This window comes from Shewanella olleyana, assembly GCF_023283825.1.
In the GTDB taxonomy this organism is placed as follows: domain Bacteria; phylum Pseudomonadota; class Gammaproteobacteria; order Enterobacterales; family Shewanellaceae; genus Shewanella; species Shewanella olleyana.
In genome coordinates this window covers 57,672-115,342 of the sequence record NZ_JAKILD010000014.1, presented here as the reverse complement: position 1 = coordinate 115,342, position 57,671 = coordinate 57,672, and the positions used below count along the sequence as shown (strand labels likewise).

Below are 57,671 nucleotides of genomic sequence, written 5' to 3'. Positions count from 1 at the left end.
CAATGACATCTTTTCGAAGTTCAACAGCAGTCAACTTAATACCAGCATCATAGCGTCGTAATGCATGCACTAAGCCCCCACCACCTAAACCTAATATAATCGCACTTTTGGGTTTAGAAAATAACAACACCGCCAGCATGGCTTGAATATACGTATGTTGAGGAACATGAGGCTGAGCTTTGAGGATTTTACTTTGTTCGTCATTATCACCAAAGGATAGGATCCGAAACTCGTTATCTTCTAATACGAAAATAGGGCCAATATCATCACTGATATGGTGTAACTGCTGATAATCTGACATTAAACGGACTCGGTTTGATTCGCTTTCCCCTTATCGCTTCGATGACTCACACTTAGATTGCCACTTCAAATAAACAAGTTTGTAACGAATTAGATTGCAAGCACGACAGTTTACAGGATAAATTCAAACTCACATCATCTTGAGTTCAAAGTTAGCCTAAATAAGCTAAACAAGACCGAACAAGCGAGCCACCATGACCACTCAAATTTTTATTTGTGCTATTTGTTTAGCTGTATTTATATTTATACAGCGTCAGCTAAAGCACTTCATCAGTCAACAAGCCAAGAAAAAACAAGTTAACGAAGTGCGTAGTCGCTTAGTGACTCGGTTATTAACTTATTTGCTGTTTTTTATCACCGCCTCGATTATGGCGGTATCTTTAGGTTTGGGGTATCAAGAAGTATCGTTATTTGTATCTTCGGCGTTCGCAGTCTTAGGTGTGGCGTTATTTGCTCAATGGTCGATTTTAAGCAACATTACCGCTGGAGTACTTATCTTTTTCGCTTGCCCATATCGGATTGGCGATAAAATTAAAATTGTCGATAAAGATGAAGATATGACCGGCGTGATCGTAGAAATCAGTTTGTTCCATGTGATTATCAAGCGCGATCAGGGAGATATCATGACATACCCTAACAATCTGATGTTACAAAAAGCAGTGATAAAAATGCCTCCTGCAGCCACATCGACTAACCCAAAGCACGGCAAACCTATATCAACATCCACTCAAGCATCTGTAGCTGATGTGATTAAAGCAGAGGCTCCTGAAGTAACTGACACCAACTCCCCTTCGAGTTGATTTACTTTTTGAGTTTATAGCTGAAGCAAATGACTGAAAAGATAACTAGGCTAATGACTAAAGGAAATCATTAGCTCTGTTATGTAGGGATGTAACTTAGACATCTAGCTCAATATACGTTGAAAAAATGCCACCGCCTGCAAATACATTTGCAGTGCCAGAGCTGCATCATATCGCTCGCCTTCATCACGCATAAAAGCGTGTTGAGCATTAACTTCTTGCCAACTAAAATTAGCTTGTACTGACTCAAGTTTTTGGTAAATCAATTTACGCCCTTCACTTGAAACATGTGGGTCTTGTTTACCAAAAATCATCACTAATTCCCCCGCAATATCCCCTGTGCGGGTCAATGAGTCATTGCCTTTTTCGCAAGGTAAAGTATTGGAATGAATATCCGTTGGGTATAAACAAAATGCACCACTGATATCTGGATTCAGTGCCGCACGATACGCTAAATGGCCACCTATACATACACCCATTACGCCAATCTGACTGGTGCAATACTCTTGGCTGCGAGCAAACTCAACCATAGCTTCAGTATCACTGTCATGATGCTCTAGCGGCTTGGCAAACTTATCTGCATTACCTTTATCTTTGCCTACATCGTCATACTCAAACACTGTCCCAATTGGGTTTAATTCATGAAACACTTCTGGCACTAACACGACAAATCCATGACCAGCTAAAATGGCAGCACTTCTTGCAATGGGCGCAGTTTGTTGAAAAATTTCTGAGTAAAAAATAATACTCGCAAACTGACCAGGTACATCAGGGCGATATACGTACGTGCGCATCACGCCAGTCGCTGTGGTGATATCGTGCACTTCCTTGGTAATGATCATAATCCCTCTTTATTGTTAGTAGGCAAAGCTTAAACCAAAACGACTGCTGATAAGTAAACTGCCTATGAGGTGTCCTCAAGCGGCAGTTTTGGTCATTAATTTAATTCATTATCAGAATGATGGCTGGTAATTAAGTCGGTAATATTTTTAAGAGTGGTGTGAGCGATAGCATTTAATGCTTCATCGGTTAAGAAAGCTTGGTGACCGGTAAAAATAACATTATGACTCGCCGACAAAATTCTGAACACATCATCCCTGATAATCTCATTGGATTTATCTTGGAAAAACAGCTCTTTTTCATTCTCATACACATCTAAACCTAATGAACCCAATTGACCAACCTTTAATGCTTCCATCGCATCAATGGCATTGAGCAACCCACCGCGACTAGTATTAATCACCATGACTCCAGGTTTCATTTTGGCAAAACTTTGTGAGCAAAGAAGATGATGATTATCTGACGTTAATGGACAGTGCAAGCTGATAATATCGCATTGTGGATAAAGCGTATCTAAGTCGACATATTCAACCCCTAGCGCTTTTACAACTGGGCTTGGATACGGGTCGTATGCAACTACTTTACAACCAAAACCAAGTAAGATTTTGATGGTGGCGATACCAATTTTACCCGTACCAATGACGCCAACAGTTTTACCATGCATGTTAAAGCCCACTAAACCAGATAATGCGAAATTTGCATCACGAGTGCGTTGGTAGGCTTTATGAATTTTTCGATTCAAGGTCAGCATTATCGCAATGGTATGTTCTGCGACAGATTCTGGAGAATAAGCGGGAACGTTTACCACTGTAATACCTAAACGTTTAGCAGCGTCTAAATCAACATTATTAAAACCCGCACAGCGCATTGCGATAATTTTAGTACCGCCTTTTGCGAGCTCGACTAACACTTCTTCACAGAGGGAGTCATTGACAAAAGCGCACACAACTTCAAAACCATCAGCCAACTTGGCATTTTGCATGCAAAGTCGATAGTCAAAATATTCAATTGTGGCGCCAAAGTCTTTATTCATCGCATCAAAATGTTGAATGTCATAATTTTTTGCGCTGAAGAATCCGATTTTCATTTTACTGTCCTTAATCAACAAAGCATATTGCTTGCCTTGATACTGCCAACAACAAATCGCCATGGTCACGTTTTGAAATACGTTAATCTCTGGGCCTGTTGATCTTTCAAGGTTGTTTTTGCAGCGAATTGTTGGCAATTTATACAAGGCAGAGACTTTGTGGTGTAGTTATTCTACATAAAAAGTCGATAACGCAGTAAAAATCGCCAACAAAGGCTGCCCAAAGGGTTCGACTAAAAGCATTTTACTCTTTGTTGGATGAATCTTGCTTAGATGACTAGGCATCAATCCATCCGCCTCAATTAAAATGCTTTTATTTCGAACAAAACTTAACTAGAAAAGATCAACAGGCCCTAGCCAAGTTGCGATTTCTAATGCCACTAGCATATCAATAATTTATATTTTGCTATAGATCGCTATTCATTCAAGATGAATTTGCTAAGCTGACACATTATTAACATTTCAATTATGTGTAATTCATGTCTAAAAAGCAGCATCAAGAAGTATCTGAATTTCAATTCTGGTTACAAAGGTTAGGTAAAACTAGCCTGCGCGCATTGCATATTGTCGGCATTGTAGGTGCTGGCGGTGGCTTATTACTGGGAATAGAGCAAAGTCTGTGGATTAATTATTGGATTCTAGCGATGACCAGCGGCGTAGCTTTATTTGCATGGGAAGTGATAAGAGACTGGCGTTGGCTAATTCAACTTAAAGGTGTATTAACCATACTCAAGGTGCTATTGCTGGGTTTATTTATCCCTATGGCCGATTGGAAACCGGAAATTACAATTTTTATCGTGTTGTTATCGGTAGTCGTGTCGCATGGTCCAGCCGGATTACGCCATTATTCTGTAGTTCATAGAAAAGTAATACATGGCAAAAAGGAAATTAAAGGTTAATCTAGTATTATCTTTTGTTATTTTTAAGGTAATAGGATGTTTCCTTATCCAGAGCAATACCGATTAGCCGCTCCACCATTAACCACCAGTTTTATGGTGTTTTGGGCACTGTTTAGCCATAGTATTTTTGCTGATGCCAGTCCGTTTGCGCTATATCCTTTATTGTCATTATTTCCATTAGTGCTTATTGGTCATGTATATCTGATTTGGAGTGCACAAGGTATGTCACGCCTTGATCAAAGCTTTTATGCATTAGTACATGTGCCACTCGCCTTTGTTGTTTGGACCTTTACCATTATGCACGTAAATGGCACTGCATTTTCTTAAACTTAAGAGAATGCATTTCAGTCCTAGTGACTTAATGTCTAAGTTATTTTAAACCTAAGTATCTTTAAACCTGAGTATCTTTAAATTTTTGATACTTTAAATCTCAGTGATTTAAAGTATCTAATTTTAATAGCTCAGTGTAAGCACTACAGGAGATAGTTTGCTTGCACTTAAGTAGCCTGAAAGGTATCTTTGCCGCGCATTCTAGTAAGAGGCTTTCCATGGCAGACTTTATCTACACCCCACCTACTGATCCTTGGCTTGATATCATTCATGAAGATAAAGATATTATTGTTCTAAATAAACCATCTGGCTTATTGTCGATCCCTGGTCGTGAAGCCCAATACCATGACAGCATATATAGCCGTGTACTAGAGAAACACCCTAATGCCCAAATCGTACATAGGTTGGATATGGCTACGTCTGGCGTAATTGTGGTCGCTTTACGTCGTAATGCAGAGCGAGAATTAAAGCGACAATTTAGAGATCGTGAAACAGCTAAGACTTACTACGCAAGAGTGGCAGGCCACGTCAGCCCGTCAATTAAACAAGTTAATTACCCACTGATTTGCGATTGGCCGAATCGCCCAAAACAAAAAGTGGATCATAAGCTTGGTAAGCCTTCTTTAACTCATGTTGAAGTGGTCAGTTACGCCAAGCAATCGACGCTGGTAAAGCTAACCCCTATTACAGGACGTTCACATCAACTGCGGATCCATATGATGGCCATAGGCCATGTCATTTTAGGTGATGGCTTCTATGCCGATCCGTTAGCTAAACGTTTATCAGAACGGTTATTACTTCACGCAGCCGAGCTCACAATACATCATCCCTATAGCCAGCAAAAATTGACTTTTAATGCTGAAGTGCCATTTATTGAGCCTATTGGTGCACAATAAAATAAATTTAAGCACTCAGTTAATCCCATTTCGATCTATTCAACCGAGAATTATTTAAGTTAGATAAAAATTGTTCATGAGAACTTTTTGATAGCCATTATTCATTATTCATCGTAAATTAATGCCTAATTATAATTTAATTAGGCATTTTACTATGGAAACTCCATTTCAAAGAGATCAGCTCGACAACCAAATTCTTGAAGCATTAATGGAAGAAGCAAGAACGCCCTTTGCTGAACTGGCAAAACGCTTTGCGGTAAGTGCCGGTACTATTCATGTTCGTGTCGAAAAAATGAAGCAAGCTGGCATCATCACAGGGGCACGCATTACAGTCGATCCTAAAGCTTTAGGCTATGACGTTTGCTGTTTCATTGGCATTAATTTAAAAAGTGCAGGTGATTATCCTGCTGCCATATCAAAGTTAAATGCCTTAGAGGAAGTCGTTGAGGCATATTATACAACAGGAAATTACAGCGTTTTTGTAAAGGTAATGTGCCAATCTATCGATGGATTACAGCATGTTCTGATAAATCGCATTCAATCAATTGATGAAATTCAATCGACAGAAACCTTAATAAGTCTACAAAACCCCATTGTTAGGGGAGTTAAGCCTTAGAGTAATTAGTTATTTATTATAGCAAGCACACAGAAGGAATACCTCAAAAGGAATAGTTAATTTTAACAACTATTTTATAATTTTGTAACACCTTTGGTTACAACTGTTAATTTTTTGTGTTAAAAAGTTGTGGAGTGCATCAAAGAATGCACCAAACGCATTAATGCAAAAAATATAATAAACAGCATTATCACCGACCTAGTCTATGCCCTACAAATGCTTGGACGTGGTAAATGCTTTAACCAAGGAAGAAGTTGTGAAGACTAAATTATCTCTAGCTATATCTGCTGCGCTACTGTCTAGCGCTACCATCTCATTCAGTGCGTCAAGCTCTGAGCTTACTAAAGCCCCCGACTATAAATCATTCAATAAAACTCAACTGGCTAAAAAATATAATAATCTTGAAGAAGTTGCTACAAAAAGTGGCATGAGAAACCAGTTTGATGCCCAACTAGGAAAAACGACATTTCAGTGGGCAATCAAAAATCAGACAACACCAAGTCTAGCTGCGATTAAACCTGAACAACGAGTAGCCTATACCGCAGATTTTTATCTTGCAAAATTAACCGGTTTATCATCAGTAAAACAAGGGGTAACCCAAGCAGTTTTGACCAATACCCATGACATGGGACGCGGTCCGATAATAGCAAAATATAGACAAACTATTGCAGGCGTAGAAGTATTCAATCGTGAATATAACATCATGATGGACAGAGAGTTGAATCTTGTCGCATCTTCTGGTTATTTCACTTCGACAAATACTACTAAATCTATTTCAAGTGCACTCAAAGATATTGAAGGTGCCTTTGGTGATACTTCACATTCTGTATCCGCAGCTTTTAAAGCTATGGGTGGCGACAGTAATTCAATAACCCTTGAGCCTAAGTCATCTCATAGCCAATACGAAAAATATTCGGTGACTAATACTAGTAACCTGAAAGTTTTGGTGGGTGAGCCTAGAGCTAAAAAAGTATTTTTCGAACACAAAAATAAACTAGTCGCAGCTCATTATGTTGAAATTGAGTCGGGTTCATTGGACACTCGTGACTCTGAATACTACAGCTATGTTATATCCGCTGAAACGGGCGAAGTGCTATTTAAACAGAATCTAACTAGTCATGCAGCTGAGTTTGATTATCGAATATACGCAGATGCTGATGGAAAGCCTTGGGACAGCCCGCACGGCAATGTGATGCCAGCTCCTGAAGGTAGTGATGAAGACGCTTATCTAACCGCACCATACTTAGACGCTCCTTTGGTTAGTTTAAGTCATGGGGCTATTAGTACCATGGATCCTTGGTTAGCTGATGATGCCACTGTAACTTCTGGAAATAATGTAAATGCCTATGTTGATGCCGTTGCTCCTCAAGGTTTCACTAATGGCGATTATCAAGCTGAAACTACCGCCGCTAACACGTTTGATTATGTATATAACATCAATGAACCAGAATACTCAATCAATAATCGTAAGGCCGCTATCGTCAACTTGTTCTATATGAACAACTACTTGCATAATGACTATTACGATCATGGTTTTGATGAAGCTGCAGGTAATGCTCAGGCTGTTAACTACGATCGTGGTGGTGTTGAAGGTGACCCACTAAATGTAGAAGTTCAAGACAACTCTGGCTTTAATAATGCCAACATGTCTACCCCAGCTGACGGTGCCTCCCCTCGAATGCAGATGTACTTATGGGAAACCACTCAAGCTGAAAATGGCGTTGATTATGGTTTAACCATCACTTCTCATGCAGCAATAGGTTTATTAGATATTGTTCAATTTGCTAGTTTTGGTGACGATGTTTATGAGATCTCTGGCGATTTAGTTCGAATTGAAGATGGTGTAGATCCAATCAGAGATGGCTGTGAAGCCACCGTTAATAGTGCAGAAATTGCTGGTAAAGTTGCCATTATTGACCGCGGTGCATGTAACTTCACAGCAAAAGTTAAAAATGCTCAGGATGCAGGTGCTATTGCGGTATTAATCGCGAATAACACTGACGATGGTACACCGGCACCAATGGGCGGCGCGGATGACACCGTAACGATCCCAAGCATGGGCATCAATTATAGTGACGGCGCAGCGATTTATGCCCTATTAGATGCAAGTGAAACTGTATCTATCGACATGTTCAAAAATGACTTAACACGTAACTTTAAAGATAGCTCTTGGGATAACGCAATTGTAGCTCATGAATGGGGTCACTACATCAGTAACCGTTTAGTAGGTAATGGTTCAGGTTTAAGTAGTAACCAAGCACGTTCTATGGGTGAAGGCTTTGGTGACTTCCACGCACTATTATTTGGCTCAGATTCTGCCGACAACTTAGTCGTCGGCAATGAAGATTATGCAGGTGGCTATGGTGATACCACTTATGTAGCAAGCTTTGTAACTGGTATCCGTGAATTCCCATACTCAACTAATATGGACATTAACCCATCTACATTTGCTTATGTAGAAAGAAACCCTCAGGTTCATGGCTCAGGTTCTGTATATGCGGCGATGTTATGGGATTCATTTATCGGTTTAGCTAACGATGAACGCCATACCTTCGATGAAGCTAAGAGCCTAATGAAGGACTACTTAGTTGCTGGTTATAAGATGATGCCAATGGCTCCTACCTTTACCGAAGGTCGTGATGCACTCCTTGCAGCCGCTTATGCAAATGATGCTGAAGACTATAAGATTATTCTAGCTGCATTTGCACGTCGTGGTATGGGCTTAGGAGCTAAATCACCGAGCCGTTTCTCGACAGATCATGCGGGTGTTGTTGAATCATATGAAACTGAATTATCAGCTTACACAGTAACAGCTCATACCATGGATACGAACTATGAAGGCTTAATGTCTGGGTTCTGTTCAAAAGATAATATTATTGATAAAGGCGAAACAGGCACAGTTAGTTTCATAATTCAAAACAATGGTAATGAAGTATTGAGTGGTCTTACTGGACACGTTGTTGTTGAAAGCGATCACGATGTGACCTTCGCTAACGATGGTTTGGTTCGCTTTGACGACCTTGCACTATTTGGCTCTGCAACGAGTACCCCTATTGAGTTCACCTTAAACGATGCCGGCATTGGTGATGAGTTAGTACTTAAATTTGTTGCTGATGAAATGAATGGCGTAGAAGACACGACTGAATACATGCTTTCAACAACGGTAAACGTCGACTTTGAAGAGCGTGAATTAACAGGTACTAGCCAGTATGATGACCTAAATACTCTTTCTAGAATGAAAGATTTTACTGAAAATGTCATTGCTGGTGATGTCATGGCTATTGGCACATTCGGATTAGATCAGTGGGATGAGTTTGATGGACTACTATCTGCAACAGGCAATAGCTTCACATCAGATGTTGCGTACGAAACTCGTCCAACAACGGTTGGCTTTGCTGGCGATTACACTGTTAGCTTCTGGCACTTATACAACCTAGAGGAAGGTTTTGATGGTGCGGTTGTTGAAGTGAGTATCAATGGCGGTAATTGGATCGATGTGGTAGAAGCTGGTGCAACATTTGAAGGCGATGGCTATACGGATACAGGATTAGAGTACACCGAAGCAGCCATTGCGGACCGCGCTATGTATTCAGGTGTTAACTACGGCTGGGAAACTATTAACTTTGGTGAAGCCTTAAATGGTAACCAAGTGCAATTTAGATTCCGCATTGCCACTGACTCCGCATTTGTACCCGATCCAGAGTTTGGTTTCTCTGCTGGTTGGTACATTGATGACATTACCTTCACCAATACACAAACAAGCATTTTCTCTGATGTCGTAGCTGGAGACACTTACGTGTGTGAAAACCGTTTACCAAGTGTAACTGTTATGGCAAGTGCCGCAGAAGTTAATGAAGGTGAAGAAGTTACCTTTACTGCAACGGCTATTGATGCCAATGCTGACAATACCTTAACTTATATGTGGGAGCAAACCTCTGGTACAACAGCAACATTAACCACAACTGATGCAGCTGAATTAAGCTTTACTGCACCGTTAGTTGCTTCTGGCTCTGAAACTCTCGAATTTACCTTAACGGTAAACGATGGTGTCGCAGATGTTGTCACGTCAACTTCGGTAATGGTAAATGATATTCCTGCAGATACAGCCGCTGAAACGCCAAAGAAATCATCTAGTGGTGGCTCAATGGGTTGGTTAAGCTTGTTATTATTACCAATAGCAGCACTTCGTCGTCGTAAATAATCGTTAATTTACTAAAAGCCACAACAACATATTGTTGTTGTGGCTTTAAATTTATAAGTTTCAGAAAATAAACAACTTAAAGGCGGTGTCAATAACTGTTGATACGACGATTAAAACTCGGGCACATCACTTTTTCCGCTATAGTCAATTTCAAGCTCAACAGTACTAAAGCGAGCATCTTGAATTAACTTTTTATACCACTCATGTAAATCAGCATCTGCAGATTGACTGTTTAGTCGGTAAGTTAGTTTAGCTATTTCATTAATTGAAAAATCGCTTTCTAGCCACTTCGGTTTTTTCGAAGCAATCACTACAAAAGATCCTTTAACCACCCCATACTGTTTCATTTCCATGTTAAATAAAGATTGACCCGCTTTAATGCTGGCATTATCTGTGATGAACTTTTGCTGATTAAGTGCGACTGAGTATGATGCAGGTTTTACTGGTAAAGAATCTTTATTGTTCGAGTAAGTTACATCATGCTTTTGACGTTCAATTTTGGCAGTAGAGATTGAGTTTTCAGAGGAATTAAGTAATGAAGCATTGGTAGAGCGAACTTTTTCAGAAGCAGAGTTTGAGTTTTTTTCTTTATAAGTTGAAGTCTCTTCAGCTGTACAGCCACCAAGAAAGATCATTGATGTAAGCATAATTGTTTTTTTCATTATTTCCCTTAATGATATCCATATAATAATGCTATTTTACCTGTACAAGCCCAAAGTAACAAATTACCAACATTCACTACAGTACACTTAATCCTGCCTCCCCATCCAACCATTTTCAGTACAAGAGACACCAGTTGATTCTATGCTAAAACTAACTATACCTCTTCCTTTAGCGGCATTCCGTCGTCGTAAGATGAAGTCTTAATCGTTAGTTAACACTTAACGAAAAGAGCCCAGCAAATGCTGGGCTTTTTTATGTCATTCAAGTTAATGATTAATAACTAGCGTAGAGATGAAATAACCTAATATTGTCGCCGTTGTCACCCCAATAAATCCAGGAATGATAAAGCTATGGTTAAGTACATATTTACCGATATTGGTTGTGCCCGATCTATCAAAACTGATCGCCGCTAAATCACTCGGATAAAACGGAAAGAAAAAGTACGCATAACATGCTGGTATAACACCAATAAGTACTGGCGCAGGGATCCCTAAAGCAAAGCCTAACGGAAACATAATCGTCAATACTGCAGCTTGGCTCTTTAAGAAAATAGATGCCATAAACATCGCAATTGCAAACGACCAAGGGTAAGCGCTGACTAAATCACTTAGTGAGCTTACAAGGTAGCTCTTGTGGTGACTAATGATAGTGTCACTTAACCATGCAATACCAAAGATGATCACCACCGCAGTCATACCCGCAGTAAACACATTACTATTGACGATTTTTTGTGGTGACACCTTAGTAGCCAATAAGATGACAGCACCGACTGATAGCATCATAAACTGAATGGCCACTGACATACTGACGCCTTCAGGTAGCAACTCTTTACTAAACATCGCAATGACAATGACAGAAACGATACCTGCTAAGAATAACGCTAACCCTCGTTTAGCTATGCTATCTGTATGAGCTTGGTCAGTTGATTCTACTTCTGGATCAACTAGATTATTGCGAAAATCTTCATCTTGTAAACGTGCTTGGAATGCCTCATCTTTATCTAAATCTTTACCGCGATTTAAGCTCCACGCACAACCCGCTAGTACACCAATTAAGGTCGCAGGGATCGTCACTGACAACACATTGATTAAACTAATATCAAGGCTATTATCCATCGCTGTCGCCATAACAACTGCTGCAGCCGCTGCAATTGGGCTTGCTGTAATTCCCATTTGCGATGCGACTGTCGCCATGGCTAAGGGACGCTCAGGACGAATACCTTTTTTGTAGGCTACATCATAGATTACAGGTAGTAGTGGATACACTGAGTGTCCAGTTCCCACTAATACGGTTAAAGAGTAAGTACATAAGGGGCCAAGAAAAGTAATTTGGCTAGGGTGTTTTCTCAGTAATTTTTCAGCATATTTAACCAATAACTTAAGGCCACCAGTGGCCTCGAGTGTTGCTGATGCAGCGACAACAGCTAGAATAATCAACATCACACTGACTGGAGGTGAGCCTGGTGCAATACCAAAAACAAACGCTAATACCGATACCCCTAGGCCACCGAGTAAACCGAATGCCACGCCACCGTGGCGAATACCAACAAATATAACCGCCAACAATAACAGCATATGAACATAAAACATTAGCTAATCTCCTTAGCAAACATTGATTAATTGCAGCAAATCCGGCTGCATTTGGTTTATTTACTATAAAGACCATTTGGTAGTGTATGCGCTGTAGGAATCGCATGCTCGAATGTAGGTCATATATAGAAAATAACAACTAAAGGCTAATTGAGTGGTTATCATTTTATTCAGCCTTTAGATTGTTTATACATCAAAACTGCAACATCAAATATCAGCTAAAAACCATACAGTGACCTTGCGCAAATAATTCAGTAACAACTTGTTGAATTTGTGATCTACCATAGGAACGGCTAATCGCTCACATAGGTAAACTTCGTGAAATAAATGAGGAATAGCTAGAAATTAGCTTAAAACCAACCCTAAGGAGAACATGTTAAATTAGTAATATAACAAGATGAAACCATATGATTTCGATAATAAGTAAAATACCTAAAAATACAAAGCAAGCTTTAATATTCAAAACTCCCACATTATAAGTTAAGTGTAATAAGGCTCTTGAAAATACATATAAATCCGAAATTTATTTCTATCTTAAATAAGTTAACTTAGAAGATATAATTTAAAATAACGACCACTAAACTCATTCAGTTCTGATACAGCTTAACCAGACTATGATTGCTTCAACAAAACGAAACGACCTTTATATTCTGGAGTGGATTATGAAAATTAAGCAACTTATTTTAGCCGGTGTTATTACTTCTGCAATGTCTGTACCTGCAATGGCAGCAGATTGGTTCGTCGGTGGCGCTGCGGGTTACCAGCAGAATACTTACAAGCTAGATTCCTCTGTTGATGGCACTAAAGAGAAAGAAAAAGATATGGCATATCAACTTCGTGTTGGTAAGTATATTAACGATAATAGCCGTGTATATGGTACTTATGGTTATAACTCTGAAGACCTAGGTAAACAGCAGACTTTTCTATTATCTTATGACTATCTAGTCCCTCTTGGACAGAGCAATGTTAACTGGTTTGTCGGCGCAACAGCGGGTATGACTCATACTAGTATCAAGGAAGCAGATTTAAGCTCTGGAGACAATTTTGTTTGGGGGGGGCAAACAGGCTTTGTGTATAATATCAATGACAACTGGTCTACTGAAATTGGCTACCAATACTTAAAGCAAGATTACGAAAAAGAAGTAGGTAACGGAGCGAACAATAGCACATTCTCGTTAAATGGTACTCAACAAGTTTATTTAGCGATTGATTACAAATTCTAGTTAAATAAAATTAATAAAGGACAGCTTAGGTTGTCCTTTATTATTTCCCATTCTAAAAATTCTAAACTGGGCATATAAAAAGATTTTAACTTGAGCTTCTGCTCCTGAACAGTACAACATATTAAAAATGGCTTTATTAAAATCACCCAATAAGAAAAAAGTAAAACACTCATCATTTAACACTAAGCTACATTAGCTAATTTTATATAAAGCAGTAGATTTTTATTTTTATCACAAAAAAGAAGCTTTAATAAAAGTGCAATCCCACACCTTTACTATCTTGTGCTTCACATAACCTTAGTAGCGCTAAAACCAGTCTTTAGATGCTTATTAAACAAGCTGAGTATAATAATTTTATGCTGTACTTAATTCTGCAAGGTAAGAGATTTTAATGGGACAATATTTTTCAGGCATCATTCAATACACCTGTATCACGGCGGTTTTGCTTTACGGCCTAGGTTGGATAAAAGGAGAAAGTATAGCCGACAAACTTTATCTCGATGATAGCGACTACACGCTACTTCAAGATTCATTAACACGCAAAGTGCCATTTTATGAACTTGGAATTATAGCTGGGTATGAAAAGCAGCACTTAATAAACAGCGCACAACAAATTCAATAATCTAGCAACGTGATAGGTTTGAGTTTATGCGCTGTTAACTGTAGAAATAATAAAAATGGAAATAAACAGGCACAAAAAAACCGACTTAAAGTCGGTTTAAATCCTCTTAAAGAGGAGATGGTACCGGTGGGCGGACTTGAACCGCCACGCTCGAAAGCAACGGATTTTGAAAAGAAAGCGCCTAAAAAAATACACTTAAATTTCAACAAGTAAAAACAAACAAATAATAACTTTGCAAAAATCTTTGCAAATAAAGCATTTACTCATTACGATGGATTAATGAGCAAACAAATCGAACGTCACAACATAACTGATAAACTTTATGTCTATCTTCAAAGCAACAGTAAATACTGGTACTGCCGATTCGCACTCTACGGTAAATGGTACGCTAAAGCTACTAAGAAGACTGAACTAAATGATGCTATTGCTATGGCACACCGCATATTCATGGATTATGAAATACGGGCTGAAACCAATACCTTAATCGATAGCAAACGCTTTAAAGATGTAGCAGAGAAAGCCATAGACCAGATGCAAAGTGAACTATTACATGGAGGTGGTAAGGTTATTTACAAGGATTACATTGGCGCCCTACGTAAATATCATATCCCCTTCTTCGACCGCATGTTCATCACTTCTATTGATCAAGAAAAAATCCGTGAATTTGATAAATGGCGGATTGAACAATTTAAACGAATCCCAGCAAAATCCACAATCCAAACCCATAACGCAGCAGTTCAGATGGTGTTCAAGGAAGCTATCGTCAGAAAGTGGATGGTTCCGATGCAAGTACCTGTACTAAACAGCGAAGGTATTAGCAGCCAACGAAGAGCCGCATTCTCAAAGGGAGAGTATGAACAAGTTTTCGATGCCATCATTAAGTTAGAGCAAAATAGCCGTAAGGAAAAAACACGCCAGATAAGAGAGCTGCTTTTAGATTATATGGAGTTTGCCGTTCATACGGGTATTAGGCCTGGCACCGAGATGGAAGGGCTAACTTGGGCAGATATTAATATGGAAGCAGATGAGCATAATGTCGTTTTCTATGTCACCGTCACAAAGGGCAAAACCACTAAGTATACTGGCACAAGAGAAATTGTTTGCCGTGATGAGGTTTTCTCATGTATTGATGGACTCCGCGAACGATTCCCCAACCGAAAACCTTCAGATAAATTGTTTAGGCTTGCCGATGGAACAACAACTAACGAGCTTGGAAAGGCATTTGATAAAGCACTCCAAGAAATAGGCTTAAAAAAGTCGCCTCATGGAGTTAGAACACTTTATTCATTACGCCACTCCTATATCACATGGCAATTGATGTCTGGAGAAGTGAGCATGGAAATATTGGCAAAACAGTGTGGTACAAGCCTTCAGATGATTGAGCAACATTACAGCCATGTAATACCTAAAATGTTCACACGTGAACTGTCTGGTGTTGAAATTCAAAAGGCCGCTCCCAAAAAGAAACCGCTCTCCACTGGAGTGTTAGCTAAAAATCAGGCAAGACTAACAAAGCAATTTAAAGAATGGAGTCTTGAATACAAAAGACGTGGTTGTATCTAAAAGGCTTACATTCTGAGCAGGCTGAATTGCATTATCAGCCTACTCATTACTTCTCATTAGCATTCAATTATTAGTCATCAAATAATGAGAAAATCCCGTAAACTATCCCCCCAACAGCCAGTGGTGCTACAGCAACAACACCAACGCCAGCAGCCATACCTCCTCCAATTAAACTCCCTGCGGTGGCTAAGCCCCCTGAAATAGTTGCAGCACTCGAGCCAAGAGTAACTGCTCCAATAGTGCCAACTGTTCCAACACTAGCAGCCGCTCCGGCTTTTTCTGCTTTATTTTCTTCTGACATAATTGAGTCCCACTCTTCAATAAATTAGTTATAGAAACAGACTCTGCAATGAGCCTAATACTTTTACCGCTTTTTAAGCCACCGAAAACACAATCTCCCTTTTGATATTGCACACAGTAGCTCTATAGATGCTTCTGCTTGCTAATTAGCTAACAACTTCCGTACTTACCGTCTAAAAATCCTCTTAAACTTTAGATTGCTATATGTGCGCATAGATGAAACAACTACCGAAACAGAACAAATTCACTATTTCCATTACCCATAGACTTGAGCTTATATGAGCAAGTCCTTTGAACCTTTCTCATCCTCAGTTACCCCTTAACACTGCACATTTACTGTCTATCACTAAGATCGATAACCCACTCACCAACAACAACATGTCCAGTCAACTTGTACGGGTCATATTGATCGAGTTGAAGAATAGTGTCATAGCCTTTTCTTCTCATATGCGCTATGGCGTTATTATTGACTTTGTCACCAGAATCACAAATATAGGACTTGACTGTATCTTCTGCTATATCGACAAGTCGCTGCTCAGTAGGTAGCAAGTAACTATATACGGAATCACTGTTTATCGATTGCCCTTCATTATCTGCATCTGGTCGAACTATTGTTCTGATTGCTTCCAAAGCATTTGAAACATCAGTTATGGTTATTGGTCTAAAACTGTACATTCATATCACTCCATAGTTAAAAAACATCCCAAGAACTTAACTTCCGTCCCCTCTACAGCGACTTTGCTAGAAGAACTGACTTTCTTGATACTTCGAAAGACTAAACACAAACCTTCAACAAGTCAAATTTGAATACCCAAATCAACAAAATAAAAATAATACATGCTGATATGCTACTTTTGCACGTTTTGAATATCAAGAATGCACGGTGAATATTCAAAAAATCAAAATCAACCACATTTAAATCTACAAAAGGATTGTATTTTTAGCTATTTACAGCAATAGTGTTATTTATGAATGCAAGTTATATATTAGGAATCTGACAGTTGAAAAGTATAGATGAAAACAAAGTAGTTGAGTGCATACTCAATCATCAACGTATCCTGCAAAACAACCCATTTACTGCTGCGATTGAAGGCGTGATTGCTGAGTGGATGCAACTATTACTCGTTGTCGAAAGAATAAAACTGGATAAAGACACATTTCCTAAACTCGAAAAGATCGCAGAGCTCTTGAAAGCTACACTCGAAAACGTAGAAATAGATAAACAAACTACACCCGATCCAATGCGTAATCATGGTGTAGATTTAAGTCGTTATAAACCACGTCAAAGCAATAAGCATATGGTCGCTAAGTGGAGCCATTTTTATCTACTATTCGAAACACTCGATGAAGGGAAAAAATATGAAAGCTTCTACGGTAAAGCATATGCACAAGCCCAACAAATAAAGGAATTATTTAATAAGGGTTCAAACAATCGCAATCAGCGAAACAATCAAAGTAAAAATCGTAATATTGAACTCGATATACTCCCAGAGCTGTTTAGTAGTAATGAGTTTGATTGGTCAAATTTAAATAAATTACGCATACACTATCCCCATCATCTGATTTTGCGTGCCTATATGTATGGTGATGAGCTTCTAAATACTATTGAATCTTTGATTACCTTGAGTTCCAATAATATCCCTGCTATACGAACAAAGGCCGTTAAAAATTTATTGCACAGGATAAAAAATGGTCAGAGCCAGTTTCCTTCAACGATTAACATACAAAAAGAAATTGATTACCGATATGATATTGTTAACCAATTTAACAATGCAATTATAGAAGAGCTGATTACTGAAATAACTAATCATGTGCGGGCTATTCCAGAAAGCATTCATTTAGATATGTATTTTGACGAAACACCCCTTTCAACTGACACAAAAATAGATATCAATACTAATGACCAAAATATATTAAATATTGAATTTAGAAAATCTGATTTAATCAGAGAATTAAATTCTGAAAACGAAGAACAGTTTATTTATCGTGTTTTTAATAAAGTATTCAGTAAGATAGCAGAGCACCCAGATTTAAGTGAAGCAACAAAATCACGAATACTTCCCAAAAATAATACTCTAATACACGAGTTTTATCCTCCGTTACCAAAAGCAGTTATTAATGCTCTATGGGATTACCAAGCTTGGAGCAATTCTTTAAATACCGTGCTATTTAAAAAAGACTCAAAAATAAAATTGTCCCGCAATGTTGCTATTCGAGGGATACGATTTTCAATTTGGTTTAATAAAAACAATAAAAAAAATAAAACCACAATTACTATAGGCACTAAAAGCTACTCCAAAGATAACATGGAAAAACATGGTAAAGCATTAACAGTTAAACAATCGTATGAAGCTATTAAGCGTTTTGCATCTCATCAAATGACTGAAATGATATTTGATCAGATAAATGAAAGAACCTACAGCAATAGAAAACTTAGTGAAGCGTTACTAGCACCATTAAATGTAAAGTTGGATGATGATATTGATGCCTTTAGAAATTTACTTAATGATCAACTAAATTTAGTCGTTGATAATTTGAGCGATTTAATATCAACTCACCAAGAACTGTCGAGGCAATTTCAACTGTGCCTCGACAGTAATAAGAATTATACGGATGGCGTAGATGTAGATATAGATTTAAATGCAGGATTGAACGACGAAATCTCACATGAGCATAAGCATTCATCAAATTTTAAAGCTAACAGAAGAGCATCACAATCATTGCAACAGTCAACATTTAAGCAGTTAAACTCAATTAAGCAGTTAAACTCAATAAGAAAGTCAACAGCGGAGCAGTTGTTACGCTTTAACATTGATGTATTTACAAACAACTAACAGCGGTTTATAACAACGAAATCTGAGCCTGACTTAGTGTTTAGTGAAATTGCCAATTTGGCTAACTAACTTGAATCATAAGCTGTACATTTTAAGTGTACTCAAAGTTTACAGTTTAAATATTTATCCTTATATTTTGGTTAGTTAAAGCATTGTAGCCAAACCAATTTGTGTAAGCTTTGAGTAGGGTTATAAGAGACACCTATAGATTTTAGCCTTCAAATAATTGGTTTTGCTGTGATGCCAATTTGCCCCAATTCTTCTTGGAAATATATAAATCTATAGTGACCTAATCCAACTTCACGCCTCCTAAATGAGAATTTCTCTACCGGAATTAGTCTGTCAATTTTACATATTGAGGCTTCTAAAATATCCAGTTAAGTTGTACTGTAGAACTTAACTACACGGTAATAATTATGAGTCAACATATTGGATATATTAGAGTTTCTTCAGTAGATCAAAATATTGATCGTCAACTAAAAGATGTCGAATTAGATAAAGTCTTTACAGACAAATGCAGTGGCAAAGATACAAACCGCCCCGAGTTACTTCAGCTCATCGAATATGCCCGTGATGGGGATTATATCCATGTTCATGATATTAGCCGTATGGCACGTAACACTGAAGATCTATTGAGACTAGTTAAAAGCTTCACCTCTAAGGGCATCACACTTAAATTCCATAAAGAGCACTTGGAGTTCACTGGGGTAAGCAACCCTATGCAAGATCTTATGCTGACCATGCTTGGTGGCATTTACCAATTCGAACGAGCTATGATCTTAGAGCGTCAACGTGAAGGCATCGCTATAGCTAAATCCAAAGGCCGCTACAAGGGTAAGCAACCGAATAAGAAGCTGCATGCTGATATTCATCAACTATTCTCTGAAGGCACTAACAAAGCGCAAATAGCACGCTCATTAGGCTGCACTAGGCAGACCGTCATAGCAGTATTGAAGCGTTAGGCTGTCTCAAATTGAGCCCCTTACATTAACTCACCCTCTAATCTTTCAAAAGGCGATAGATAAACTTCTTAATACGCTTACGTGCTATAAGTGTCATTTGCTCAGGATCTGTTACTAATAAATGTTTTTTAAGCACCTTACGAAGTATTCTGGCTTCTTTTTTACAATCCAAATTAGATATGGCCTTATTTATACCAAGAGTATTGATTGCATGAATAGTGTACGGGTGAATTTCATCTTCTAGTAAAAAATCAGGAGCATACAGTTCAAAACGCTTAAAAGGCATTTCATAATCTAATAAGTCATTAAGACTTAACTTTTTACTGCCAGGATAAAATTCAAACTCTATGCGTGTACCGTCACCCTTTCTGTAAGACTTAACTCGGTTCCGTCTTCTAGACCCTTCACAAATATAATTAGTGTTGCTCTTACCTTCTGCTCTAATTACCATTCTTTTTCTAGTAGACTTGAAGCGGTAAATAACTAGGTCATGATTAAACTTAGGTAAATCAAAACAAATATCAAACCGTGAAACAAACGCCCTTCCAAGTGTTTCACTCAACTTGTTACCAAATAACAAACTAAGTGTACTCTTGAGCTTTGCCCTTTTCTTCTTTGTATCAAATTGACTTGGGTTAAGCCTAATTTGAAAGCTGAAATCATGCCCTTTTGTTAAATCATTATGCAATAAAGCTATACCGCACTTCCCCTCTTTAAGGTTGGACTCTGAAGAGTATATTCGATGTCTAAAGCTATACTGTTTGGAACTAGACTCCACTTTAACTAGACCAGAATTTACTAATGCTTCAACTACTTTCTGATACTCAACACCTAGTTCTTCACTTAATTCAAAGTTTAACGTTAGGTTATCAAAAGACCACTTAATATTGTCTATATTAGACTTATCTAAGTATTGTTTAAGTAAAGCCGAGTTAGGAGTGACAAGTTTGAACGTTTCTGATTTTACTATGGCATTTTTAATATAATGAAGTAACTTTACATTGGTACCTAATATGCCCAAGAAAGCTTTGTTTTGTACGCTTGTAGTACCTTCAGTACTGCTATGAACATACTGAATAATATCCGATAATTTATACCTAACGGCACCTTCAAGTTTTAAATATCTAGGCCCTATACCTTTATGCCTATATTTTTTTAACGTTCCTTTTGAAAGGCGAAGAAGCTTAGAAGCTTCCTCAGCCGTCATGATTTCATCTGCAATAAAATTAACTAACTCTTGATGATCGACTGGTAACATATACACCCTTAATTTATTGATAGCTCTGTATCTAAATTAAGATTTACAGTTATCTATTTCATAGAAATATGAATCTATATAATTCACTCTGTGTAATATGCTAATTCAATGACAACTTCATTGATTCACTACTGGGGGCTGTGGGGGCTTGTCGATCGCAAGAGTTGCGTAAGCTAGGATGAACAATATAGGTTTTAATGACTTCTTCACCATTATCTTTTTCATTAACCACGTGAACCCATCCATGCAGTTCTAGCACTTCCAGTGCCCCTTTAGTTCTTAAAGGGTTATTTTTAACGCCTGCCCAACCTTTATCTTTATATAAAGTACGAGCTGTAAACTTACCTGATAACAAGCGAAGTTTAGGCACTATTGAAAGAGCATTAACATAGTCAATATGTTCGTTATATCCCAACATGAGAATCTGTTCACCGATAAACAATGTTAGTTTAGCTGCCTTAATGAATACACATTTCGATATTTCCTCAACGGGTTCTATTACTTTATCGTCACAATCATAACTATCAACATAAGCTATGCTAAGTGCCAACTTAAATACGAGTTGTTTTAAATTCAGCAATCGGTCAATGACCCATGTATTACTCGGTGCTTTGGATAGTAAGCTATCAATATCAAAGTAAAACTCATCCAATAATGAGAGAGCTTGGTTTGATAGCTGAATCGATGCTGTCACATTTTCTAGATTGGACATATGCGACTGTAGCGTGTTTAGGTAGCTAAACAATTCTTCTGATACTCGATCTGTAACCTGATATTTCTTTGCTACATTTGACTGCTTAACTGGTGAACCAAGATAAATATCAAAACAAGAAGCTGCGTTGTCATATGAAGAAACTTCATGCTCGTAGGACATCACGCTATTATCCCAATCAGTTACAGTACAGCCAGCCAAAATAGCTACATTACCGACTTGCTGTTGGCTTAATATACCTGCTAGGTTCTTTTCTAAATTGCTATCCGTTTTTGCATCATCAAATACTCGCTTTAAATTTAAAGGGATGAATAATGCACTATGAATATGCTGTGAATCATCAATCACATTCTGAACGTTATTAGTATGAAAAAAAGGGCTTTCAAAATTACAGCTTATTTCTGATTCACCGTACTGCTTGGCAATAGATTTATAATGTGTGGGCAGGTCATAACCCTCTTGATTTTTAACTGCGTCGAACTGATTAGCAGCTTTTACAGCTAGAGCTACATTTGCGTCTTCCATCCTCGCATTAAATTTAGTATCAACACGTTTAGAAACTTTGGCTGACTTTACATGTGATTCCGCATTCTTTTGAAAAATTGACATGCACTGGCCAACAGCCTTAATAGCTTCAGTACTACCATCAAATTCTCTTCCCAGAAAGCAAGTTGAGAACACTGCCGAAGTATTGTGCTCAACGTCTACCGATAACTCATCAGGAAAAGATACAGATACTTTTTCTCCGAGCATGCTACTGGTTGCAGCTAACACCGAAATATAAATTGCCTCAGGGTTGCATAATTCAGAATGTGAAGCATCTATAATTAAATGGTTAACTAAAAGAGGACGGCTTTTTCTTTCAGGCGGTATAGGTTGTTTTCCACCTAAAGTAATATTTTGCGGCATTGGCAACAAATCAAGCTGAAGGTCTGCTACTAAGTTAGCAAAATATTCAGTGTCCCCCATTGTCGACCAACTAGATGTGTACTTTCTACCATCTGAATATAAAGAGACTCCTTCTCTAAGCACCTCTTTATCTTTAAAATATATATCGTCTGCCAAACGAATATACGAAGTCAGTTTAGCTGAGCATTTTCCATCTAATTTTTCAGCTATGCTCTGCTGTAAGTTTATCGCATCGACTTCGTTTAAAACCTTTACAGCCCAGAGATAAGTAACATTACCTTTGTAATGTTGGCTTCTGATTGTCGGCGCAATTTTATAAAAAACATTTGATTTAGGTTCACTGGATTCATCTTCAAAAATTACTTTCACCCATCTAATACCCTCTTCATCAACTGGTAATGTATTTACACCCACATACACCGATTTTAATCCTTTTGTAGCGACTAAAGACTTAATCAGCATATCTTCATCATCATCCCAACCGCTTATTTTTCTTTTCCCTCCCCCACCACGGTGAACCGACAAGTCACTGACTTTACAGTCACTAGCATCAGCGACATGTTGAAATTGCTCTCTTCGATTGTTCAAAACAGATTTAGGAAATTCAGTTTTTTGTTTTTTTCTCGAACTCATTAGTCACCTCTATTATGCGCAGTTGTCTTTGCACTAATATTATTATGGCCTTGAAAAAACATCATTTTGTATATAGATTTATATAATACTTATTTAAAATATATAATTATCTATATGGATAACCAAATGACTATAAGAAAAGATAACTCTCTCCCTTATTCAGAAGCAAAATCAAGATATACAAAGAAGTTCATAATGAAGTTACTTCAAGCGAGAACATTTAACCCTAATAGTGAGCAGTCAGAGGAACCATCAATAAAGATCAAGCCATACTTAACACCACAAGAACTAGAACTAGGTGTTTTTTTAATTACCAGGGTGTTATCTATAAAGTTTCACCTATCTCAATATATTACTTTTTCAACTTTGGACAATATTGCCGAAAAATTTGCGAAAGCTACTGATTACAAACAAGCTAACACTCAAAAAAGTCAATTGAAGCCAAGCGCGCCATTTGTACAGGCTGCATTAAAAAAATTACATAATCTTGGCTTAATCAGATATGAATACACGCACAAAAAATTGTCCCAAGAAGCCAGAATAGACCTTGAGAAGAAACGTAAAAACACCCCAAAGGTAATTAAAATCAAATTTTTAAGCTTTAATGGTAAAGATTCAATTAAAGCCCTATATGAAAATAAAGATAACCGATAAAAAAGCCTAATATATCTACTCTATATGCTAAGACGTAGGTTATGGTTCAAATAGTTTAACCTGAATAAGGTTGTCAGTTTTTGCATATAAATCCTATATTTGGCCTGTTACCTTGGTATCAAAGCAAACACCAAGGAACACTATGCAAACCGTTGAATCTCATGCTCGATACATTGCATCAACTGTTGCTTTAGAGATATTAGATATTAATGTTTTTGATGACGACTTCATGCAAGACTTACCACGAGATATCATTAGTCGTATTACAGGGAAAAGATTCAAAAAACTTTACCGAGACTGCCCTCAAAAGAAATTAGCGGCCTTTCAACAATCCTTGTCATCAGTGAAAGTCGATACCGCTTTAACGCTAACCTTTGAGCATAACTTACAGCTTTTAGTGAATAAGCTTGAATTGCCTGTTCAATGCAAAGCCGTACTGAAACTATGTGCAGTCACGACCATAAACGAAGGTCTATATGCACTCTTTGACGAGCACCTTCGCCATTGGGTCAGTGATGTCGATATCATTATTGCTGAGGCATTAAACCTTAAGGTAGATGAGCTTTCTTATGCCGTTCAACTGATATCAAACACCTCACTTTTCGAACAATCTGACCGTTCTATCTTCGGTTTGTTATTGATGCCTTATGTACTGGCAAAGAACTTAATGAGCCACAAGGCAAAGTCATACCACGACTTATTGAATGGCCTTTATTATCAGTTACAACCAACCTCATTAACCCTTAACGATTACCCCCACATAGAATCCCAGTTTGTCAGCCAGTTTTTAAACCAAGCGGTAAAGCATAAGACGACGGGGGTAAATATCCTGCTATATGGCAGTGCGGGGACTGGGAAAACCTCATTTTCACAGGCATTAAGCCGTTACACCAAGTCCAACCTTATTGCAGTTAAGGCCGTGGGGGAAAACCTGTTTCATGGCGTTGATGAAATCAGCTCGGAAAGGAACATTGCTCACCTTCGATTACAACATTACCGCCTGATGCAAAAGCTATTTACACAAAATGAATCAAGCTGCCTTTTGTTGGATGAGGTAGAAGATATCTTTAGTGAATACACCAATGGCTTAAAGGTCAGCAAGGATAGGCTTCACGCCACATTAGAAACCAATGCCCTACCTTGTATATGGATAACCAATCATATTGATTGCTTACCTGAATCGGTTATTAGGCGGTTCAGTTATGTCCTTCATATTGGCGTTCCACCCAAACACATTAAAGCCCAGATATTGGCAAAGCCACTTAAAGGCTTAAGGCTTTCACAAGGTTATAAGAATGGACTGGCGAACCTGCCTGATTTAACACCTGCTCACGTTGTTAATGCCAGCAATGTAGCTAGAGCCTTAAACCTTACAGGTAAGGATGCGGAGCAATGCTTAGACCACCATATTGAGGAATGCTTATCTGCTTGCGGACGGCAAATATCAATAACCTGCTATCAACCTGAAATGGACTTTAACCCTAATTTTATCAACCTTGCAGGCACCCACTCCACTGTCGAACAGGTCATTAATACGGTAAGTCAGTTCAACGGTTCAAGGTCATTACTTCTCGGCAGTGCTGGTACAGGTAAATCAGCCTTCGTGCATTACATTGCAGAGCAAACCGAACATGCCTTAATGATTATCAAACCAAGTGATGTTTTATCCAAGTATGTCGGTGAGGCAGAACAAAATATCGCAAGGCTGTTCAGACAGGCTAAAAACGAAGATTCGATTATTTTTCTAGATGAAGTTGATAGTGTACTCACGAGTCGAGAGACATTATCACAACAGCACGAGAGACAGCTTGTAAATCAAATCCTCATTGAATTAGACCAATGTGAGCAAACTGTATTCGCAGCAACTAACTTCTCAGGAAATCTCGATACGGCGCTTCTGAGACGATTCGATTTCAAGCTGACATTTCAATATCTATCAGCAAAGCAATCAATCGCACTTTACGGGGATTTATTCGGTAAACCACCAGCGGAAATAAACCATGGATTAAAGCAACTGAGTTATTTAAGCCTAGGTGATTTTGCGATTGCCGCCAGAAGAAACCGTATGAGTAAGAAACCATTAACGGACAAAAGAAACCTCGAAATACTAATCCAAGAAAACAACAGGAAGAAACCAAACCAACCAATCGGATTCATTAAGTAAACCAACCTTTTCAACCCAAAGCATATAGCTTTTACCCACAACCACCCTAAAGGAAACAACCTCATGGCTAAATCATTATTGAGCTCGCTCAAGGTCACGTCACGCCCAGAGAAAACCTCTGATAACCCAATCTTAAAACGCAGGGAGAAACTGTTATCTAAACTCGACCAGCAACTGGCAATGGCAAATGCACTTGTTAACGGAGAAACCTACACAGCTTACCGTGAAAAGTGGCAGAAAAACCCTGAAACAGGCACGCAGGAAAAGGTACGTATACCTAAGAATGTGAGCAAGTGGTTCTACAAACGGAATAACCAATACTTTTTTGAGGTGCGTTACGCCAATAAAGCTCTTGAACTCAGTAAAGGTAATCATGCCATCGAAGTCGGTGAGCTAGAAAACCTAACCCAAACCATTGCCACCGTTATTGATGCCGTGGTCGCGGGTGAAGTTGATGAACTCTTAGCCTCAATGGCCGATAAATCCCCCTTGAAAAAGAAATAACCGTTACAGTGCCTGCTCGGTCAGGCACTTATCTTACTTACCTATCTGGATTACATTTTAAAACTTGGTATTCTAGCCATACCATTTATTACCAAGTTGAGGATTAAGCATGGAATTATACCAACAAGAATTTGGCCAACACTTTAACCTTGGCTTCGACCTATCCAAATACCCTTGGTTAGTAGACAAAAGCTGGCACAACGATGTCTCACCCAGTTTTTACTTTAAAACTCAGACTGGTTATATGGTGCTTTGGGTTGATTATGAAGATTCGAACCAAAGAGAAGACAGCAGCCTAGAACGCTATGTTGTAATGACTGCTGTTAATAGTGGTACTGATGGTTCACCAGAGATCCATCATGATGAAGAAAGCAGCGTCATTTTTTCATCAAATATGACCGAAGACTGCTTAACCTTTTTAAGTACTATTATTAAGGCTAAGGCAACGTCCACTTAAGCTTCAAAGAATCACTACAGTTCTTATAACTACCAAATATTTGCTTAAAATAGAAGTGAGAAAAGTATTAGCATACACGCTCAAACTATCACTAGAAAATAAATTTAAAACAAAAGCTTAAGCTAACCTCCATATTGTTCTACAAAAAATTAATATCAAATTAAAGAAGCTCTATTCATAGAGAATAACTTTTTGATTGACAATTATTAAAAAAAATAGGATATTAACCGGTCATTTTTTACATTAGATATATTTAGGAGCTTATTTTGGCAAATATCAAATCAGCAAAAAAACGCGCTATAACTTCAGAGAAACGTCGCCAACATAATGCAAGTCGTCGCTCAATGATGCGTACTTTCTTCAAAAAAGTTTTAGTTGCTATTGATGCTGGTGATAAAGAAGCCGCAGTTAAAGCATTCTCAGATGCTCAGCCTATTTTAGATAGAATGGCTACCAAAGGGCTTATTCATAAGAATAAAGCAGCACGTCAAAAGTCTAGACTGTCAGCCAAAATCAAAGCTCTATAAGACTCCAGTACTTGCAATACAAACTGAAGCTTTATACGTTTCAGTTTGTATTTTTAATTTGCATCAGATACTACTTACTTCAAACTTTTATTTATGCGTAAAAGTTCGCTTTAAATCCACATACGGTATGTATTTCTAATACGAATAGCTTCAATATTTATATACTTTGGCAAATTAACTTGGGAAGGTAGAGATTGAGAATAAAACTCATCTTTTTTTAAATAATCAGATATTGTTATTAAGCCTTCCTCATCAATTAGAATATGCCCTTTATCATACAGTGTATGTAAATCAGCCCTTAATAAAATACCATTAGATTTATCATCTGAACCATTATTTTGAACAGGTATTATATGGCAAGCTTGTAACGCCTCTTTTATATTAACACCTGATAAAATACAAACCCCATCACCCGACTGAAGAACGTCTTTTCTAAAACGTGGCTGACTTGGCCTACTTAATACCTCAACTAGTTTACGTTCTCTTATTACATCTAAGGCTTGAATTTTTTGATCAATTTCAATAGCAGTATTGATACTGTCTTGAGGTGACTTAACTACGGTATGTAAGGCAGAGCAATCCAAAGTAATTAAAGACTTTATAGATTCTATTTGCTCTTCACGAAGGAAAAACTCTTGTGTTTCACGACTTACATGGCAATTGGGTACAGTGGAATCCCTTTTCCCTAAAAATTCATAATAATTTAAAAAAAGCAAGAATTCACGAGCGATTCTGCTGTCATTATCCCCATCATTAGCCACCCATGCCCCATTAAAAGTTGAATGATCAGCTCTATAATCAAGTATTCCTTGTGATATTTGCGTTTGAGTATACTTATTACCTGACAAAGGAATAACCACATGAATTAATTCTTCAGTAGTTAAGTAGCCATGCACACTACTATACTCATACAGTTGAACTATTAATGACAATAAAAGCTCTAATGGGTTAATTAATAAACCTTGTGATTTCCAGCAATTAATCTGCTCGTCATTTTCTGTATATGTATTAGGAAGTTGCAGCTTTTTTACTGTGTATGAAGCAAATTCACCTTTCGTTAACTGGCCAGAAGCATAACCAATGCCTAATTCAGAAAGAGTAATTCGAGGCGATGTTGAAATGAGTAAACCTGAAAACTTCCAGTACTGACTCGAGTTCCTAAATAGGTTCCTTTCGGTTCCTCTTGCAAGCCTTAACGGCCTATCACCATTAATCAATTTAGATAACTCGTTCTGTACAACTTGCAAGCCATCTTCTACGCTTTGAGAGCTAACACTTACACCTTGATTAGCATATAAAACTTTTAAGCAACCTAGATATACTTCAGGAATATTCAAACTTTCCGTCAAAGTCAATGGTCCCCACTTCCACCTATATTCAGGAAATGGTTTTTTTAATCCACTATATGCCATTGATAATGCCTAATAAACTTCAATTATTTAAACATTACCAAGTAACTCAGGTTTTGTAAAATATGAAGGGTCTATTTTAAACTTATCACGCTTCCTTCGCTTCAATTAACATTTCGCCTAACACTTTTCCTATTAATGGCGGGACTGCATTTGCGATTTGCCTATAACCAGAAGTTTTTGAACCAATGAACTCAAAATCATCTGGAAAAGATTGAACAGCAGCGGTCTCCCTTACTGTCATTCGACGATTATTATTAGGGTGGTGAAGAACTACGACTCCCCCTTTTTCATCCCCCCTTCCTGTAATTGTAGGTGAAGGTTTTTCTGAATCAATAACTCTATGTCCTAAGTGCCCATTAAACCTCAACTTATAATCAGAACATACATGGTTTAAAAAATCATTAGTCTCTGTAGGTTCAGGGTAATGTTTGAGGGCTTCCCCAATCGTGATCCACTTGGGAAGCTGATTACCAACTTTGTCATGAGTTGGATTAGGGGGGAAATTAATTGTCACATCTAAGTCATTTCTAATGCCAAAAATAATTACCCTCATTCTTGTCTGAGGCACGCCATAATCAGCACAATTTAACAATTTGTACTGAACTCTGTAGCCTAGGCTTTCAAAGTCATTCGTTATTTTATGAATAACTTGCCCTTTATCTAAAGATAAAATCCCTTTAACATTTTCAGCAATAAAATATTTAGGTTTTTTATCTTTTATAACCCTAACCATTTCTAAATATAATTTATTCCTAGGGTCAGTGGACTTTCTTGACATATTGGCGACAGAAAAACCTTGACATGGAAAACCACCAATAATTACATCGGCATTAGGTATATCAACAGAATCAATATCACAAATATCACCTAAAACAGCATGATTTCCAATATTTTTTTTATAAGTTTCAACAGCATCCTTATATAAATCATTCGCCCAAATTACTTCAAGACCAGCTTGAGTTAATCCCAAGTCCAATCCTCCAGCTCCTGAAAAAAGAGATATTACTTTCATATTACTACTTATATTTTAATAATTGATTCGCAATTAAATGTGCAAACTTTACTGGAACGGCATTACCTACTTGCCTATAACAAGAAGTCATACTTCCAAAAAAATGATAATCTATCGGGAAAGATTGAATAATTGCAGACTCTCTTATAGACATTCTTCTATGGTTTTTGGGGTGTTGTATGGCACAAACTCCTCCTTTCCCGTTACCTCTTGCTAAAATTGTGGGTGATGGTTTACTAGGGTCTGTTTTTCTATGGCCTGTAAAGTTTCTATTTGTTACCTTATATTGGGAGTATACATGGTTTAATAGGTTATGTTCTTCCTCAGGTTCAGGTATTTCAGCAAGAGCTTCACTAATTGTATTCCAATTAGAAAGTCCAGATTTTTCAGACTTAGCTGGAGATGTATGTGACTGGTCTGGATATTCATATTCAAAATTAATATCATTCCGAGTTCCAACTAAAATCACTCTCCACCTAGATTGTGGCACACCATAGTCAGCTGTATTAAAAAGTTTTTTCTGCATTTTATAACCAGCAGATTCAAAGTCATCCTCAATCCTTTTTATTACAGAACCATTACTTAAGCTTAGAATCCCTCTTACATTCTCTGCAAAAAAGAATTTGGGCTGCTTTTCTCTAATAACTCTTAAAAACTCTAAATAGAGTTTATTTCTATCATCTTCTTCTATGCGCAGCATATTGGCTTGTGAGAAGCCTTGGCATGGAAAGCCACCAATTACAATCTCACAATCTGGAATATCATCAGTTTCTATATCTTCTATTTTTCCACAAACTATGTGATCACCTATATTCTTTTTATAGGTGATCACAGCATCTTTATCAAAGTCATTAGCCCAAACTATCTGGAAACCTGCCATTTTGAAACCTAGATCTAATCCACCTGCACCAGAAAATAAAGATACAACTCTCATCCGTTAACCTCAGTCACTTTAGCCGCAATTCTATATAAAAAAACAACACTATAATTTGCTTTCAGCACAGCTTAAATAACAATATTATACATCACCTCTAGTGAGTACTCACCAAACAAACGACTTCAAATTTAAAAAGCGTCGACAACAGACAATAAGTTCTTCAATGAATCAAGTCTATGGGTGTAATGATTAGTTACACTAAACTTACTGAATTAATGGGCGACCAGCAGGTAATGTTCATTGAATCTATGTTCATTGAATCTATGTTCATTGAATCTATGTTCATTGAATCTATGTTCATCAACTTAGTGATAAATGCATGCCTGAAACTGTGACATGTTCTCATATGACCTAGCTCATTAAGATATTCAATAGCTAATGCTTCACGTTGCCTTTGGAGACACACCATTACAGTTATAGTTGAAGTAATCCAATTAAGACTAGTGAGCTATCCTGCCAAGAGTATTAAGTAGGTAGAATCATGCAAAGTTTATAGAAGTAAAAAAGGGGGGGAACTGAACAACAAGAGGATTTACTATACGCTAGATACAAGAAAGCCCTGCGTTAGCAAGGCTTAAAAGTATGGTACCTGAGGACGGACTTGAACCGTCACTTCTTTCGAAATCGGATTTTGAATCCGACGTGTCTACCAATTCCACCACTCAGGCATAGATTTTGTAGCTATAACTATCTTTGCAAATAATATGATTCTTTGCAAACCTTTGCAAGACATTGGCTGTCTTAAAAGGATTTCTTATTGTTCAAAAACAATACTTTAATTGATAAATCACTCTAGGGACTCTATATTTTGAATCCGTCGTGTATACCAATTTCACCACACCGGCATCATATTGATGTCTCAAAAGAGCTGCGCTCAATCGAGAGTCAGAATTATACCTAGGCCAATCACAATCGCAAGCCCTTTAATCTTCTATTTAGCAGTTTTCGATTCAATAGCTCAAATCTCATTCAAACAACAGCTTTATGAACCTTGAGTTGCTGAGTGTGCAGCCCTTCCCCCTACATTGGTGAACAACCATTACCTCAGGTACATACTTCACTACTTCCTAATCTATTACATTAGGTATTCAGCAATAACTGAAAGGTTAATTGATCGAGATCATAATTGTTAACAGATGTATGCGATATGTTACTTGTGACTTCACGATAAAGAGGATTATGAAATGGCATTCTGGTTAGATTTAATGTTTGGTAATGCAATAGGTTTGCTATCAATGATTGTTATCTTCTGCACTATGGGAATTATGTCGTACATGATGTGGATGTTTATTGTGAAGTCGGCTCCAAAAGAATAAGTATTACTTATTTTGATTTAAGTCAGTTTTTTGTGTTTCTTGGCAAATAATTAGGGGGCCTATAGCCCCCATTTTTGTATCTAAAATTTAGCTTCTTCGAAAGCGATTCAAACCAAACTAAGCCGCATGTTTTCTTGGTTGTACTAAACCATTAATAAACTGAGGTCTTGCTTTAATTAAATGGGTTAACTCTTCTTTACTTGGCTCACCAGCTGGTAACCTCAACACATCACGATTTAAATACACTCGTGCTTTCATCGAAATTTTGTATTCAGCCGTTGGCCCTTGAATGGCGTAATGACGTTCGTTACCCACTAACTCTAAAATATTTGTCGCTACTAAACCTTTCACTGCGAGTTCGTTTTGAGGTAATGCCAAAATAGTGGCGCCTTGAAGGAAAAACTCTCTCAATAAAGCTCGCTCAGCAGGATCAAGTAGCTTCACCTTAGCTTCAATAGTTTCTATGGCACGTTTTTCACGTAAAAAATTGATCGACTCATCCACAACAAAGGTGAATAACTGACTTAAGAAAAATGCCGCACCAACAATAAGACCTAAGCCAATAAAGTGGCCATAATCTGTCACTAATCCATCAAGGGAAAGGGTTTGCAGCACATGGGAAGGAGCAAACAATAATACGGTACAAGCAACAACCCACCAAAGCATTACGCTGACAACAACACGTTTTACGTTGGCTAGCTTTACGTTATCTAATTTAATTTTCATCATCTCGCTTCCAAAGTGTCAGATTTTTGAATCTATTACTTCAAAAGCAATTTTGATGCCAAGGAATTATCTAAATAACTCTTTTTACATTAAGTGGTTACTTTTCAGCTAATCTTGCTAAAACACGGCTCGCTGCGATAAAGCCAAATGTACCTGTCACCATAGTGACAGCCCCAAAACCAGAGGCACAGTCCATACGCATAGTCCCCTCAGCGGTTGCTTTAGTACTGCAAACACTTCCATCGCTTTGAGGGTAAACAAGGTGTTGAGTGGAAAACACTGCATCGACAGCAAAGCGTCGTTGTACATTTTTAGTAAAATTATACTCGCGGCGCAAAATTCCCCTGACTTTAGCAAGTAATGGATCTTGAATCGTTTTTGCTAAATCAGTCAGCTGAATTTGAGTTGGATCAGTTTGTCCACCAGCACCACCAACAGTAACAATCTTGAGCTTATTGCGTTTACACCAAGCTATTAACGCCGCTTTCTGTTTAACGGCATCAATACAGTCAACCACATAGTCGATCGATAAAGGATCGCTTTTAGTGCCAAGGTAATCTACTAAGTTGTCTGCGGTAACAAAATCTTCAACTTCGTTGACGACACACTCAGGATTAATGTCTCGGATCCGCTTTGCCATCACTTCGACTTTAGATTCGCCTATGGTTGAAGTGGTCGCATGGGATTGGCGGTTAATATTAGTGACACAGATATCATCCAAATCAATTAAGGTAATTTGGCCTATACCACTGCGCGCAAGAGACTCAGCGACCCAAGTCCCCACGCCACCAATACCAATGATCACTACATGTGCGTTAGCAAAGTTTTGTAATGCATGTTGACCATATAAACGGCCAATTCCACCAAAACGATTTAAATAGGATTCTGACAACATGTAATGCTCTTGAGTACTCATTAATATGGGGGCGATATTTTATACGAAACTCAGCCAAATCGAAATATCTGAGTCATTAAATATTAATGTTGGTTTAATCTGTAATTTAATCTAACAGCCCCCACAAATTGACACACTTGTTACGCGCCCACAACAAACCAAGTAAACTTCAAGATATTATGTTAATCAGATTGGTAGCATTGTTATCTGCAATTATAACCCTTGTAAATCAGCATGATGCATATCAAATAAATCCAACCTTAAGTGATAAATATCACACTTTTTTATTACGCTTTTATGGCAATATCAAGCGCAGATACAGGATTCCATAAATGGCAGGCGCACGTATCCGTTGCGTCATCGCTATTTCTATCAATGTTGGGCATAACTGATGAGTGCTCGACAAAAATCAAGCCCTTACCAAAGGAAGATTAAGATGATGAAAAAAAACCTGATCACTGCAGCAATTTTATCTTGCACTGCAATGACCTCTTTTACTGCGTTAGCTGATGGCCCAAATTTCTACGGGCGTGCAGATCTTGCATTAACCAACTCAGATATGGGTGCCGCAACTCAAAACAAGAAAGATGGTCTTGTTCTTGAAAATAATTTTTCTTGGTTAGGTGTGAAAGGCACTGAAAAAATCAATGACAATTTTGCCATCATCTATCAAATGGAATTCGGTGTAAGCAACTTCGATAACTCTGATAATACATTCGCAGCGCGTAACTCATTCGTGGGCCTGCAAACTAATGGCGGTACCGTATTAGTTGGTCGTAATGATACCGTATTTAAATCTGCTGAAGGCGGCTTCGACTTATTTGGTAACACGAACGCAGATATCGATTTGCTTACAGCAGGCCAAGAGCGTCGTGGTGATGGCGTTAGCTATTACTCACCTGTAATGGCTAATATGTTAGCTGTTAACGCAACATACTTAGTTGATGATAATTACGATACGGTAAGTGACTCAATGTACGCAGTAAGCGCTACAATGGGTGACAAAGCATTAAAATCTCATAACTTTTATGCTGCAGCTGCTTACCAAGATGGTATTAACGACGTTGAAGCATATCGTGGTGTAATCCAAGCTAAATTTGGTAACTTTATCGTGGGCGGTTTATACCAAAACAGTGAAAGCTTAAAAGAAGAGTTAGCTCACCTTAAGGGTGACACTTACTACGTGAACCTAGCTTACGTCATGGGCGATGTTAAATTGAAAGCCACTTATGGCCATGATGACTCAGGTTTAGGTAAAATAGTTAACACTCGTACTGGACAGGTTATGTCTCAAGACGATACAGATAGCGTCAGTGCTATGGATGCTCGTAAAGACGTTACTGATGTTGATATTCAACAATTTAGTGTTGGTGCAGACTACCGCATGAGTACTAACACTTTAGTTTATGGCCAATACACTCGATATAATGGCGACATGAAACTTAATGGTGCAGTTGAAGATTTAAGTGATGACATCTTTACTGTTGGTGTTCGTTTAGACTTCTAAACCCATCCAACTAGCGTTGAAATAAACAACGACTGAATGTTAATCAAATGCTAAAGCGACCTCAAAGGGTCGCTTTTTTTTAACTTTTATTCCATCGGTTCATTTTATTATGCAAAAACTCATAATCAAGCTTAATTCACCGCTTTACAACTAACAATTTAGCAACACCTTAACTATTCATACAGTCAGTAACCACGTGCTCTACATGATTAAGTACATCTTGTGAACCTCCACAAATGGGTAATTTGCTAACAAACCGTTAATTAACACTCAAAAGTATCGAATTTGTCACATTTCCACCCAAACTCATTACACTAAAGCAAAAAAGTTTGACCTACTCCACAACTTAACTCTTATAAACCTGTAAAAATTCCAATTAGTTCGTTATGCAAAAGCCTTTTGTTAGCGCTTTTTGCAACTGAAATTCACTATAACACCCATTATGGGAATAGAACCTAGGTTCTATAAGGGAGTATGAAAAGATGAAAAAGACGCTAATTTCAGCATCTGTAGCCTCAGTTATTGCTTTAACTTCATTCGGTGCGCTAGCCGATGGCCCTAACTTCTATGGTCGCTTAGACCTAGCAGTAACTAACTCAGACTTAGGTGTGACGACTCAAGAAGGTAAAGAAGGCACTGTATTCGAAAATAACTTCTCTCACTTAGGTGTTAAAGGCAGTGAAAAGATTACTGATGCTGTTGAAGTGCTTTACCAAATGGAATTCCAAGTTGAAAATACCTCTTCAAGTTCAGACGTTTTCAAAGCACGTAATACTTACCTAGGTATAAAAACAAACTTCGGTACTGTATTAGTTGGGCGTAATGACACCGTATTCAAACAGTCTGAAGGTGGTGTTGACGTGTTCGGTAACACTAACGCTGATATCGATCGTTTAGTTGCAGGTCAAACTCGTTCTGCTGATGGTATCTGGTACTACTCTCCAAAAATCGCTGATTTACTGACCTTAAACGCGACTTATTTAATGGAAGATAACTACACTGATGCTGATGACAACGAATCGTATGAAGATCAGTACGCATTAAGCGCAACAATTGGTGATAAAAAACTTAAAGCACAAAACTACTATGTAGCAGCAGCTTACAACACAATCGGTGGCGTTGATGCTTACCGTGGTGTCGCTCAATTTAAAGTTGGCGGTTTCAAAGTAGGCGGTTTATACCAAAACACTGAAAGCCAAACAACTGAACAAGAAGGTGATTCGTACTTCTTAAATCTAGTTTACAACCTTAACGGTGTTAACTTAAAAGCTGAATACGGTGTTGATGAAGGTGGATTCGGTCGTTACCTAACTAAGCAAAAAGCAGCAGGCGGTGTCGTGACCGATGCTAGTATTAGTCAAATCACTGTGGGTGCTGATTACCGCATATCTAAATCAACTCTAGCATATGGCCACTACGCTATGTACGAAGGTGATTACCAACTTGACGGTGGTCCAACCATCGATCTAGAAGATGACAACGTATTTACTGTCGGTATGCGTTACGACTTCTAAATAAGAAATAACGTTTAATTAGGTTATTCATACTAAAAAAGCGACCTGATGGTCGCTTTTTTATTGGCTGTTTTATGTTTCTCTGAGACTTTATATCTGACAATAGATAGCTGCATTAAGCTTTACGAGTGAGTCGATAAGCCGCTTCGTTTAGCCAAGGGACATTCTTTTTCACAAATCGCTGATTCTCGGCAAGTACATCAGCGCATTCCAATAATTCAACCTCGAAATACGGTGCTAAATGCTCAGTTATCCATTCTGGACTGACTGCAAATGGCGGCCCATTTAACATTTCCTGAGCATAATCTAAAGTCACAAGTAAACCTCTAACGCCAGCGGGAATAAGTGCTGCTAGCTTTTTAGCATATCGCTGACGCATATCATCTGGCCAGGCAATTAATGCGGCGCGATCATAAAAAGCACCCACATTTTGCGTTGCAGATTCTGATACCGTAAAAATATCACCTTGTATAAGTGAGATTTGTTCAGTGGTATAAATCTGATGCTCGCCATCAGCTTGCTGAGTAACAGGTAAATTGTTCTCTTTAAAAAAGTCTTCCACAGCAATTTGGTTGAGTTCACAACCAACAACATTATGACCTTGTTCTGCCAGATAACACATATCTAGCGATTTACCGCATAACGGCACAAAAACTTCTACAGCTGAATCTACAGCTAACTGAGGCCAGTATTTAACTAAGAACTCATTAACCTGTGGTTGGTGAAATCCAATTTGCTGTTGTTGCCACTTGCTGTGCCAAAAGCTCGCTTCCATATCAAAGGTCCATGTCATTTTAGTGGGCTTTACTCTAAATATAATGGACTGCAGATGCAAACAATGAGTGATTGTTTACATGCTCAGCAATTAACTGAGTAGGCCTGCAATGCTAATGAAGACATGAAAAATGAAAGGATAAAAAATAGAGAATGAGGAGTAACTATAGCGAACCTAGTACTCAGCCACAGAGTTGCGCTTAAGCGCCAATATAAACCCTATGGCTATAAAGTATTCAAGCTCATCTTGGCGTAATAGTGCCATTAACAAATGTTAGCGGGTTATCTCATTAAACCTTGCTAACAACGGCTTTTGAGCATCAAACAAGAAGACTAAAGGCTTTCTTCACCTTCCAGTACTTGCTGCACTTTTCTGAGCCATTTACAGTTATCACATTGACAATTACGACGAGATAAATGATGTGGGCTTAAATTTGAATCAATGAAATCAACCGCAATAAGAAGTTGCTGCTTTAGTTCCTCAACGGACTTTTTCTCAATAGCCACAAGTTCATCATTATGGTTCATCCAGATGCACTCTTCCCCTTGATGGCAAGTAGTACATTGCTCATCACTGGCATTATAGAACACAGCATGCGGACAATGCGTTACTTCCATTGACTGTAAAATTCGCTGACGAGGAAATGAAAAGAGTTGAATTAAGTCAGCTTTATTAATGTTTGGCATAAACGCTCCTTGAAAGAACCGAATCCGTTGATTCACTTAAATAGTACCTTTCTATAGCGTAAAACAATTTGATTCACGTCAAAGTTTACAACACCGATTTTTTGAGATAGGTAGCTTTGAGATAGGTAGCTTTACGACGCATTGCTAATATAAAACCAATTTAAGTCAGTGATTGGGCCTGTTGATCTTTGCTGGTTAAGTTTTGTTCGAAATAAAAGCGTTTTAATTGAGGCGGATGGATTGATGCCAAGTCGTCTAAGCACTTCTTTTTAAAAAGATGCATCCAACAAAGAGTAAAACGCTTTTAGTCGAACCCTTTGGGCAGCGTTTGTTGTCCATTTTTACTGCGTTATCGACTTTTTATGTAGAATAACTACACCTCCAAGTCTCTGCCTTGTATAAATGGCCAACAATTCGCTGCAAAAACAACCTTGAAAGAACAACAGGTCCTAAACAATTCGCCCACGTAAAAAACTTTTACATGTTGAAATGACTAAAAATCATCGAATCACTTGCCTGATAAATCGAAATATGAGTTTATGGTATTACTAATTCATTACGCCGATGAGTTAGTTAATAGGAGTAACCAGTGCCAACACCTCAGCTACAACACTTTTATATCAATGAAGAACAATCTGTTTATTTATTAAAAGCCGAAGATGCACGCAAACATCGCGCTTGGATCAGATTATGTAAGCAGCAACTCAGTAAACTAGGTTATGCCGATATCGAGTTCATTGGTAAAGGCGCTTATGGTTTTGTGTTTGCTGGCGTGAATGATATTGGTGAGTCACATGTGTTTAAGTTTTCACGCATAACCCTTCCTCGCAGTGTTCAAGATAGGCTTGAAGAAGAAGCCTTTATGCTCAGCCAATTAGTGCACCCTAATGTCCCTAGTGGCATTAAATTTGAGCGTGTAGGTAAACAAGGCATTATGGTAATGGAGCGTGCAAAGGGTGAAGACTTAGATAAAATTAGTCATCGATTAGGTGTGCTGCCTGTCGCTATGATTGTCAGTATCGCCCGGCAGTTAGCTAACTTACTTTATTATCTTCGCACCGGGAAATGCTTGGTTCACGGAGATATTAAACCTTCAAACTTAGTCTATGATATCGAAAACGATCACTTATCTTTAATCGATTGGGGCTCTGCGGTATTCGCCCAGCGTGATGAGCACAATAAAGCCGTTGAAGATAACGTGATGTCTTTAATGTCCAGCGATCAACACCATACCAATGCTCGTATGGGGGATGTTTACTTTATTGGCTCGGAGCAACTCAATGGCGCACTCTCAAGCCCTCGCTTTGATGAACAAGGCGTGGCAGCCACCTTATACGCATTAGCTTCGGGACAAATTAGTCGCTTTGGCAGTAAGGTGATTCCAGCCAGCAGTTTAGGCTTACCCATTGAACTTGCCCGAACCTTAGATGGCATGCTCAGTGATGATGTTGAAAGGCAAAACCTTGCAGGAGATTACTTCCTCAAGAGTATGCGTCATAACCACCGTATGCACCTGCCAGACCTGCAAACCCAGCCATTATATGAAGATATCCCTTTATGGGTGTTACCTAAACAAAAGCAGGTTGAAACCGTAAGCTATAGTTCACGAAAGTCCTTCTTAAAAGAACATAATACCCAAGATCCCATCGCCAAAATGGATGATGTCCAATTAGAAAAGTACTACCGTAATTTTTTAGCCGGAATGGGTGATACCGAAAAAGGCTTTGTGGCAGCAGTGGGTAAACTCGCTCAATACCCTATTGTTGGCGGCCTTGCTATTCACTGGCGTAAAAGTGGTGTCTACATAGATTCAAACTTGGCAATTTATGATCCCGAGACCAAAGATGTATTGATTAAAGCGGTCAATAATATGGTCAGCCTTGCTAGAGGGATCAAACGTATCGGGGTGTTTAAGGCCTGCTTCTTTAACGCTAAAGATACCTTACATTTAGAACGTGAAAGCCCGTCTCAGCCTTATAAAATGGTTAGTGACGCACAATTAAGCTTTGAGGTCGGTGACGTCCCCGCATCAGAAGGACGTTCGCGATTACATTCCTACTTTGAAGATGGTAAAGATCCGGAAGAAAACCTCGAATTACCAACAGAGATCATGACTGAACTTGGTTGGATTAACCAAATTCATCACACCGGTTGTATTATTTTCGAAGCGCTACCCAACCACCTGAAAGTACACAGTTATTTACGTTTATTAAACCCACGAAAGCAAGCAGCATTTCGGGCATCGTTAGACAGGATTTTACATCATGCGGCTAAAATTCAAGGGCATGGGGTATCAGGTTTTATGAAGCTGCCGTATAAAAATACACGGCAATTTTCACACATCGATCATAAAGCCGATCATTTTTACCCTAAAAATCCTAAGCAAGCTCAACCCTAGAACAGCTCTAAGTCCGCTCTAAGTTAGTTGGGAATATAGGCCCCGCTAAAACTAAATCATAAAAAAGCCTCATCAGCAGATGAGGCTTTTGTCGGATAAATACTCTAACTTATAGGCCTAATTAAAGTTTAAATTGGCGAGCCTGGAGGCATTTTTAGCGGCTTATCAATAAAGCGGTATTCTTTAGATTCGAGCCCTTTCGCTAAACCTTGTAGTAACCAATCAAAATGCGCCGCCTGATAATTACTGGCTCGATTGCTGCGACGTTTTAGTTGCTTCTCGGCATAATGCAGTCTTGCCAATAACTGTGCTTTGACTTCTGGCGCCGTTTTCTCATGATGATAACTGGCCAGTACTTCATCCAGAACCACTGCATTTACTCGCATTTGAACTGATAGTAATTGTCCGCGCTGTAAATCTTGGTATAGGGTTTTAGCGAGTAATTTATCGACTAGACTCACCACAGATAATTGCTCTGAATCATCCATAAAGCCCTGATTAACTCTATTTAAACGCTCAGGTGCTAACAGTCTATTGGCGATTTGGCGGCTAAGTACTTCTGCCATGCCAATAGGATCGGTTAACACCCCAATACCAGAATCAAAACTCTCACGGGTTTTTCGATAATTACCCGCTTTAGGCACTAGCATTTCTGTTACTTCAGCAGGTATTGATAAGCTTTGCACTGAAATAACGTCTAACAGCGAGGATAGCGCCTGATGTTGCAACTTTGGCGAAAGGTAATGCCAGCGCTCAGCTGAACCTTGTTGCTGATAGCTATAATCACTACCTCCAATCCATTTTGCGGCAGCATCAATTTGGTAGCGTGTTAGCAGATATATAGGCACAAATGCATCACTTAGCTCACCTAGAGGTTGCTCTTGTAGCAGTGCCTGAGCGTTAAACTGTTCTATTGCAGTACGTCGTACTTGCTCTAAACGAGTTAACTCCTCTGCCGCTGAAGCGTCGTTATCCCATAAGCTCGCATAGGCATGACTCGATGATGCTGAGCGAGAATCCGCCTCTCCGATGTAGCGTAGACCTTGAGTTCTGGCTTGACGAACTAGGTCCTCCAGATTGGCTTCATTACCGTAACCATAAGCGATGGTAAATTTATCCCACTCACCAATCCCTTCAGAATATGGCGCTGAAATATCAATCTTGTCGCCATTTAATGTGGCATTGGGATGTGGATAATCCATCACAGATGAATTGTCATTGGTTGATGCAGCGAAATTATGATCGAGTCCGATCGTATGACCAATTTCATGGGCAGATAACTGCCGAATACGGGCTAGTGCTAATGCCATTGATGCATCGCTGGCGGCTTCTCTATCTTCCCAGCCAGCTGTTAAGCCGCGGGCAATCAAATGATCTTGCTTAACCCGTAAACTGCCTAAGGTGACATGACCTTTAATGATTTCACCTGTACGAGGATCTTTAATTGATGACCCATATGACCAACCACGGGTCGCTCTATGCACCCATTGGATCATGTTATAACGAATATCCTGCGGATCAGCATCTTCAGGTAGCATTTCAACTTTAAAGCCATCAATAAAGCCCGCTTCCGTAAAGGCTTCTTCCCACCAGCGAGCACCATCTAATAGCGCGCTGCGTATAGGCTCAGGTACACCAGGGTCGAGATAATAAGTAATAGGCTTAATTACTTCACTTGGCTCAATACCTGGGGTGACTTTTTCTAAACGGTGTCTCAGCAAGTAACGTTTACTCACTGGAGAATCAATAGGCGCTGAATAATCGAAATACTCACCAGACAAGTAGCCACTCATTGGTTGGTATTCGCGTGGCTGGTAACCTTCTTCAGGCAGATCAACAAATGAGTAACGCATTCTAACGGAGACGAACTTTCCATCCGGTGTCACTTGGCTAACTTGTTCACCCTCTTTGCTGCTGGTAAAAGTGAGCAGAACATCCACATCAGCATTTTTCTCGAAGGACTTGATCCCTTCTTCTAAAATGACGGAACGTGAAGTATCTAAGCTGTAATTGCCTTGCTTGGTGTCAGCAAAACGCTGAGCTACTCCATGAAGATCATTTAGCACTAGATTGTTTATTGAGACCAAAGGTGTTTTGCCGTCTAAGACTTTTCCGCGCCACAATACGGATTCAGCAAATGCTTCTTTAACCGCTAACTGTTCGGCAGGGTTGTCGCTACTTGCGCGATAAAAAGTATTTAACTGCTTTAATAAAATGAATGGACCTTGGCGCTCGAACTGCACCATTCTTGTTTCACCTAATTGGCCACGATCGAGTCCAATATCGTTGGAGCCCACACCATGGGGCAAACTGGTGATCATCAAGAAAGGTTGATTGAGTTTTTTAGCCTCTAAAAACAGCTCACCCGATTGGTTTTGATAGTAAAAATTAATAAACCCCGTGGCTTTCTCACTTTGTTTTATCACTGTTTGCGCTGCTGTAGCCGCATTAGTCATAACGGGCATTAGCGCTAATACCAAGGAAAGTGCAATGCTATGGCGGATCATTTAACTATCTCCAAATCGATAAGTAAGGCTGTTTACAGTTCAAGTATTAAGCAAGTTAATACAAACGGCAGCGCTAAATCAGCGCTGCCGTTTAACGCTTATGTCTTATGGCTATTCTTATAATCTATCCAATGCTCTAGCGTATCAAACAGCTCATTAAGAACAATCGGTTTAGTAATGTGGGCATTCATACCCGCTTTTAAACTCTTTTCTCTATCGCCCGACATAGCATGTGCTGTCATCGCAATAATCGGCATTTGCTCAGTGCTATAGCGTTTACGCAGTTCTTGAGCTGCCGTTAAGCCATCCATGACAGGCATTTGAATATCCATCAATACTGCATCAAATGGCTTAGTATCAATGATATCTAAAGCTATCTGGCCGTTATCTGCCACCACGACTTCGTAACCTGCACTTTTGAGTAACTCGGTCGCGACTTGTTGGTTAATGAAGTTATCTTCCACTAGTAATACTAAACCAGCCTCTTTAGTTTGCTCAGGGTCTTCCTCAACAACTGGGGCCACGTTGAGTTTTGGCTCAGCAGCAAAAGCGCCAATAATCTCATCAAACAATGCCGAGGCTTTAAATGGTTTTTGTAAAATGGCAAACACACGGTTTTCATCAAACTCTGCTTCTAAAGGCTCAGCGGAATAAGCGGTCATTAAGATAATCACAGGACGTTTCTTAAGGCGACCATCAGCGACCATCTCATCAACAATATCAACCACATCACCGCCGCCCATTTCAGGCATCATCCAATCAAGTAATAATAAATCCACAGATGAATGAGCCAATACTTCCAGTGCTTCTGCACCACTTTGCGCGGTTTTAACACCAAAGCTAAAATCACGCATTAGCGTTGAGTAAATTTGTAATGCACTTGGATTATCATCAACCACTAAGGTGGTTAAGTTATTCAATTGCTCTGGAACCACTAATGGCGCAATCACATTCTCTTCGGCAATCTCAAAACTAATATTAAAACTAAAAGTGCTGCCTTGGTTTGGCTCAGATAGCACTTCCATAGTACCGCCCATTAAGGACACTAAATGTTTACTAATCGATAAGCCTAAACCTGTGCCGCCATATTTACGTGTCGTTGAGCCATCTGCTTGTGAGAAGGCGTCAAACAATTTAGCTTGCTGCTCTTGGCTAATGCCGATACCCGTATCGCGCACCCAGAATTTTAGAGTAATTCGATGATCACGCTCACCAACATCTTCACAACCCAGTTCAATTTCACCGTTTTGAGTAAACTTAACCGCATTAGACAGTAAATTAACCAGCACCTGTCCTAATCGAAGTGGATCGCCGCTCAAGATCAAACCAGCAGTAACAGGAGCATAAAGTAATAATTCCACGCCTTTTTCTTGCGCTTTTTGCGCGTTCATATCAATGACATGATCGAGTACTTTATCCAGTGGGAATGACACTCGCTCTAACTCTAATTTACCTGCTTCAATTTTAGAGAAATCCAAAATATCATTAATGATCCTTAGCAATGACTGAGCTGAGAAGCCTGCCTTATTAAGGTAATCTTGCTGCTGCGGCGTCAATTGTGTGCGTTGAGCTAACTGCAACATACCAATAATGGCGTTCATAGGAGTACGAATTTCATGACTCATATTGGCCAAGAATTCACTCTTATACATGTTGGCAAGTTCTGCATCTTGTTTCGCCTCTAGCAAGGCGACTTCGTTACTCTTTTGACGGGTAATATCTTTATGAGTACCCAACATACGTTTCGACTGACCATCATCAGCAAACTCTACCGCACGGCCACGTGAAAGTACCCAATGATATTCACCCGATTTCGCCCGCATTCGATACTCAATCTCGTATGTGCCTTTAGGGTTTTTAGCGTAGTCACTACGGTACTCTTCAACTCGCATTCGATCGTCAGGGTGAATCAGTGCATCCGTTGATGAAATAAGTGCTGGGAACTCATTAGGCTTATAACCTAGCATTGAGTAAAATGCAGGGTTACAAATCAACTGCTCAGAATCTAAATACCAATCCCATAGGCCGTCTTCTACCGCATCCATGGCTAAATGGTAACGCTCTTCAGACAAACGCAACTGTTCAGCCGACTCATACTCACGTGTCACATCACGCCATACTGAAATCAAGCCTAATAGTTCGCCACGGCGATTATAGAAAGGCAGCTTCAGCGTATCGAGCAATACGGTTTTACCACCGATATCGACTTTTTCCTGATAGCGAAGTAAGGATCTGTCACTGAGAACTTTCTGATCTTCTTCTCGGATCCGAGCGCCTTGATCATGGGTGGTTTCCAGCGACAACTGCCCGACCATTTCATTTTCTTTGCAGCCGAGCATGTATTCAGCTGATTTGTTACAGCCTAAATACTTACCTTCTTTATCTTTATAAACAATCGCCTCTGGAATTGAGTCAATCAAAGAACGCAGTAGTGCAAATTCTCGCTCTCGCCGCTCTGTTGTATCTCGCAGTCTTTGAGTACGCCGCGCGACCAAGTTATCTAGCCGTTTATTCTGCTCGGCTAAATGGCGGGTGTATTGTTTATTTTCTTCAAAAATTCGGCTCACCAGTAAGAACCAAGGCTCCCAGCCTTCGGTGATTTTTTTCGGCGCAGCGATTGGCTCACGAGAACATGCTTCTAAGTGAGTCAGTAAGCGAGATGCTGGATTAACGAATGAGCGACGTGTTTGCCAATGTACAATGGTCACCAGCACAGACAAGGCTAATACCACTAATAAGAATGTCAGTTTCAGCTTGTCCCAAGCATCCTCGAATAATAGATCTTCATCTTGTAAATACAGTAAACGCCAAGGGGGATTTTGCAGAGCAACTGAGTGAATATAGTAACCGTTACGCAATATGCCATCATGGGCATCAAACAGTTCAGATTCAGGTAATGAGTGCAGCTCAGACGGGATACGCTGACTAATATGATAAACACGGTTCATATCATTTGAGTCGAAATCACTGTGAGACAGGATATTGTTATATTGGTCTAGCAATATCACCGTACCCGGCATTTTAAAGTACATTCGCATTTGTTTAGCAAGTGATGCCAATGTCATATCTAAATTGATGGAACCGATAAAATCATCTTCAAGATAAACCGGTAAACCGAGTGTGGTTAACAAACCTTGGTCGGCTAAATCCACGTAGGCTTCACGCCAAAATACACTACGTTGTGGGTTCATGGCAGGCGTGGCTAGCTGAAATTGCTTTTTGTTTAGCAATTCTTCTCTAAATCTTGATTCATTTGTCGGCCATGGAAACGTCGACATGATACGTTGTTTTGAAATGTAATAAATGGATGAGGCTTTTGGCGCTGCCTCTTTTGCAACCGGAAAAGACAGCGACAATTCAAACAACATCTCTAGTTCTTGATAAAAGGTGTCACTGCGGCCATCGAGCGATCCCATACCTGTGATGCGCCCCATGTTGGTAAATGGCTCACCACTTTTCGCATAACTAGGCTCTAAGGTAAAAAACTGACCATCTTCGTTGAGTTTTTCATACTGAGGTAAGCGGTCTTTACGGACTAATTCCCCCAAACGTAAGTGATCAACAGCCACATTGCGCAGACTTTTAACGGCACGAATACTAGATTCAAGCAATAAATCAATTTGCAGTACATGACGTAAAACCTGCTCTTCACGCTCTTTAATCAATTGTGTTTTTTGGCGTTCAAATAGCATCCAAGCGGATAACAGCGCCATTACGATAACGCCCATGTAGGTATAAAAAACTGCTCGGTTATACTTTCGTTGAATAAGCGATTTTAGATGTAAATCTGGCTCAGTCGATTTCATTGAAATCCCTTTAGTTTTACTCAATAGCGTCGTTGGTATAAGAAAAAGGAGAGGCGCTAGTTTAGTTTATTTGTCGTTCATTAATGCATATTATCAGGAAGGTATTGTTAAGCACATGAATAACCGAGAACAATCGTGATAAAAAGTGTCATTTTTTACATTTATTGATAACTCCTAAAACATAGCAAATTATCACCATAGAATCATGGTCATTTGCCCTTTAATTATAAGAAATTTGATTCTTGAAATCGTGATAGGTTAAAGCTTCAAATTGAATGCCTTTTTTAAGTCATTTCTTGACTAACGAACTAGGAGAAATAGTCTAAAGCGCTCTTGTTTAGTTAAAAAACATTTTACTGTAAAAACTGCAGCGTCATATTTGAAATCAATGATGAAGGCTCACAAAGTTATTATTTGAATAAAGGCAACCAAACCAGATTGAAGGTATAAAAAAACCGATGGCGCTAACACACCATCGGTTTATTTTTTTGAATACAGTTAAACCTGATTAGAATCGATATTTGTAACCAATTTCGACTGCATTATCACGCTTACCATACCAATCATATTCACTGTTTAAATGACTATTCTTCAACAGCTCAGCTTTGTACTTAAACTTGCCGTAAAAAGCATGGGCACGAGCATCAGGTAAACGATACTCAGCACTTAATTCGTGCTCCCACACATTACCTTCATTGTTGTCAAAAACATTGTCATCTAACTTGTCTTTGTAAATGGCATCCCATACAAAGGTAAAGTCATTCCAGCGATACGTAAGCCATAGGTCATAACGCATTTCTTTACCTACAGCGTCATCATAAGTGCCGCTACCTACGCTGACTCTTTCTAAGTCGCCAGAGTAACGTGCGCGTACTTTCATGCTGAAGTCTTTCGTTAAACGGTAACCATAAAATGCACCGAATCGAATTTTCTTAGCATTTTCTTTTACTTGGTAGTCAAGTAATGGACCAACTTCATGTTCATTACGGTCACCCCATCTATGTCTGTAACCAGTTTTTAATGTGAATTCGTATTGCTCAGGCGCAAAGCCTACTTCAGTTTCTTGTTTACTGCGGTCATATTGCCACACTTGTTCAAAACCAAAGTTAAAGCCGTTGTCCATTCTATGGCTAAATTCAAATTTAGGACGATCTGTACGGCCGTCTAATAATTTATGTTCCCATTTAAATGTCATCGTCGTGTTTGCTGCTGCTGAGGTGCCCACTAGTGCACTGCCACCCACAATACTTATTACGCTTAACGCTAATATTGATTTTTTCATTTCTCTACTACTTCCTATAGGTAGTCAATACCCGGCATGTGCAAGCACATGCCTTTATCATTCAAAATAAATAACAACGTGAGAATTAATCGCTAAACGTGTTGTTAGTGAAGGTGTTATTGCTATCCTCTTCAGATAGAGCAAAAATTGCTGCATCACGTCGAGGAGAACCATCATCTTTGCTTACTGCATCAACAATTTGATAGGAGTATCCTGAAAACTCATTATGACTAATGGTCACATTACATTCATTCTGATCAGGTTTAATTGCTTGGCTTGATGAGTCACCAACTTTTATACCACTGGTTTCTTTGTCACCTTCGCCACCTATCGAGAAAGTATTGCCATCTATCAGCGTGCCCATTTTACCTTTACTCGAACTACAGGTTAGTCTGACCATATCGTTTTGAAGATGAAGGCTTTGATTAATAAATTCACTGCCTGTCAGATTAATAAATCCGTATGAACGAACCCAATTACCTTTATCTGCAATTTGATCCTGAAGTGTTAAACCTGATGCATCAAAAGTGAGAGCATTCAAGATTATTGGTAAGTTATCTTCACCCACTTTTTGAATATTGATGACTGCTGATTGCTTATCATCAGTTTCACCACATTCTGCAATAGTGTCATTTACAAAGGTGATGTTTGAGATTTCAGCACCTGCCGCGCCATCAATCACATCAATACAGGTATCACCAGTAATTGACGCACCATTTTGACCCGTTAAAGTAATCGCTTTATCAATAGTGATAACGCCTGTGGAGTACTCAAAGTCTGCACCTAATGTAATGGTGCTACCAGGGGTTGCAGCTTGAATGGCGGCATTCACTTCTTCAACGTTTTCAGGGTAAGTTGGCTCTGGAACTGTGCCGCCACCGACTAACTCATTATTGGTGTCAGTTGTGTCGCTAAATACATCATGCAATGCTGTGGAATGCTCTGGAGCTTCACCAAAGCTGAATAACTGAGTGAAGTTTTCAAAGGTATTATCGCTAAAGGTTGCAACACAGTTTTTATTTTCAGAGCCAAAGTTTGATGGCACACCGATAGTGGCAGCATTTGTCATCCCAGAAGCATTTAATGTTGCTAATGCAAATGTATTACCCGATATAGCTGAACCGCGAGGATCTTCATTACTGCCACCACGAGAAGCTGAACTACCACAGTTTAAATAAAGAATGCTGCCAGCTTCAGCTGATTTCGCAGTAAACTCACTGTCAGAAATATCCACTAAGCCACGAGAGTAAATCCAGGCATCACTATCGCCTGTTGTTTCTTCAAATCCTGCACCATTAAAGGTCAAGCCATCTAATTCAACAGCCGTTTTATCTTTACCCACTTTACCGATGTTAATAATCGTGTTTTTAGCATCATCACCTGTACCACAATCACTCATCACAATATTTTCAAAGCCGATATTTGAAATACGTGCTTGGTTGCCATTACGAAGCGTTTCAGCAGCTTCAGTTGGAATATCGATACAAACTGCGCCAGAGAATATGGCTTGTTCTGTTTCGCTTACCACGCCTTCAGCATCAGTCGATTGCAGAGTAATCGCTTTGTTTATAACGATGTTACCTGCATTAGCAAAGTCACCTTCCACATCAAGATTGATGACAGTACCCGTACTTGCTGAGTCAATTGCAGCTAGCAGTTCATCAACAGTTTTAACCACACCAGGATCCACAGGTGGAAGACCAGGGTCGGTATCACCATCAGTTAAGGTATTGTCAGATTCTGTTGTATCACCAAATACATCATATAGCGCAGTTGACTGGTCGCTTGACTCGCTAATTAAGAAACCAAACTTTTCAAAGGTGTTGTCAGTAAAAGTAGCGGCACAATTTTTATTCTCTTGGCCTAAGTTACTTGGCACACCAATAGTTGCTGCTTTAGTCGCATCATTTGCATTCAGTGTAGCCAGTGCAAAGGTGTTGCCTGTCATGATAGAGCCAAGATCATTGGCGTAACTACCACCACGTGACGCTGAGCTGCCACAGTTTAGGTAAACAATACTCTGTGCATCAGTTGATTTATTAGTAAATACGCTGTTTGAAATATTCACTAATCCACGAGAATATACCCAAGCGGCACTGTCACTGCTTGATTCTTGATTACCCGTTCCATCAAACGATAAGTTGTCGAGTAACACTGGGGTTTGATCTTTACCCACTTTACCAATATTGATAATTGAATTTGAAGTGCTTTCACCGCTACCACAGCTGTCCATGGTAATATTTTCAAAACCAATGTTTGAAATGCGTGCTTGGCTACCACCCCGTAATGTTTCAGAGGCCTCTGTAGGAATATCAATACAAACAGCGCCCGTGAATACTGCTTGCTCACCGGCAACAGGATCATCAATTGCACCATCGGCATCTGAGGTAATTAAGGTAATCGCTTTATCGATAACGATAGTGCCAACATTTTCAAATGTACCGGCGATATTTAAGCCGATAACATCACCAGCCTCTGCGGTATCGATAGCAGCAAGCAGTTCTGCAGCACTTGATGCAACTACATCAGCAACATCAGGTGTTTCAACAGGCGGCTGCCCAGGTTCAGTTCCACCATCCCCTGGAGGTTCATCATAAAAATCACAACCCGCTAATAAACTTGTCGATAAAGCAATGGCCACTAAAGCCGATAATTTTTTAATTCTCATTTTACTGCCCCATTAATGAGTTTAACGTTCATCTTGTTATTATTTGATACGGTAACTAGCACCAGTATCTTGAGTGGTTAAAACTTTTAAGCCTTTTGCGCCACCGTCAAAATTGGTTGCTTCTAGCAAACCATTTTCAGCACGTTGTAGTTTAGGGTTACGATAAATCACCCCATCCCAAGGAAGCTCAATACCTGACACTGGGCCAAAATATAAGTCATTCTCATAAGTAGGATTTATTAAAGGTGCAACACTATCGTTACCCTTTAAAGTCAGTGTGTTAGACGCTTTTGCATAAGACAGATTGTTCTTAAAGCTAATATCAGTTCCGGCAAAGATGGTGCTGACTTTGGCATTGTCATATAGGCTGACACGGTGTGTTTTGGTGGAATAAAGAATGTTTTGACGAGAGTCGACAATGGTGTTGTTTTCGATGTTGACTTTATAAGGGGTTGCCTGCTTATTCAGCTCTTTCCCTTTGACATCATTATTTAGGGTCTCGCCATTTGCAACATCAGTAATACCCGTGTTCACCGCAATGCCACCACGAACATCACCTGTACCCATTACGCGCTCAATATAGTTATTGCGAATGGTATGGCCTGCATCGTAAAAGCGGATACCGCCTGATTGCTTCTTGTTGTTACCTAGAATGACATTGTCTTCAACAACGTTATTAGTGCCGTGACGCAATGAAATCATCGAAGCGTTATCAACGAAGGTATTGCCTCTTAATGTATTGCCACCAGATTTAAGAGAAACTAACTCAGTTTCGCCGTCACATTTAAGGAATAAATTACCTTCGATCAATGTTTTCGAAGCGTATATAGAACTTTTTGAATCACCTAAACGAATTGCTTCCCAACTGTTGCCGTTGTATCGCACCGCATCTTGGTTATCAAATTCGTTGAATTGGTTGTGTTGTTGGTTGTAGAAAAGGTTACCTTTGATGATGTGGTGGTCAGGCGTGGTATCGCCTTTCTTCTTTTGCACACCAATCAAGGTGCCACGTTTGTGTTTACCTTCAAATGTATTGTTGATTAAGTTGTTATGCTTTCCATATAAAGAAATCCATAAATACTTTGGATATTCAGCGCGTTTGTCATCTGGCTGATAAAGGTAGTCATCATTGAAGAAATAGAAAGTAGAATTAGTTAGCGTATTATTATCACCACGGAAGACCACACCACCCATTCTTTCTGCAGGGCCTCCATCGGTAAATACCACACCATCTAAGGTAATATTGTCACCACGAAGATTAAACTGTACTAACCCGGTAAACCATACTTCACCAGGGTTAGCCGCTTTAATCGTGACATTATTTGCTTTGATATCGAACTTGCCAAGGTTGGCATATTTCCCAGCATCGATGACGAGGGTTTCGCCATCTTCGAGTGTGAGTAATTTATCTTTTAATGCTGCTGCATCTGCTCTTTGCAAAGATGTCGCATCAATAGCACTTTTATTATTTTGCTCAACCATTGGTCCTGTGATTGTCGCTGTCCCCACAACATCAACCGCAGGCTCGGTAGCTGCACAACCTGTCAGCAATACCAAAGAAATAGCTGAAGCGATAATACGCTTTTTCATACTTTCCCCTTTTCCCATTTGTATTATTTAACACAATCTTATTTGTATTATTAATCTTTTGGTAGGAAAAACTGTGAGATTGTTCATAAACTAACTAATTAGGAGTATATAATTGATTACTTTTAACAACCAAAGCGAGGGATTCCTTAACAACAAAGCTAAAAAAGCAAACTCTAACCACAAAAACCAACAATAACTTTATTGACTGATTACTAATTAAGCATAATATTAAAAAATTCTCCCACAATTTCGTTTGAAAAAGTAAGATATATTGTCTTACAAATAAGGAAAGTTATCGTTATGTTAATGCGAATATTCACATCTAATGTATTACTTATACTTCTTTTGGGTTGCTCAGGTTCTTCAGATTCACCTGAAACGCCTCCTGAAGTACCACCAGAAGTGCCTCCGTGCGAAACGTGTAGTTGGACTATTGAGCAATGGAAATTGACTATTCCTGAGAGTAAAGACAGCTTTTATGGTTCAGGGGGGACGAGCGCAGCAGAACTCAAACCGTCGACATGCAGTAATAATCAAACCTTAACTAACGATACTGACATTGCTTATTTTTGGACCGAGAAAAATCCACAGCAATTGGTCTTTAATGTCGATCTAGGAATGGATGGCGCCACCACGCCTAATACTCAATATGTTCGCTCAGAATTACGAGAGCTATATCGATTTGATACCGAAAACCCCTGTTCTTCGACCAATCAAAATTGGGCTATTGGCGGTAACCACCTGCTAGAGGCTTCGCTTAATATTATTCAGTACCCGCAGATAACGTCGGTTAGCCCTAAAGTCATCGTCGGCCAAGTCCACGGTAAAGATATCAAACAGGCATTAGTTAAAGTGCTATGGGAAGGCAGCGAAAAACCTGTCAGAGTGATATTAAATGATAGCTTTAAACCCGATAATCAAACTTGTGATAGCTGCCAACCGTTTAGTATTGAGCTTGGTACAGCTAAAGCTTACGAAGATTGGCAATATGCGATTGAAGTCGATACCACAGGCATTACACTGACAACGATAATTTCAGGCATAAGCACCCAGAGATTATTAAAGTGGGGCGAGCCGGTCATTGCTAACGATGGTAAAGAGTACACTTTAGATACAGCTTGGCTTAATGAAGAGTATTACTTTAAAGCCGGAATTTATCCGCAAGTAGTCACTTCATCAGATTATGCCGGACAAGTTTTTGAAGTTGGCTTTACCGAACTCAAGGTAAGTCATACTCCTTAGCTAAGCGTGGCTGTACTGCTCAGGCTGCTTAAATTTTCATGCAGCTTGAGAAAATTGAGTTTAAGCTAAGTAAGATCATTAGTTATTTAATATTTAAGGTATAAAAATGGACGAATCGTTACTTCCTAATGTCATCCAATTTATTGGACAAATCGATCCATTTGATAAGCTGCCCAAAGCCGTAGTTCGCGAACTCGCCGAAGTGGTCAAAATTATCTATGTTGCCCAGGGCGAAGTTGTCGACTTGTCAGCTGACAATCAAGAGAAGCACCTTTATATTGTCCGTTCTGGTGCCATGGAGCAGCGTAAAAAAAGTGGCGTACTTCGCGCGCGTTTAGAAGCTGAAGATTTATTCGGCTTTACCTTTCTAGATTCTGATGTTGATGATGATCAAGGCTATCAAGCCACCGCCATTGAACCTTGCTTACTGTATCTAATCCCACACTCCGCACTTCAAACTTTATTCACTAAAACCCCTGAGTATGCAGAGCACTTCGCCTCCCAAGCTCAGGTACGCTTAAACTCAGCATTAGATGTTGTATGGTCGAATAAGGAAAAAGGACTGTTCATCCGTAAGGTGAAAGATGTCGCCAGTGGCCGTATTGCAGTGGTCACTGCTGACATGAGTATTCAAGCTGTTGCTCACGAAATGCGGATGATTAAACGCACGTCTTGCGCGGTAATTTATGAAGACGACAAGATTGTTGGCTTAATTACCGATAGAGACATGACCAAACGCGTGATTGTTGAAGGTTACCCTATTGATAAGCCAATCAAGGATGTGATGACATCTAACCCATTAACCGTCGCGCCAGAAGACTTAGTATTGCAAGCTGCCTCTTTAATGATGCAATACAATGTACGAAATCTACCTGTGGTTGAGAACAATAAGGTCGTTGGCTTACTCACCACAACTCACTTGGTCCAAAATCACCGTATGCAGGCTATTTTCTTGATTGAGAAAATCAAGTATGCCGTCAGCGTAAAAGAATTAGCCACGTTAAACCCTGAGCGCCAAGCTATTTTTGAAGCGCTAGTTGAAGGTAAAGTGGTGCCTGAAACCATCGGCAAAGTGATGGCAATGATCTTCGATGCCTATACTCGAAGACTCATTAATATCATGATTGATCAATTGGGCGAGCCACCTTGTGACTTTGCATGGATTGTTGCAGGCTCTCATGCCCGAAATGAAGTGCACTGTTTAACCGATCAAGATAGTGCCATTGTGCTGGCAGATAATGTCACCGAAAACGATCGTATTTACTTTAAACATTTAGCCGACTTTGTCACCCAAGGGCTAGATCGCTGTGACTACCCCCTTTGTACTGGCAACTATATGCCCACCACTGATAAATGGCGTCAGCCACTATCGATGTGGAAACAGTATTACAAAAAGTGGGTTGCTAACCCTGAATACGAACGTCTGCTTAACATCAGTGTGTTTTTAGAGATACGCACCGTATTTGGTAATCAAAATTTTGAGCATGAACTGCATGAGTCAATGCATACTCATATTCGTGAAAATGCCGAGTTTTTAGGTATTTTGGTTAAAGATGCCACCAACACCAACCCACCATTAGGTATCTTCAATTCATTGGTATTAGAAAAAAGCGGTGAGAATAATAAGACCCTGAACATTAAAAAATATGCCATTAACTTGATTATTGATCTTGCCCGAATTTACGCATTAGCGGTGGGCAGTGACGCACTGCAAACCGAAGCACGCTTTCAAGCTGCAAATAATGCAGGCGTATTAAGTGACGATGCCTTTCAGAATATAATGGGAGCCTATCGATTTATTTTATCCTTCAGATATAGCCACCAATTAACGGCATTAAAGGAAGGTAAGATACCTGACAACCATATTAATCCCGATACCTTTGGCAGTTTTGAGCGTAAACATTTAAAAGATGCTTTTAGGATCATTGCCGATCAACAAGATGCCGCTAAATTGCGCTTTGGGAATATTTAATGAGTCTTTTAGACTATTTTCACCCATTATCCGCTTTAAAAAGACAGCGTGAAAACTACCTAGTTAAAGACAGCTTGAGTCAAAGCTTGGTTGAACCCACTTCGGCACCATTGCCTGAGCTAAAAGCCCTATGCAGTGAAGTCACGTATCTAGCGTTGGATATTGAAACCACGGGGTTTGATCCTGTCGAAGATGAAATACTCAGTATGGGTTGGGTGGTGATAAAAAATCAGCAAATTGATTTAGCCAACAGCCAACATGTTTATATTAAGCATTGTGACAAGGTCAAACCTGAGTCAGCGGTCATTAACCACATTACGCCTCAAATGCTAGCAAATGGGGTGTCACTTCATGAAGCGATGAGCTATTTCTTCAGCCAACTTGGCGACAAAGTCTTAGTTGTTCACGGCTCAGTCATTGAAGCTGGATTTATTAATTACTACGCGCAAAAGTATTGGCAACTCCCACCGCCACCACTACTTTGGCTCGACACGCTATGCTTAGAAAAGCACTTTGCTACGGCAATCGATCATTACTCAGATGTCGATCTCACATTAGCTGGCACTCGCAAACGTTATGGCTTGCCTGAATATAATAGTCATAACGCCTTAGTTGATGCACTTGGCGCGGCAGAATTATTGTTGGCGCAACAAAAAAGGTTATCTAGAGGTAGTCGCGATAGCTTTGCCCGTCTCTATCGATTAAGCCAGAAGAAATAGCTAAAAATAAGCCAGAGAGTCATTACGCTGTAATCAAAACTCTGCTATCAAAAGTGCCTCAAACTAAAAAGCGAATACCGATATCAGTATTCGCTTTATCATTTCTGCAATATGCAAAATCAGTTAGTTTGAACGATACAACAACTCAATTTCACGCTGCGCCCACACTTCAGCCAAGTTTTTACTTACGCTGTAGCCTGTAAAATCAGTGTCTTTTGCTAAGTTAATCCATTGCGGTTTATCTAGCGCTTGTCCTGCTTTTAGATAAAGAGGTGACATACGTGCAATTCGGCGACTGTCCTTTTCAGGAAAAGGCCACTGCGCTTTTGGATCGTTATACTTCACCATAAACTCAATACCTTTAGTGAGTGATACACCTTGCTGATTTTGATAATGCCATAAATCAACACCCACTTTATCTCCTAACTGAGCAATGCCCACTAATGGATCTAAACTAAAGTAATGATAATGATAAGATCGAGTTCGCTGAGCTTCATGGGGTTGTGAGCCATCTTCAGCAAACTGAGTATCAATGCGCACTTTACCCTTTTGCACCATTTGTTTCGTTAAATGACTATTTCCCAAGAAGTACGCAATGCCAGCCATTTGGTAATCGTACCAAGTGCCATGATTATTAGGTGCATAAGCCTCACCTTTTGGTCCGCCACTTAAATCATCTTCAATTAGCCAATCTAAGTAATCGCTATACCATTGATTAATTCCAGCTTCATCTTTTTCAGTCCATGTGGCCGACTGAGATAAAATCGCAATCGCATCCAAGTTTCGCTCAACCAAGGTACGAGTATCAATGAGACCACTGCGACGACCATCAGCTACACCAGGCACACCTTGACCAAAGTTCACGTTCGGATTCATTTTAGTCGTTTCATCAATATACCAAGCACGTACTAATTCAATCGCTTTGTTGGCGTAAGCTTCATCTTCACTGAAGTAATAGGCCAATGCTAAAGCACGTACTGTGCGGGTAAAAGTACCAATACGCACTGAATCAGTTTCATCCGACTTTGAAGCGGGATTGGTTTTACCATCAAACCGTATCCAAGGTAGTCCATCAGCTTTTGATTCATCTGGCCACCAATATGGACTAATGCTCATATAATCATTTTTATCACCACTAGGTGGTGTAAAGCCCTTATGGGCAAC

The 57,671-nt window shown here is 39.2% G+C and carries 45 protein-coding genes and 1 tRNA gene (2 of these 46 cut by a window edge); 23 read left to right on the top strand and 23 right to left on the bottom strand.

Features of this window, described 5'->3' with window-relative positions; all coding sequences use genetic code 11:
* Positions 1-301 carry the beginning of a spermidine synthase gene (locus tag L2735_RS11745; protein WP_248984888.1) on the bottom strand. 443 nt of this gene lie to the left of the window's left edge, so 301 of the gene's 744 nt are visible here — the first part of the coding sequence; its start codon is at positions 299-301; its stop codon lies off the left edge, out of view.
* Positions 302-494: 193 nt separating this feature from the next.
* Between L2735_RS11745 and L2735_RS11740 the strand changes: the two genes are divergently transcribed.
* Positions 495-1,100 (top strand): mechanosensitive ion channel family protein, encoded by a 606-nt coding sequence (locus tag L2735_RS11740; RefSeq protein WP_248984887.1) that lies wholly within the window; start codon positions 495-497, stop codon positions 1,098-1,100.
* 104 nt (positions 1,101-1,204) lie between these two features.
* On the opposite strand, the gene L2735_RS11735 is transcribed toward L2735_RS11740, so the two are convergent.
* Both L2735_RS11735 and L2735_RS11730 read right to left on the bottom strand, forming a co-directional pair.
* On the bottom strand, positions 1,205-1,942 hold the full coding sequence (locus L2735_RS11735; RefSeq protein WP_248984886.1) for a dienelactone hydrolase family protein: 738 nt from the start codon (positions 1,940-1,942) through the stop codon (positions 1,205-1,207).
* Between the two features lie 95 nt (positions 1,943-2,037).
* A complete protein-coding gene (locus tag L2735_RS11730; protein WP_248984885.1) occupies positions 2,038-3,027 on the bottom strand; it encodes a 2-hydroxyacid dehydrogenase in 990 nt (329 codons plus the stop codon).
* A gap of 479 nt (positions 3,028-3,506) precedes the next feature.
* Here L2735_RS11730 and L2735_RS11725 point away from each other — a divergent pair, with 479 nt between their 5' ends.
* The 5 genes from L2735_RS11725 (at position 3,507) to L2735_RS11705 (ending at position 9,969) form a co-directional block, all read left to right on the top strand.
* Positions 3,507-3,926 carry a hypothetical protein gene (locus L2735_RS11725; protein ID WP_248984884.1) on the top strand — a complete coding sequence of 140 codons (420 nt, stop codon included), beginning with the start codon at positions 3,507-3,509 and terminating at the stop codon, positions 3,924-3,926.
* Positions 3,927-3,962: 36 nt separating this feature from the next.
* A complete protein-coding gene (locus L2735_RS11720; protein WP_248984883.1) occupies positions 3,963-4,253 on the top strand; it encodes a hypothetical protein in 291 nt (96 codons plus the stop codon).
* 221 nt (positions 4,254-4,474) lie between these two features.
* A complete protein-coding gene (rluA, locus tag L2735_RS11715) occupies positions 4,475-5,152 on the top strand; it encodes a bifunctional tRNA pseudouridine(32) synthase/23S rRNA pseudouridine(746) synthase RluA (protein WP_248984882.1) in 678 nt (225 codons plus the stop codon).
* Positions 5,153-5,306: 154 nt separating this feature from the next.
* Positions 5,307-5,768 (top strand): transcriptional regulator AsnC, encoded by a 462-nt coding sequence (asnC, locus tag L2735_RS11710; RefSeq protein ID WP_055022683.1) that lies wholly within the window; start codon positions 5,307-5,309, stop codon positions 5,766-5,768.
* A 256-nt stretch (positions 5,769-6,024) separates the two neighbouring features.
* A complete protein-coding gene (locus L2735_RS11705) occupies positions 6,025-9,969 on the top strand; it encodes a rhombosortase-dependent M36 family metallopeptidase (RefSeq protein WP_248984881.1) in 3,945 nt (1,314 codons plus the stop codon).
* Positions 9,970-10,079: 110 nt separating this feature from the next.
* Here the strand turns inward: L2735_RS11705 and L2735_RS11700 are convergent, their stop codons facing one another.
* Positions 10,080-10,631 (bottom strand): hypothetical protein, encoded by a 552-nt coding sequence (locus tag L2735_RS11700; RefSeq protein WP_248984880.1) that lies wholly within the window; start codon positions 10,629-10,631, stop codon positions 10,080-10,082.
* A gap of 267 nt (positions 10,632-10,898) precedes the next feature.
* Entirely contained in the window at positions 10,899-12,221 is a 1,323-nt protein-coding gene (locus L2735_RS11695) for an anaerobic C4-dicarboxylate transporter (RefSeq protein WP_248984879.1), read from the bottom strand.
* A gap of 662 nt (positions 12,222-12,883) precedes the next feature.
* On the opposite strand from L2735_RS11695, the gene L2735_RS11690 reads away from it, so the two are divergent.
* The 3 genes from L2735_RS11690 (at position 12,884) to L2735_RS11680 (ending at position 15,629) form a co-directional block, all read left to right on the top strand.
* Positions 12,884-13,444 carry an outer membrane beta-barrel protein gene (locus L2735_RS11690; RefSeq protein WP_248984878.1) on the top strand — a complete coding sequence of 187 codons (561 nt, stop codon included), beginning with the start codon at positions 12,884-12,886 and terminating at the stop codon, positions 13,442-13,444.
* A 391-nt stretch (positions 13,445-13,835) separates the two neighbouring features.
* Complete coding sequence (locus L2735_RS11685) at positions 13,836-14,066, top strand: hypothetical protein (protein WP_248984877.1); 231 nt, start codon at positions 13,836-13,838, stop codon at positions 14,064-14,066.
* A 279-nt stretch (positions 14,067-14,345) separates the two neighbouring features.
* Positions 14,346-15,629, top strand: coding sequence for a tyrosine-type recombinase/integrase (locus L2735_RS11680; protein WP_248984876.1), 1,284 nt, complete (start codon positions 14,346-14,348; stop codon positions 15,627-15,629).
* 70 nt (positions 15,630-15,699) lie between these two features.
* Here the strand turns inward: L2735_RS11680 and L2735_RS11675 are convergent, their stop codons facing one another.
* Together L2735_RS11675 and L2735_RS11670 are read right to left on the bottom strand one after the other, a co-directional pair.
* On the bottom strand, positions 15,700-15,930 hold the full coding sequence (locus L2735_RS11675; RefSeq protein WP_248984875.1) for a hypothetical protein: 231 nt from the start codon (positions 15,928-15,930) through the stop codon (positions 15,700-15,702).
* 332 nt (positions 15,931-16,262) lie between these two features.
* Positions 16,263-16,604 carry a hypothetical protein gene (locus L2735_RS11670; protein WP_248984874.1) on the bottom strand — a complete coding sequence of 114 codons (342 nt, stop codon included), beginning with the start codon at positions 16,602-16,604 and terminating at the stop codon, positions 16,263-16,265.
* A gap of 326 nt (positions 16,605-16,930) precedes the next feature.
* On the opposite strand from L2735_RS11670, the gene L2735_RS11665 reads away from it, so the two are divergent.
* Together L2735_RS11665 and L2735_RS11660 are read left to right on the top strand one after the other, a co-directional pair.
* Positions 16,931-18,763, top strand: coding sequence for a hypothetical protein (locus L2735_RS11665; protein WP_248984873.1), 1,833 nt, complete (start codon positions 16,931-16,933; stop codon positions 18,761-18,763).
* Between the two features lie 416 nt (positions 18,764-19,179).
* On the top strand, positions 19,180-19,725 hold the full coding sequence (locus tag L2735_RS11660; protein WP_283104619.1) for a recombinase family protein: 546 nt from the start codon (positions 19,180-19,182) through the stop codon (positions 19,723-19,725).
* Between the two features lie 37 nt (positions 19,726-19,762).
* On the opposite strand, the gene L2735_RS11655 is transcribed toward L2735_RS11660, so the two are convergent.
* The gene (locus tag L2735_RS11655; protein ID WP_248984872.1) at positions 19,763-20,983 is read right to left on the bottom strand and encodes a helix-turn-helix transcriptional regulator; all 1,221 of its coding nucleotides are present in this window, start codon (positions 20,981-20,983) and stop codon (positions 19,763-19,765) included.
* A 100-nt stretch (positions 20,984-21,083) separates the two neighbouring features.
* Positions 21,084-23,237, bottom strand: coding sequence for a hypothetical protein (locus tag L2735_RS11650; protein WP_248984871.1), 2,154 nt, complete (start codon positions 23,235-23,237; stop codon positions 21,084-21,086).
* Positions 23,238-23,363: 126 nt separating this feature from the next.
* Between L2735_RS11650 and L2735_RS11645 the strand changes: the two genes are divergently transcribed.
* The 5 genes from L2735_RS11645 (at position 23,364) to rpsT (ending at position 27,543) form a co-directional block, all read left to right on the top strand.
* Positions 23,364-23,891, top strand: coding sequence for a hypothetical protein (locus L2735_RS11645; protein WP_248984870.1), 528 nt, complete (start codon positions 23,364-23,366; stop codon positions 23,889-23,891).
* Positions 23,892-24,033: 142 nt separating this feature from the next.
* Positions 24,034-26,055, top strand: a complete 2,022-nt coding sequence (locus L2735_RS11640) for an AAA family ATPase (protein ID WP_248984869.1) — start codon at positions 24,034-24,036, stop codon at positions 26,053-26,055.
* A gap of 63 nt (positions 26,056-26,118) precedes the next feature.
* Complete coding sequence (locus L2735_RS11635; RefSeq protein ID WP_248984868.1) at positions 26,119-26,559, top strand: DUF6641 family protein; 441 nt, start codon at positions 26,119-26,121, stop codon at positions 26,557-26,559.
* 109 nt (positions 26,560-26,668) lie between these two features.
* Positions 26,669-27,016, top strand: coding sequence for a hypothetical protein (locus L2735_RS11630; RefSeq protein ID WP_248984867.1), 348 nt, complete (start codon positions 26,669-26,671; stop codon positions 27,014-27,016).
* A 266-nt stretch (positions 27,017-27,282) separates the two neighbouring features.
* Positions 27,283-27,543: a 30S ribosomal protein S20 gene (gene rpsT, locus L2735_RS11625; protein WP_248984866.1), complete on the top strand. Its 261-nt coding sequence runs from the start codon at positions 27,283-27,285 to the stop codon at positions 27,541-27,543.
* Positions 27,544-27,653: 110 nt separating this feature from the next.
* Here the strand turns inward: rpsT and L2735_RS11620 are convergent, their stop codons facing one another.
* The 4 genes from L2735_RS11620 to L2735_RS11605 all read right to left on the bottom strand — a co-directional run bounded on the left by L2735_RS11620 (position 27,654) and on the right by L2735_RS11605 (position 31,572).
* The gene (locus L2735_RS11620; RefSeq protein WP_248984865.1) at positions 27,654-28,955 is read right to left on the bottom strand and encodes an HNH endonuclease; all 1,302 of its coding nucleotides are present in this window, start codon (positions 28,953-28,955) and stop codon (positions 27,654-27,656) included.
* An 85-nt stretch (positions 28,956-29,040) separates the two neighbouring features.
* Complete coding sequence (locus L2735_RS11615) at positions 29,041-29,967, bottom strand: DNA cytosine methyltransferase (protein WP_248984864.1); 927 nt, start codon at positions 29,965-29,967, stop codon at positions 29,041-29,043.
* Between the two features lie 4 nt (positions 29,968-29,971).
* A complete protein-coding gene (locus L2735_RS11610) occupies positions 29,972-30,901 on the bottom strand; it encodes a DNA cytosine methyltransferase (RefSeq protein ID WP_248984863.1) in 930 nt (309 codons plus the stop codon).
* A gap of 586 nt (positions 30,902-31,487) precedes the next feature.
* A tRNA-Leu gene (locus tag L2735_RS11605) sits at positions 31,488-31,572 on the bottom strand.
* Positions 31,573-32,088: 516 nt separating this feature from the next.
* Here L2735_RS11605 and L2735_RS11600 point away from each other — a divergent pair.
* A complete protein-coding gene (locus tag L2735_RS11600) occupies positions 32,089-32,220 on the top strand; it encodes a DUF3149 domain-containing protein (protein WP_076540587.1) in 132 nt (43 codons plus the stop codon).
* 117 nt (positions 32,221-32,337) lie between these two features.
* Here L2735_RS11600 and L2735_RS11595 read toward each other — a convergent pair whose 3' ends face one another.
* A complete protein-coding gene (locus L2735_RS11595; RefSeq protein ID WP_248984862.1) occupies positions 32,338-32,949 on the bottom strand; it encodes a superinfection exclusion B family protein in 612 nt (203 codons plus the stop codon).
* A 94-nt stretch (positions 32,950-33,043) separates the two neighbouring features.
* On the bottom strand, positions 33,044-33,838 hold the full coding sequence (tcdA, locus tag L2735_RS11590; protein WP_248984905.1) for a tRNA cyclic N6-threonylcarbamoyladenosine(37) synthase TcdA: 795 nt from the start codon (positions 33,836-33,838) through the stop codon (positions 33,044-33,046).
* Positions 33,839-34,280: 442 nt separating this feature from the next.
* On the opposite strand from tcdA, the gene L2735_RS11585 reads away from it, so the two are divergent.
* Together L2735_RS11585 and L2735_RS11580 are read left to right on the top strand one after the other, a co-directional pair.
* Positions 34,281-35,348, top strand: a complete 1,068-nt coding sequence (locus L2735_RS11585; protein ID WP_248984904.1) for a porin — start codon at positions 34,281-34,283, stop codon at positions 35,346-35,348.
* Positions 35,349-35,830: 482 nt separating this feature from the next.
* Positions 35,831-36,862: a porin gene (locus tag L2735_RS11580; RefSeq protein ID WP_248984861.1), complete on the top strand. Its 1,032-nt coding sequence runs from the start codon at positions 35,831-35,833 to the stop codon at positions 36,860-36,862.
* Between the two features lie 115 nt (positions 36,863-36,977).
* Here L2735_RS11580 and L2735_RS11575 read toward each other — a convergent pair whose 3' ends face one another.
* Both L2735_RS11575 and L2735_RS11570 read right to left on the bottom strand, forming a co-directional pair.
* Positions 36,978-37,637 carry a thiopurine S-methyltransferase gene (locus L2735_RS11575; RefSeq protein ID WP_248984903.1) on the bottom strand — a complete coding sequence of 220 codons (660 nt, stop codon included), beginning with the start codon at positions 37,635-37,637 and terminating at the stop codon, positions 36,978-36,980.
* 332 nt (positions 37,638-37,969) lie between these two features.
* The gene (locus L2735_RS11570; RefSeq protein WP_248984860.1) at positions 37,970-38,323 is read right to left on the bottom strand and encodes a hypothetical protein; all 354 of its coding nucleotides are present in this window, start codon (positions 38,321-38,323) and stop codon (positions 37,970-37,972) included.
* 589 nt (positions 38,324-38,912) lie between these two features.
* Here L2735_RS11570 and L2735_RS11560 point away from each other — a divergent pair.
* On the top strand, positions 38,913-40,721 hold the full coding sequence (locus L2735_RS11560) for a protein kinase domain-containing protein (protein WP_248984859.1): 1,809 nt from the start codon (positions 38,913-38,915) through the stop codon (positions 40,719-40,721).
* A 128-nt stretch (positions 40,722-40,849) separates the two neighbouring features.
* On the opposite strand, the gene L2735_RS11555 is transcribed toward L2735_RS11560, so the two are convergent.
* The 5 genes from L2735_RS11555 to L2735_RS11535 form a co-directional block, all read right to left on the bottom strand.
* Positions 40,850-43,228, bottom strand: a complete 2,379-nt coding sequence (locus L2735_RS11555; RefSeq protein WP_248984858.1) for a zinc-dependent metalloprotease — start codon at positions 43,226-43,228, stop codon at positions 40,850-40,852.
* Between the two features lie 98 nt (positions 43,229-43,326).
* Positions 43,327-47,034: a response regulator gene (locus tag L2735_RS11550; RefSeq protein WP_248984857.1), complete on the bottom strand. Its 3,708-nt coding sequence runs from the start codon at positions 47,032-47,034 to the stop codon at positions 43,327-43,329.
* Positions 47,035-47,542: 508 nt separating this feature from the next.
* A complete protein-coding gene (locus tag L2735_RS11545) occupies positions 47,543-48,316 on the bottom strand; it encodes an oligogalacturonate-specific porin KdgM family protein (protein WP_248984856.1) in 774 nt (257 codons plus the stop codon).
* An 85-nt stretch (positions 48,317-48,401) separates the two neighbouring features.
* Entirely contained in the window at positions 48,402-50,984 is a 2,583-nt protein-coding gene (locus tag L2735_RS11540) for a polysaccharide lyase domain-containing protein (RefSeq protein ID WP_248984855.1), read from the bottom strand.
* A gap of 39 nt (positions 50,985-51,023) precedes the next feature.
* Entirely contained in the window at positions 51,024-52,574 is a 1,551-nt protein-coding gene (locus tag L2735_RS11535; RefSeq protein ID WP_248984854.1) for a polysaccharide lyase 6 family protein, read from the bottom strand.
* 300 nt (positions 52,575-52,874) lie between these two features.
* Here L2735_RS11535 and L2735_RS11530 point away from each other — a divergent pair, with 300 nt between their 5' ends.
* From L2735_RS11530 to L2735_RS11520, 3 genes are all read left to right on the top strand, one after another.
* Positions 52,875-53,816: a polysaccharide lyase family 7 protein gene (locus L2735_RS11530; protein ID WP_248984853.1), complete on the top strand. Its 942-nt coding sequence runs from the start codon at positions 52,875-52,877 to the stop codon at positions 53,814-53,816.
* Between the two features lie 106 nt (positions 53,817-53,922).
* Positions 53,923-55,788, top strand: a complete 1,866-nt coding sequence (locus tag L2735_RS11525; RefSeq protein WP_248984852.1) for a putative nucleotidyltransferase substrate binding domain-containing protein — start codon at positions 53,923-53,925, stop codon at positions 55,786-55,788.
* Positions 55,788-56,507 (top strand): 3'-5' exonuclease, encoded by a 720-nt coding sequence (locus L2735_RS11520; protein WP_248984851.1) that lies wholly within the window; start codon positions 55,788-55,790, stop codon positions 56,505-56,507. Before L2735_RS11525 ends, L2735_RS11520 begins: the two co-directional genes overlap by 1 nt.
* A 123-nt stretch (positions 56,508-56,630) precedes the next feature.
* Here the strand turns inward: L2735_RS11520 and L2735_RS11515 are convergent, their stop codons facing one another.
* Positions 56,631-57,671 carry the 3' portion of an alginate lyase family protein gene (locus L2735_RS11515; RefSeq protein WP_248984850.1) on the bottom strand. 213 nt of this gene lie beyond the right edge of the window, so the window shows 1,041 of its 1,254 coding nt (coding positions 214-1,254); its start codon lies off the right edge, out of view; it ends in the stop codon at positions 56,631-56,633.

What these genes read in the sequence shown, in the direction of transcription:
- L2735_RS11540 (WP_248984855.1), bottom strand. Translation starts at nt 50,984, where the DNA reads ATGAGAATTAAAAAATTATCGGCTTTAGTGGCCATTGCTTTATCGACA.
- L2735_RS11600 (WP_076540587.1), top strand. Translation starts at nt 32,089, where the DNA reads ATGGCATTCTGGTTAGATTTAATGTTTGGTAATGCAATAGGTTTGCTA.
- L2735_RS11595 (WP_248984862.1), bottom strand. Translation starts at nt 32,949, where the DNA reads ATGATGAAAATTAAATTAGATAACGTAAAGCTAGCCAACGTAAAACGT.
- L2735_RS11675 (WP_248984875.1), bottom strand. Translation starts at nt 15,930, where the DNA reads ATGTCAGAAGAAAATAAAGCAGAAAAAGCCGGAGCGGCTGCTAGTGTT.
- L2735_RS11690 (WP_248984878.1), top strand. Translation starts at nt 12,884, where the DNA reads ATGAAAATTAAGCAACTTATTTTAGCCGGTGTTATTACTTCTGCAATG.
- L2735_RS11655 (WP_248984872.1), bottom strand. Translation starts at nt 20,983, where the DNA reads ATGTTACCAGTCGATCATCAAGAGTTAGTTAATTTTATTGCAGATGAA.
- L2735_RS11535 (WP_248984854.1), bottom strand. Translation starts at nt 52,574, where the DNA reads ATGAAAAAGCGTATTATCGCTTCAGCTATTTCTTTGGTATTGCTGACA.
- L2735_RS11570 (WP_248984860.1), bottom strand. Translation starts at nt 38,323, where the DNA reads ATGCCAAACATTAATAAAGCTGACTTAATTCAACTCTTTTCATTTCCT.
- L2735_RS11730 (WP_248984885.1), bottom strand. Translation starts at nt 3,027, where the DNA reads ATGAAAATCGGATTCTTCAGCGCAAAAAATTATGACATTCAACATTTT.
- L2735_RS11620 (WP_248984865.1), bottom strand. Translation starts at nt 28,955, where the DNA reads ATGGCATATAGTGGATTAAAAAAACCATTTCCTGAATATAGGTGGAAG.
- L2735_RS11615 (WP_248984864.1), bottom strand. Translation starts at nt 29,967, where the DNA reads ATGAAAGTAATATCTCTTTTTTCAGGAGCTGGAGGATTGGACTTGGGA.
- L2735_RS11585 (WP_248984904.1), top strand. Translation starts at nt 34,281, where the DNA reads ATGAAAAAAAACCTGATCACTGCAGCAATTTTATCTTGCACTGCAATG.
- L2735_RS11580 (WP_248984861.1), top strand. Translation starts at nt 35,831, where the DNA reads ATGAAAAAGACGCTAATTTCAGCATCTGTAGCCTCAGTTATTGCTTTA.
- L2735_RS11640 (WP_248984869.1), top strand. Translation starts at nt 24,034, where the DNA reads ATGCAAACCGTTGAATCTCATGCTCGATACATTGCATCAACTGTTGCT.
- L2735_RS11660 (WP_283104619.1), top strand. Translation starts at nt 19,180, where the DNA reads ATGAGTCAACATATTGGATATATTAGAGTTTCTTCAGTAGATCAAAAT.
- rluA (WP_248984882.1), top strand. Translation starts at nt 4,475, where the DNA reads ATGGCAGACTTTATCTACACCCCACCTACTGATCCTTGGCTTGATATC.
- L2735_RS11555 (WP_248984858.1), bottom strand. Translation starts at nt 43,228, where the DNA reads ATGATCCGCCATAGCATTGCACTTTCCTTGGTATTAGCGCTAATGCCC.
- L2735_RS11545 (WP_248984856.1), bottom strand. Translation starts at nt 48,316, where the DNA reads ATGAAAAAATCAATATTAGCGTTAAGCGTAATAAGTATTGTGGGTGGC.
- L2735_RS11735 (WP_248984886.1), bottom strand. Translation starts at nt 1,942, where the DNA reads ATGATCATTACCAAGGAAGTGCACGATATCACCACAGCGACTGGCGTG.
- L2735_RS11610 (WP_248984863.1), bottom strand. Translation starts at nt 30,901, where the DNA reads ATGAGAGTTGTATCTTTATTTTCTGGTGCAGGTGGATTAGATCTAGGT.
- L2735_RS11575 (WP_248984903.1), bottom strand. Translation starts at nt 37,637, where the DNA reads ATGGAAGCGAGCTTTTGGCACAGCAAGTGGCAACAACAGCAAATTGGA.
- L2735_RS11645 (WP_248984870.1), top strand. Translation starts at nt 23,364, where the DNA reads ATGACTATAAGAAAAGATAACTCTCTCCCTTATTCAGAAGCAAAATCA.
- L2735_RS11520 (WP_248984851.1), top strand. Translation starts at nt 55,788, where the DNA reads ATGAGTCTTTTAGACTATTTTCACCCATTATCCGCTTTAAAAAGACAG.
- L2735_RS11680 (WP_248984876.1), top strand. Translation starts at nt 14,346, where the DNA reads ATGAGCAAACAAATCGAACGTCACAACATAACTGATAAACTTTATGTC.
- L2735_RS11525 (WP_248984852.1), top strand. Translation starts at nt 53,923, where the DNA reads ATGGACGAATCGTTACTTCCTAATGTCATCCAATTTATTGGACAAATC.
- L2735_RS11685 (WP_248984877.1), top strand. Translation starts at nt 13,836, where the DNA reads ATGGGACAATATTTTTCAGGCATCATTCAATACACCTGTATCACGGCG.
- L2735_RS11700 (WP_248984880.1), bottom strand. Translation starts at nt 10,631, where the DNA reads ATGAAAAAAACAATTATGCTTACATCAATGATCTTTCTTGGTGGCTGT.
- L2735_RS11530 (WP_248984853.1), top strand. Translation starts at nt 52,875, where the DNA reads ATGTTAATGCGAATATTCACATCTAATGTATTACTTATACTTCTTTTG.
- L2735_RS11550 (WP_248984857.1), bottom strand. Translation starts at nt 47,034, where the DNA reads ATGAAATCGACTGAGCCAGATTTACATCTAAAATCGCTTATTCAACGA.
- L2735_RS11740 (WP_248984887.1), top strand. Translation starts at nt 495, where the DNA reads ATGACCACTCAAATTTTTATTTGTGCTATTTGTTTAGCTGTATTTATA.
- L2735_RS11695 (WP_248984879.1), bottom strand. Translation starts at nt 12,221, where the DNA reads ATGTTTTATGTTCATATGCTGTTATTGTTGGCGGTTATATTTGTTGGT.
- L2735_RS11670 (WP_248984874.1), bottom strand. Translation starts at nt 16,604, where the DNA reads ATGTACAGTTTTAGACCAATAACCATAACTGATGTTTCAAATGCTTTG.
- asnC (WP_055022683.1), top strand. Translation starts at nt 5,307, where the DNA reads ATGGAAACTCCATTTCAAAGAGATCAGCTCGACAACCAAATTCTTGAA.
- L2735_RS11635 (WP_248984868.1), top strand. Translation starts at nt 26,119, where the DNA reads ATGGCTAAATCATTATTGAGCTCGCTCAAGGTCACGTCACGCCCAGAG.
- L2735_RS11720 (WP_248984883.1), top strand. Translation starts at nt 3,963, where the DNA reads ATGTTTCCTTATCCAGAGCAATACCGATTAGCCGCTCCACCATTAACC.
- L2735_RS11650 (WP_248984871.1), bottom strand. Translation starts at nt 23,237, where the DNA reads ATGAGTTCGAGAAAAAAACAAAAAACTGAATTTCCTAAATCTGTTTTG.
- L2735_RS11630 (WP_248984867.1), top strand. Translation starts at nt 26,669, where the DNA reads ATGGAATTATACCAACAAGAATTTGGCCAACACTTTAACCTTGGCTTC.
- L2735_RS11725 (WP_248984884.1), top strand. Translation starts at nt 3,507, where the DNA reads ATGTCTAAAAAGCAGCATCAAGAAGTATCTGAATTTCAATTCTGGTTA.